Annotated in this window: 64 protein-coding genes; 21 read left to right on the forward strand and 43 right to left on the reverse strand. The window is 34.0% G+C overall.

Annotation, left to right across the window (positions count from 1 at the left end):
- Nucleotides 1-8 precede the first annotated feature (8 nt).
- Nucleotides 9-191, reverse strand: a complete 183-nt coding sequence (locus CSUIS19072_RS05450) for a hypothetical protein (RefSeq protein WP_086293574.1) — start codon at nt 189-191, stop codon at nt 9-11.
- Nucleotides 192-288: 97 nt separating this feature from the next.
- Between CSUIS19072_RS05450 and CSUIS19072_RS05455 the strand changes: the two genes are divergently transcribed.
- The gene (locus CSUIS19072_RS05455; protein WP_236847926.1) at nt 289-2763 is read left to right on the forward strand and encodes an autotransporter outer membrane beta-barrel domain-containing protein; all 2475 of its coding nucleotides are present in this window, start codon (nt 289-291) and stop codon (nt 2761-2763) included.
- 414 nt (nt 2764-3177) lie between these two features.
- Here the strand turns inward: CSUIS19072_RS05455 and CSUIS19072_RS05460 are convergent, their stop codons facing one another.
- The 4 genes from CSUIS19072_RS05460 to prfB form a co-directional block, all read right to left on the reverse strand.
- Nucleotides 3178-3507 (reverse strand): hypothetical protein, encoded by a 330-nt coding sequence (locus tag CSUIS19072_RS05460; RefSeq protein ID WP_086293573.1) that lies wholly within the window; start codon nt 3505-3507, stop codon nt 3178-3180.
- Nucleotides 3508-3573: 66 nt separating this feature from the next.
- On the reverse strand, nt 3574-3999 hold the full coding sequence (locus CSUIS19072_RS05465) for an SEL1-like repeat protein (RefSeq protein ID WP_086293572.1): 426 nt from the start codon (nt 3997-3999) through the stop codon (nt 3574-3576).
- A complete protein-coding gene (locus CSUIS19072_RS05470) occupies nt 3996-4322 on the reverse strand; it encodes a type II secretion system protein (protein ID WP_086237935.1) in 327 nt (108 codons plus the stop codon). Before CSUIS19072_RS05470 ends, CSUIS19072_RS05465 begins: the two co-directional genes overlap by 4 nt.
- A gap of 2 nt (nt 4323-4324) precedes the next feature.
- Nucleotides 4325-5431, reverse strand: coding sequence for a peptide chain release factor 2 (prfB, locus tag CSUIS19072_RS05475; protein WP_086237934.1), 1107 nt, complete (start codon nt 5429-5431; stop codon nt 4325-4327).
- A gap of 126 nt (nt 5432-5557) precedes the next feature.
- Here prfB and panC point away from each other — a divergent pair, with 126 nt between their 5' ends.
- From panC to tilS, 3 genes are read left to right on the forward strand one after another with little or no spacing between them, the layout of a single operon-like run.
- Nucleotides 5558-6379: a pantoate--beta-alanine ligase gene (gene panC, locus CSUIS19072_RS05480; RefSeq protein WP_086242562.1), complete on the forward strand. Its 822-nt coding sequence runs from the start codon at nt 5558-5560 to the stop codon at nt 6377-6379.
- A 1-nt stretch (nt 6380) separates the two neighbouring features.
- Nucleotides 6381-7688: a 30S ribosomal protein S12 methylthiotransferase RimO gene (gene rimO / locus CSUIS19072_RS05485; RefSeq protein ID WP_086293570.1), complete on the forward strand. Its 1308-nt coding sequence runs from the start codon at nt 6381-6383 to the stop codon at nt 7686-7688.
- A complete protein-coding gene (tilS, locus tag CSUIS19072_RS05490; protein WP_086237931.1) occupies nt 7679-8677 on the forward strand; it encodes a tRNA lysidine(34) synthetase TilS in 999 nt (332 codons plus the stop codon). The genes rimO and tilS overlap by 10 nt, the downstream gene beginning before the upstream one ends.
- On the opposite strand, the gene CSUIS19072_RS05495 is transcribed toward tilS, so the two are convergent.
- From CSUIS19072_RS05495 to CSUIS19072_RS05520, 6 genes are read right to left on the reverse strand one after another with little or no spacing between them, the layout of a single operon-like run.
- On the reverse strand, nt 8649-9176 hold the full coding sequence (locus CSUIS19072_RS05495; protein WP_086237930.1) for a hypothetical protein: 528 nt from the start codon (nt 9174-9176) through the stop codon (nt 8649-8651). The genes tilS and CSUIS19072_RS05495 overlap by 29 nt on opposite strands.
- Entirely contained in the window at nt 9163-9699 is a 537-nt protein-coding gene (locus tag CSUIS19072_RS05500; protein WP_086237929.1) for a hypothetical protein, read from the reverse strand. The genes CSUIS19072_RS05495 and CSUIS19072_RS05500 overlap by 14 nt, the downstream gene beginning before the upstream one ends.
- Nucleotides 9689-10711, reverse strand: a complete 1023-nt coding sequence (locus tag CSUIS19072_RS05505) for a hypothetical protein (RefSeq protein ID WP_086293568.1) — start codon at nt 10709-10711, stop codon at nt 9689-9691. Before CSUIS19072_RS05505 ends, CSUIS19072_RS05500 begins: the two co-directional genes overlap by 11 nt.
- Nucleotides 10712-10756: 45 nt before the next feature.
- Nucleotides 10757-11383, reverse strand: a complete 627-nt coding sequence (locus CSUIS19072_RS05510; RefSeq protein ID WP_086237927.1) for a lysophospholipid acyltransferase family protein — start codon at nt 11381-11383, stop codon at nt 10757-10759.
- Nucleotides 11367-12677: a tRNA (N6-isopentenyl adenosine(37)-C2)-methylthiotransferase MiaB gene (gene miaB, locus CSUIS19072_RS05515; RefSeq protein ID WP_086293566.1), complete on the reverse strand. Its 1311-nt coding sequence runs from the start codon at nt 12675-12677 to the stop codon at nt 11367-11369. Before miaB ends, CSUIS19072_RS05510 begins: the two co-directional genes overlap by 17 nt.
- Complete coding sequence (locus CSUIS19072_RS05520) at nt 12674-12916, reverse strand: HP0268 family nuclease (RefSeq protein ID WP_086237925.1); 243 nt, start codon at nt 12914-12916, stop codon at nt 12674-12676. The genes miaB and CSUIS19072_RS05520 overlap by 4 nt, the downstream gene beginning before the upstream one ends.
- A 178-nt stretch (nt 12917-13094) precedes the next feature.
- Between CSUIS19072_RS05520 and nusA the strand changes: the two genes are divergently transcribed.
- Entirely contained in the window at nt 13095-14198 is a 1104-nt protein-coding gene (gene nusA / locus CSUIS19072_RS05525; RefSeq protein WP_086237924.1) for a transcription termination factor NusA, read from the forward strand.
- Between the two features lie 55 nt (nt 14199-14253).
- Here nusA and uvrA read toward each other — a convergent pair whose 3' ends face one another.
- From uvrA to CSUIS19072_RS05545, 4 genes are all read right to left on the reverse strand, one after another.
- Nucleotides 14254-17073, reverse strand: coding sequence for an excinuclease ABC subunit UvrA (gene uvrA / locus CSUIS19072_RS05530; protein WP_086293564.1), 2820 nt, complete (start codon nt 17071-17073; stop codon nt 14254-14256).
- Nucleotides 17074-17136: 63 nt separating this feature from the next.
- Nucleotides 17137-18045 (reverse strand): ABC transporter ATP-binding protein, encoded by a 909-nt coding sequence (locus tag CSUIS19072_RS05535; protein ID WP_086237922.1) that lies wholly within the window; start codon nt 18043-18045, stop codon nt 17137-17139.
- Nucleotides 18032-19648, reverse strand: a complete 1617-nt coding sequence (locus CSUIS19072_RS05540) for an ABC transporter permease (RefSeq protein WP_086293562.1) — start codon at nt 19646-19648, stop codon at nt 18032-18034. The genes CSUIS19072_RS05535 and CSUIS19072_RS05540 overlap by 14 nt, the downstream gene beginning before the upstream one ends.
- Nucleotides 19645-20649, reverse strand: a complete 1005-nt coding sequence (locus CSUIS19072_RS05545; RefSeq protein ID WP_086237920.1) for a Fe(3+) ABC transporter substrate-binding protein — start codon at nt 20647-20649, stop codon at nt 19645-19647. The genes CSUIS19072_RS05540 and CSUIS19072_RS05545 overlap by 4 nt, the downstream gene beginning before the upstream one ends.
- 299 nt (nt 20650-20948) lie before the next feature.
- On the opposite strand from CSUIS19072_RS05545, the gene CSUIS19072_RS05550 reads away from it, so the two are divergent.
- From CSUIS19072_RS05550 to CSUIS19072_RS05610, 13 genes are all read left to right on the forward strand, one after another.
- Nucleotides 20949-22604: an SLC13 family permease gene (locus CSUIS19072_RS05550; RefSeq protein ID WP_086237919.1), complete on the forward strand. Its 1656-nt coding sequence runs from the start codon at nt 20949-20951 to the stop codon at nt 22602-22604.
- Nucleotides 22605-22787: 183 nt separating this feature from the next.
- On the forward strand, nt 22788-23648 hold the full coding sequence (locus CSUIS19072_RS05555) for a hypothetical protein (protein WP_086237918.1): 861 nt from the start codon (nt 22788-22790) through the stop codon (nt 23646-23648).
- 30 nt (nt 23649-23678) lie between these two features.
- Nucleotides 23679-26273 carry a Sec-dependent nitrous-oxide reductase gene (gene nosZ / locus CSUIS19072_RS05560; protein WP_086237917.1) on the forward strand — a complete coding sequence of 865 codons (2595 nt, stop codon included), beginning with the start codon at nt 23679-23681 and terminating at the stop codon, nt 26271-26273.
- Between the two features lie 87 nt (nt 26274-26360).
- Nucleotides 26361-27122 (forward strand): cytochrome C, encoded by a 762-nt coding sequence (locus tag CSUIS19072_RS05565; protein ID WP_086237916.1) that lies wholly within the window; start codon nt 26361-26363, stop codon nt 27120-27122.
- Nucleotides 27119-28333: a nitrous oxide reductase family maturation protein NosD gene (locus CSUIS19072_RS05570; RefSeq protein WP_086293560.1), complete on the forward strand. Its 1215-nt coding sequence runs from the start codon at nt 27119-27121 to the stop codon at nt 28331-28333. Before CSUIS19072_RS05565 ends, CSUIS19072_RS05570 begins: the two co-directional genes overlap by 4 nt.
- A complete protein-coding gene (locus tag CSUIS19072_RS05575; protein WP_086237914.1) occupies nt 28326-29003 on the forward strand; it encodes a 4Fe-4S dicluster domain-containing protein in 678 nt (225 codons plus the stop codon). Before CSUIS19072_RS05570 ends, CSUIS19072_RS05575 begins: the two co-directional genes overlap by 8 nt.
- A complete protein-coding gene (locus tag CSUIS19072_RS05580) occupies nt 28993-29538 on the forward strand; it encodes a c-type cytochrome (RefSeq protein WP_236845305.1) in 546 nt (181 codons plus the stop codon). Before CSUIS19072_RS05575 ends, CSUIS19072_RS05580 begins: the two co-directional genes overlap by 11 nt.
- Nucleotides 29535-29978 (forward strand): c-type cytochrome, encoded by a 444-nt coding sequence (locus CSUIS19072_RS05585; protein ID WP_086237913.1) that lies wholly within the window; start codon nt 29535-29537, stop codon nt 29976-29978. The genes CSUIS19072_RS05580 and CSUIS19072_RS05585 overlap by 4 nt, the downstream gene beginning before the upstream one ends.
- 4 nt (nt 29979-29982) lie before the next feature.
- The gene (locus CSUIS19072_RS05590) at nt 29983-30879 is read left to right on the forward strand and encodes a NapH/MauN family ferredoxin-type protein (protein WP_086237912.1); all 897 of its coding nucleotides are present in this window, start codon (nt 29983-29985) and stop codon (nt 30877-30879) included.
- 10 nt (nt 30880-30889) lie between these two features.
- Nucleotides 30890-31537 carry an ATP-binding cassette domain-containing protein gene (locus CSUIS19072_RS05595; protein ID WP_086237911.1) on the forward strand — a complete coding sequence of 216 codons (648 nt, stop codon included), beginning with the start codon at nt 30890-30892 and terminating at the stop codon, nt 31535-31537.
- Nucleotides 31530-32357 (forward strand): ABC transporter permease subunit, encoded by an 828-nt coding sequence (locus CSUIS19072_RS05600; RefSeq protein WP_086237910.1) that lies wholly within the window; start codon nt 31530-31532, stop codon nt 32355-32357. Before CSUIS19072_RS05595 ends, CSUIS19072_RS05600 begins: the two co-directional genes overlap by 8 nt.
- Nucleotides 32354-32809, forward strand: coding sequence for a nitrous oxide reductase accessory protein NosL (locus CSUIS19072_RS05605; protein ID WP_086237909.1), 456 nt, complete (start codon nt 32354-32356; stop codon nt 32807-32809). Before CSUIS19072_RS05600 ends, CSUIS19072_RS05605 begins: the two co-directional genes overlap by 4 nt.
- Before the next feature lie 9 nt (nt 32810-32818).
- Nucleotides 32819-33259: a hypothetical protein gene (locus CSUIS19072_RS05610; protein ID WP_086237908.1), complete on the forward strand. Its 441-nt coding sequence runs from the start codon at nt 32819-32821 to the stop codon at nt 33257-33259.
- 44 nt (nt 33260-33303) lie between these two features.
- Here CSUIS19072_RS05610 and CSUIS19072_RS05615 read toward each other — a convergent pair whose 3' ends face one another.
- The 28 genes from CSUIS19072_RS05615 to CSUIS19072_RS05750 all read right to left on the reverse strand — a co-directional run bounded on the left by CSUIS19072_RS05615 (nt 33304) and on the right by CSUIS19072_RS05750 (nt 54831).
- A complete protein-coding gene (locus CSUIS19072_RS05615) occupies nt 33304-34047 on the reverse strand; it encodes a tRNA 2-thiocytidine biosynthesis TtcA family protein (protein WP_086237907.1) in 744 nt (247 codons plus the stop codon).
- Nucleotides 34044-34730 carry a 5'-methylthioadenosine/adenosylhomocysteine nucleosidase gene (locus CSUIS19072_RS05620; protein ID WP_086242554.1) on the reverse strand — a complete coding sequence of 229 codons (687 nt, stop codon included), beginning with the start codon at nt 34728-34730 and terminating at the stop codon, nt 34044-34046. The genes CSUIS19072_RS05615 and CSUIS19072_RS05620 overlap by 4 nt, the downstream gene beginning before the upstream one ends.
- On the reverse strand, nt 34727-35638 hold the full coding sequence (gene fabD / locus CSUIS19072_RS05625; RefSeq protein ID WP_086242553.1) for an ACP S-malonyltransferase: 912 nt from the start codon (nt 35636-35638) through the stop codon (nt 34727-34729). The genes CSUIS19072_RS05620 and fabD overlap by 4 nt, the downstream gene beginning before the upstream one ends.
- 9 nt (nt 35639-35647) lie before the next feature.
- Nucleotides 35648-36277: an FKBP-type peptidyl-prolyl cis-trans isomerase gene (locus CSUIS19072_RS05630; RefSeq protein ID WP_086237904.1), complete on the reverse strand. Its 630-nt coding sequence runs from the start codon at nt 36275-36277 to the stop codon at nt 35648-35650.
- Nucleotides 36278-36292: 15 nt separating this feature from the next.
- Entirely contained in the window at nt 36293-37180 is an 888-nt protein-coding gene (locus CSUIS19072_RS05635; protein ID WP_086237903.1) for a tetratricopeptide repeat protein, read from the reverse strand.
- Nucleotides 37181-37194: 14 nt separating this feature from the next.
- Nucleotides 37195-37680 (reverse strand): OmpA family protein, encoded by a 486-nt coding sequence (locus tag CSUIS19072_RS05640; protein ID WP_086242551.1) that lies wholly within the window; start codon nt 37678-37680, stop codon nt 37195-37197.
- Nucleotides 37681-37755: 75 nt separating this feature from the next.
- Complete coding sequence (tolB, locus tag CSUIS19072_RS05645) at nt 37756-39012, reverse strand: Tol-Pal system protein TolB (RefSeq protein WP_086293558.1); 1257 nt, start codon at nt 39010-39012, stop codon at nt 37756-37758.
- Nucleotides 39009-39788, reverse strand: a complete 780-nt coding sequence (locus CSUIS19072_RS05650; protein ID WP_086237900.1) for a TonB C-terminal domain-containing protein — start codon at nt 39786-39788, stop codon at nt 39009-39011. Before CSUIS19072_RS05650 ends, tolB begins: the two co-directional genes overlap by 4 nt.
- Nucleotides 39788-40180 carry a biopolymer transporter ExbD gene (locus tag CSUIS19072_RS05655; RefSeq protein WP_086237899.1) on the reverse strand — a complete coding sequence of 131 codons (393 nt, stop codon included), beginning with the start codon at nt 40178-40180 and terminating at the stop codon, nt 39788-39790. Before CSUIS19072_RS05655 ends, CSUIS19072_RS05650 begins: the two co-directional genes overlap by 1 nt.
- Complete coding sequence (locus tag CSUIS19072_RS05660) at nt 40181-40750, reverse strand: MotA/TolQ/ExbB proton channel family protein (RefSeq protein WP_086237898.1); 570 nt, start codon at nt 40748-40750, stop codon at nt 40181-40183.
- Nucleotides 40751-41140, reverse strand: a complete 390-nt coding sequence (gene atpC, locus CSUIS19072_RS05665) for an ATP synthase F1 subunit epsilon (protein WP_086237897.1) — start codon at nt 41138-41140, stop codon at nt 40751-40753.
- A gap of 16 nt (nt 41141-41156) precedes the next feature.
- Complete coding sequence (gene atpD, locus CSUIS19072_RS05670) at nt 41157-42554, reverse strand: F0F1 ATP synthase subunit beta (protein ID WP_086237896.1); 1398 nt, start codon at nt 42552-42554, stop codon at nt 41157-41159.
- Between the two features lie 17 nt (nt 42555-42571).
- Nucleotides 42572-43459 carry an ATP synthase F1 subunit gamma gene (gene atpG, locus CSUIS19072_RS05675; protein WP_086237895.1) on the reverse strand — a complete coding sequence of 296 codons (888 nt, stop codon included), beginning with the start codon at nt 43457-43459 and terminating at the stop codon, nt 42572-42574.
- 9 nt (nt 43460-43468) lie between these two features.
- On the reverse strand, nt 43469-44986 hold the full coding sequence (gene atpA, locus CSUIS19072_RS05680; protein ID WP_086237894.1) for a F0F1 ATP synthase subunit alpha: 1518 nt from the start codon (nt 44984-44986) through the stop codon (nt 43469-43471).
- Between the two features lie 14 nt (nt 44987-45000).
- Complete coding sequence (locus CSUIS19072_RS05685) at nt 45001-45534, reverse strand: F0F1 ATP synthase subunit delta (protein WP_086237893.1); 534 nt, start codon at nt 45532-45534, stop codon at nt 45001-45003.
- Nucleotides 45534-46046, reverse strand: coding sequence for a F0F1 ATP synthase subunit B (locus tag CSUIS19072_RS05690; protein WP_086237892.1), 513 nt, complete (start codon nt 46044-46046; stop codon nt 45534-45536). Before CSUIS19072_RS05690 ends, CSUIS19072_RS05685 begins: the two co-directional genes overlap by 1 nt.
- Before the next feature lie 9 nt (nt 46047-46055).
- On the reverse strand, nt 46056-46478 hold the full coding sequence (locus CSUIS19072_RS05695; protein ID WP_086237891.1) for a FoF1 ATP synthase subunit B': 423 nt from the start codon (nt 46476-46478) through the stop codon (nt 46056-46058).
- A 63-nt stretch (nt 46479-46541) separates the two neighbouring features.
- Nucleotides 46542-47381 carry a ParB/RepB/Spo0J family partition protein gene (locus CSUIS19072_RS05700; RefSeq protein ID WP_086293556.1) on the reverse strand — a complete coding sequence of 280 codons (840 nt, stop codon included), beginning with the start codon at nt 47379-47381 and terminating at the stop codon, nt 46542-46544.
- A 3-nt stretch (nt 47382-47384) separates the two neighbouring features.
- Entirely contained in the window at nt 47385-48167 is a 783-nt protein-coding gene (locus tag CSUIS19072_RS05705) for a ParA family protein (protein WP_086237889.1), read from the reverse strand.
- On the reverse strand, nt 48164-48817 hold the full coding sequence (locus tag CSUIS19072_RS05710) for a biotin--[acetyl-CoA-carboxylase] ligase (RefSeq protein ID WP_236845304.1): 654 nt from the start codon (nt 48815-48817) through the stop codon (nt 48164-48166). The genes CSUIS19072_RS05705 and CSUIS19072_RS05710 overlap by 4 nt, the downstream gene beginning before the upstream one ends.
- Nucleotides 48777-49691, reverse strand: a complete 915-nt coding sequence (fmt, locus tag CSUIS19072_RS05715; RefSeq protein ID WP_086293554.1) for a methionyl-tRNA formyltransferase — start codon at nt 49689-49691, stop codon at nt 48777-48779. Before fmt ends, CSUIS19072_RS05710 begins: the two co-directional genes overlap by 41 nt.
- A complete protein-coding gene (gene proB / locus CSUIS19072_RS05720) occupies nt 49688-50452 on the reverse strand; it encodes a glutamate 5-kinase (RefSeq protein ID WP_086237886.1) in 765 nt (254 codons plus the stop codon). The genes fmt and proB overlap by 4 nt, the downstream gene beginning before the upstream one ends.
- A gap of 188 nt (nt 50453-50640) precedes the next feature.
- The gene (obgE, locus tag CSUIS19072_RS05725) at nt 50641-51678 is read right to left on the reverse strand and encodes a GTPase ObgE (RefSeq protein WP_086242546.1); all 1038 of its coding nucleotides are present in this window, start codon (nt 51676-51678) and stop codon (nt 50641-50643) included.
- Nucleotides 51679-51749: 71 nt separating this feature from the next.
- Nucleotides 51750-52007 carry a 50S ribosomal protein L27 gene (gene rpmA, locus CSUIS19072_RS05730; protein WP_038455086.1) on the reverse strand — a complete coding sequence of 86 codons (258 nt, stop codon included), beginning with the start codon at nt 52005-52007 and terminating at the stop codon, nt 51750-51752.
- A gap of 10 nt (nt 52008-52017) precedes the next feature.
- Nucleotides 52018-52326: a 50S ribosomal protein L21 gene (rplU, locus tag CSUIS19072_RS05735; protein ID WP_086237883.1), complete on the reverse strand. Its 309-nt coding sequence runs from the start codon at nt 52324-52326 to the stop codon at nt 52018-52020.
- A 162-nt stretch (nt 52327-52488) separates the two neighbouring features.
- The gene (locus tag CSUIS19072_RS05740; RefSeq protein ID WP_086237882.1) at nt 52489-52941 is read right to left on the reverse strand and encodes a hypothetical protein; all 453 of its coding nucleotides are present in this window, start codon (nt 52939-52941) and stop codon (nt 52489-52491) included.
- Nucleotides 52941-53651 (reverse strand): DUF4198 domain-containing protein, encoded by a 711-nt coding sequence (locus CSUIS19072_RS05745; protein WP_086237881.1) that lies wholly within the window; start codon nt 53649-53651, stop codon nt 52941-52943. Before CSUIS19072_RS05745 ends, CSUIS19072_RS05740 begins: the two co-directional genes overlap by 1 nt.
- A 151-nt stretch (nt 53652-53802) precedes the next feature.
- Nucleotides 53803-54831, reverse strand: coding sequence for a cytochrome-c peroxidase (locus tag CSUIS19072_RS05750; protein ID WP_086237880.1), 1029 nt, complete (start codon nt 54829-54831; stop codon nt 53803-53805).
- Between the two features lie 395 nt (nt 54832-55226).
- On the opposite strand from CSUIS19072_RS05750, the gene CSUIS19072_RS05755 reads away from it, so the two are divergent.
- From CSUIS19072_RS05755 to CSUIS19072_RS05765, 3 genes are read left to right on the forward strand one after another with little or no spacing between them, the layout of a single operon-like run.
- Nucleotides 55227-55967, forward strand: a complete 741-nt coding sequence (locus CSUIS19072_RS05755) for a hypothetical protein (protein ID WP_086293552.1) — start codon at nt 55227-55229, stop codon at nt 55965-55967.
- Between the two features lie 27 nt (nt 55968-55994).
- Nucleotides 55995-56666, forward strand: coding sequence for a pseudaminic acid cytidylyltransferase (gene pseF / locus CSUIS19072_RS05760; protein ID WP_086237878.1), 672 nt, complete (start codon nt 55995-55997; stop codon nt 56664-56666).
- Nucleotides 56656-57453, forward strand: coding sequence for a sugar phosphate isomerase/epimerase family protein (locus CSUIS19072_RS05765; protein WP_086237877.1), 798 nt, complete (start codon nt 56656-56658; stop codon nt 57451-57453). Before pseF ends, CSUIS19072_RS05765 begins: the two co-directional genes overlap by 11 nt.
- The last annotated feature ends 218 nt before the right edge of the window (nt 57454-57671 follow it).

The raw sequence follows: 57671 nt of genomic DNA on the forward strand, positions 1-57671 counted from the left end.
AGTTTCCCCTATTCCTTAAAAATCAGGGTCCCTTCCCAGTTTGGCATTTTTATTTTATAAAAAGCTATATTAAAATCCGTGGCGTAAGCCACTCCTTGAAAGGCTTTTACAAAATTTTCGCAACAAAAAACTCGAAGGAGTTCTTGGCGAAAATTTGGAGTAAAAATCAAATTTAAAGCAACAAAAAGCACCAAATAATCCTTATTATCTTTAATAAAATCATATTTAAGCAAAAAATAAGGGGGGGGGGATAGAATAAGTGTTTTATTTAATTTTTAAGGAGTAAGAATGAAATTATCTCTTATTGCATCAAGAGCAATATTAGGTTTAGGAGTGTTGGGGAGTGTGAGTATTTGCGCACAAGAGCTAACAACACAAACACAAGAAATTAATGCGAGACAAGTATTACAAAATAACAACCCAATCGCAATTTCTTATGAAAGCCAATTGAAAGACTACTTTGATATAGAAATAGATTCAAGCCGCGATGCTGCAAATCTCGTTTTTAAAGAGGGATACAAAGATACAAATTTAAAAATTAATAGTGCTTTAGAAGATTTTGTTCCAAATAGCGTAAATAGAGAAAATACATTTGTAACTATTGATTTAGGTAATGGAGTGCTTGATTTAATAAATGTTCAAAATGGCAATGGAATTGAGAAAAATTCCCATTTAATCAATGCAGATATTACTGCCTCACAAATCAATGTGACTGATATGAATTTAGACTATTTTAGGCAAGAAAGCACATTAAGCGGAAATGTAAAACTAACAGGAACACGATTACCAGCTGATTCTGATGATTTTGGCTCTACTGTACGGATTGTTAGCGGTGGGCTTGACAAAGTTGATTATAATGGTGGCTTAACAATTTGGGGGAATTTGGAGGCAACTAAAACTAGATTTGAAGGTGTTGGCAATGGTTCCCTAAACTTTGATATTAAAGGCAATGCAAATATTAAAGAATCGAATTTTTCTGTGATTTCTACAAGCTTTAATAATCTCATTTTAGATAGATTTGTTTTTGCAAGTGCAAATAGCTTTAATAGCGATGTAACCACTAGCAATACCGCAGGTGCAAGCATTCTTAACAGCATTTACGATATCGTGAGTGATGAGAATCTTGCAAACCAATTCATAGAAATAGAGGGAAATGCTTACCTTACCCCTATGGATGCGGGAGATTTTGTAAATTACAAATTAAGCGTGGAAAAAGGTAGCGACAAAGAATACTTAATTGTAAATGGTGGAGTAAATTCTACAAAAATCAACAGCACAAAAGAAATTTTAACATTTGAAAAAGAACATTTAGAGAAAATCATACGAGTAGAAGATTTAGCAAACTCACAAAATCCGGTTAAACAAGCTATCTTAAAAGATTTACAAGCACAAATTGCAAAAAGAGAGGAAATTCTTAATAAGATTAATTCTAGTGACGAAGAATCGCTAAGCACTGAAGATAAAATGGGTGCAATGGGTATTGAAATTACAAATACTACCAAACACATTTTTGAAAAAGTATCCAACCTTAACGGCGCACAAGCAGATAACTATAAATTTCTTCTCACAACAGGCATTATGGGTGGTGCTACAAACACTGCTAAAACAGCAGATTCTATGCAAACTTCTGGCAACCTAAACGAAGCACAAGGTATCTTTGATAGTTTGATTAACTCTAATATTAATGCTAAAGTGGGTATAGATGCAATCACAAATAAAGACTTCTTTAAAGATGTAAGAGAAAGTGCAAAAAATAGCACAGATATTCTAAATAACACTAGTTCTGCAAATGGTGCTATGAATATCTCTAATGATATGGCTCTAGGTGACAGAATAGCTAGAATTAATAATCCATATAGTGAAGTAAGATTTGCTAATGTGCTTAAATCTAGCCTTTTGGCAAATAGCACAAATATAGCAAGTGACGCTATCTATGACTATTATGGCACAAAAACTTATAAAGATAGTGTATGGGGAAATACCTTTGGTGGAGCAAATATAATCGATGGAGAAAGTGGAGGATTGTATGGAATAAGCATAGGTGCAGATAAAGAATTTAATGAAAATTTACTTTTAGGAATCTATGCCACTTATGCAAATTCTAAAATCAAAGATAAGCTAAGCGTTCAAGAATCAGATAATTATCAAATAGGTATTTATAGCTCTTATAGATTTAATTATTCTTGGGAATTAAATTCTAAACTCTATGGACAAATAGGAGATACAAAGCAAGATATTAATTTAGCAGGAAGTTTAAATAATGCTGATTTTAATAGGAAATTTGTAGGATTAAATACAAGTATAGGTAAAGTATTTAATTTAGAAAGTGATCTATTTTTAAAGCCATTTGTAGGAGTGAATTATTATTATAGCCATACACCAAGCTATGATGAAAAAGGTATCTTAGCAAGAAAGGTAGAATCTAATACTAATAACTCTTTGAGTTTAGAATTAGGATTAGAATCTAGAAAATATTTTAATGAAAGCTCTTATTTATTTATAACTCCAAAGATTGAACAATATGTAGTTAATAATGGAGAGGATTATGTAGCTAGCTTTGTAGGTTCTAATACTTCTTTTTCTATTAAAGGAGAAGAGAAGAAAAAGACTTATGGACAATTAATTATAGGAGGAAATATCTCTTTAAATGATAGCCTAAGTTTAGATGTAGGGATTGGAGCTAAACAGATCTTAGCAGGAAAAGTAGATTCTAAAAATGAAACTTACTTAAGTGGAAATGTGGGAATCAAGTATAGATTCTAAAAATTACTAGAAAGAAATTAAAGATAATTTCTTTCTATCTAGTTTGAAGGTTTAAAAAACAAGAGAAAACCAAAATAGTTTTCTCCTGTCCGTTTTTAACTTTGCAGGTCAGCAAAACCAGCGAATGCGACCCCGAAGGGGAGGTTTGTGTAAAACCAGCGAATGCGACCCCGAAGGGGAGGTTTCTGTAAAGCCGACCTTTGCGACCAAAGTTTAGCACTTTGGAAACGCACTAAAGTCCCTACTTTGTAGGGTTACCCTTATTTGCTTCAAATTTGTTTTATTAAATCTGAGCGAAAGCTCAGCAACATTGAAAGGCTTTTTCAAAATTTTTGCAACAAAAAACTCGAAGGAGTTTTTGGCGAAAATTTAGAGTAAAAATAAAAAAGCCAAACTGGGAAGGGGTTGGGATTTTTAAGGGATAGGGGAAACTGTTTTGGCTTTCAAATTATAGTTTCCCCTGTCCCTTAAAGAAAAGAATTTAAAAAAGTTTGCACTACTCATCTGCCAAAAAGCATCCCCCTTCCCGCTTAAAAAGAAAAAATTCTTTGCTATTAAAATTAAAATTTTATAAAAACATAAAAAAATTAGTATTATAAATTTAGAATATAAAAAAGTAAAGAAGGGTAAGGTAGGTGTGTTTTTCTCATCAGCTTGATTAATTATACTATACTCATTTCCTATGAAATTTACTACACTACAAGTTATCAAGGGCTCGCCAAGGGTATTAATCTTTTCAAGCAAAGCATTAAATAGCCTTGCTTAAAAAGCTCTACCGGTAAAATCATTAATCAAATAAATCGCTTAAATTCACTTTTTGCCATTTTGTGCTCTTAGGTTTTTGGCTAAATCACAAGAGTTATTATCTCCATTATTACAAGCGATTTGATAGATTGTAATAGCCGTATCTATATCTTTTGTAACTCCATCACCATATACGAACATATCCGCAAGCTGCTTACACGCAGGGATATACTGAAATCCATAGCATATCATATCATAAGCTATAGCCGCACTCTTAAAATCCCCACTTTTATAAATTCCATCAGCGAGTCTTTTACATTTTGATGGCTCTTTTGAGTTGGTGCAATCATTATAAAAAATATTAATTTTAGCCTCTATCTCATCTTGAGTTACCTCTATTTGATCTGGCTTTGCGGTGATTGGAGCTGGGAATTTTTGCAAACAACCAGCTAGGATAAACCCAGCCAAAATGGCTACAACTACTGATCTCAACTCTCTCTCCTTACTATATAATAGGTTTGTTTATTTGGTAATTTTTCTATTATAATTTTATATTTACTAGCCCATAATGGCACAATTTCATTAAATTCATCTATTATTTGCGGTATTTGGCTTTCGCATTTGATTTTAAATTTATCTTCGCTATTTGATAAAGCCACAAATCCATCAAGATGCTTGATCTTTTCATGTAAATTTATGATATGCTCTATCTCTTTCTCATCAAAATCGCAGGCCGATAAGACCCTTTTAACCTGCTCTAAAAGCGAATTATTCACATTGTATCCAAGCCCTGTTAATACTAATTCTAAGCTCATTATCACTCCTGATTATTTGATTTTTGACTGATTAAAACCGCTTCTATAATCTTTTTAATATCCCCATCTAGCACGGCATCAGCTTGTGAGTATGCGATATTGCTCCTATTGTCCTTTACTTGTTTATATGGGAATAAGACATATGAGCGAATTTGATGCCCCCAGCCCATTTGGCTCTTTTCTACTGAGTCGCTAGCGGCTCTTTGTTTCTCCAGTTCTAGCTCGTATAATCTTGATTTTAGCATTTTCATCGCTGTGGCTTTGTTTTTATGCTGACTTCTGTCATTTTGACACTGCACTACAATGCCTGTTGGTATGTGAGTTATCCTTACTGCACTCTCAGTTTTATTTACATGTTGTCCGCCTGCCCCACTAGCTCTGTAATAATCTAACCTTAAATCCTTATCTTCTATCTCTATCTCAATATCATCATCAACTTCAGGGCTTACCATCACGCTTGAAAAGCTCGTATGACGCCTACCAGCACTATCAAATGGACTAGTTCTAACAAGGCGATGAATGCCATTTTCAGCCTTTAAGTATCCATAAGCATTCTCACCTTTTACAATAAAGCTTACATCTTTTAATCCAGCTTCATCGCCCTCTTGGAAGTCTAAAGTCTCAACTTTAAACCCCTCCCTTTCGCAAAATCTTAGATACATTCTATAAAGCATACTCGCCCAGTCATTACTCTCAGTCCCACCAGCTCCTGGGTGAATGCTAATAATGGCGTTTTTGCTATCATCTTCACCGCTAAGCATCATAGAGACCTCTAAATTTGTAATGACCTCTTCTAAATTCTCTGAATCCTCAAATAGCGAATTTATAGTATCAATATCATTTTCTAAATTTGCTAAATCAAATAGCTCCACAGCGTCATTTAGGGCATTTTGAGCGTTTTTAAATTTGCTTAGCATAGAGTTTAGCTTGGTTTTTTCTTTTCCTATTTGGCTACTCATTTGCACATTAGACCAAAAGCTAGGGTCTTGCTCTAGATCTTCAATCTCTTTAAGCCTAGTTTGTATAAATTCTGGATTTATAACCTTAGCAATATTGTCAATTTTGATTTTTAAACCCTTTAAAAGTTCGCTATATTCATAATTATCCAAAGTTCTACCTCGTAAATTTTTAGCAAAATATTATCTAAAATATGGTTAAAATTTAATTATTTAAAGTAAATATTTTTAGAAATTTATGCTAAAATTACAGATTAAAAATTCCAAAAAGAGAGTATAATGCAGATATTAAAAACCATACAAGAGCTACGAGATTTTCGTGCTAAATGCAGTGGCGATGTAGGCTTTGTAGCGACGATGGGGGCTTTACACGCAGGTCATGCCCAACTAATCAAAACCTCTGTATCACAAAATAATCATACAATAGTAAGCATTTTTGTCAATCCAACGCAATTTTTACCAGGAGAAGACCTAAGCCGATACCCAAGAACGCCTGAGGCTGATATTAAAATTTGCCAGTTGTGTCAAGCTGATGCGGTATTTATGCCTGAAGTTGATGAAATTTATAATCAAAATGAGATTAAAATTCTAGCACCTAAGGAGCTATCTAGCACTCTAGAAGGTGTTACTAGACCGGGGCATTTTGATGGGGTTTGTACTATTTTAACTAAATTTTTTAACATTATAAATCCTACAAATGCCTATTTTGGTAAAAAGGACGCTCAGCAGCTTATAATCATTGAAAATATGGTAAAATCGCTATTTATGAATGTCAATATAGTGCCAATTGATATAGTAAGATCTAGCGATGGACTAGCTCTATCAAGCCGAAATTCATATCTAAATGATGATGAGCTAGCTCAAGCTCTTAAAATTTCAAGGTCGCTAATGAAAGCTAGTAATCTTATAAAAGCTGGCGAGCTAAGCTCAATAGAGATCAAAAAAGCGATGAGTAGTATCTTAGAGCCTTTAAGGGTTGATTATATAGCCATTGTAGATAAGAATTTAAATCCGGTTGATAAAATCGAGCTTGGCAATAGCATTATTTTAGTCGCTGTGTATGTCAAAAATACGCGTTTAATTGATAATTTGTGGGTGTAATGTGGCAAATTTATATTTAGTTTCACTTGGATGTAATAAAAATCTAGTCGATAGCGAGATTATGCTTGGTAGGCTTGGTGCGTATGATATAGTAGATGATCCATCAATTGCTGATGTGATGATAGTAAATACCTGTGGATTTATAGAAGATGCAAAGAGCGAGAGCATAAGTGCGATTTTAGAATTAGCTAGTTTTAAAAAGCCAAATTCAGTCCTAGTAGTAACAGGGTGCTTAATGCAAAGATACCGTGATGAGCTTATGCGAGAGCTTCCTGAGGTTGATATATTTACTGGTGTTGGGGATTATGATAAGATCGATGAGATAATCCTTAAAAAGCAAAATTTATTTAGCCCAGATACATATTTACAACCTAAAAATACCAAAAGAGTGATTACTGGCTCAAGCTACCACGCCTATATCAAAATCTCTGAAGGGTGTAATCAAAAATGTAGCTTTTGCGCTATTCCAAGCTTTAAAGGTAAATTAAAAAGCAGAGATATAGATAGCATAGTAGATGAGATTAAAGAGTTAGTAAGCGTAGGCTATAGGGATTTTAGCTTTATCGCTCAAGATAGTAGCTCATTTTTGCGTGATTGTGGCAAGAGCGATGGCTTAATCTCTTTAATTGACGCAGTTGAAAAGATAGATGGCGTAGATGTCGCTAGAATTTTATACCTATATCCTACTAGCACCAATGCAAAACTGATACAAAAAATTATAGATTCAAAGGTATTTGCTAATTACTTTGATATGCCTATTCAGCATATAAATGATGAGATGCTAAAGATAATGCGAAGGGGAGCTAATAAAGATAAGATTATCCAACTTTTAAAGATGATGAGAGATGCGCCAAATAGCTTTTTACGAACGGGGATTATAATAGGTCATCCAGGCGAAAAATATAGCTATTTTGATGAGCTTTGTGAATTTTTGCGTGAGTTTAAATTTGATAGAATTAGTGCTTTTGCATACTCTAAAGAAGAGGATACTATAGCTTACGATATGGAGCAAATAGAGCCAAAAATCATCACTCAAAGACTAAATAAGATTGAAAAAATCATAAAATCTACAATTGATGAGAGCTTTAAAAGCTTAGTTGGAAAGTCTATTAAAGCTCAAATTAATGGCGTTAGTAGCGAAGGGGAGATGTTTTATGGCGCTAAGGCTGTGATTTGGGATAGGGATATTGATGGGGAAATTCTAATAAATGATAGCCAAATCCAAAATCCTAAAGTTGGGCAAATTTATGATTGTCAAATCACCAAATACGCCAAAGATAAATTGATTGGGCAGATTGTTTGCAACTAAAGCTTGACTATCTAAAAAACAAAAAATCCCTACTAGCATTCTCACACGGAGTAGATAGCACGGCACTTTTTTATCTTTTAAATAGTGCTGGGGTGAGCTTTGATTGTGCTATGGTAAATTACCAAACTCGCCCAAGCTCCTTAGCAGAGGAGTTAAGCGCAAGGGAGCTTTGTAAAAAATTTAACAAAAAAATATTTATCCATAAAGCCAATTTAAATCTATCTAACTCAAATTTTGAAAAAATTGCTCGAGATATTAGATATGAGTTTTTTGATAAGATTATGTGTGAGTATGATTATGACGCACTTATTTTAGCTCATCAGCTAAATGACGCACTAGAGTGGCTACTAATGCAACTAAGCAAAGGTAGTGGCGCTGTGGGACTAGCTGGAATGATGCCTAGAAGCAAAAAAAGGATTAAATTTCAAAATATAACTAAAAATATAGAGATATTTCGCCCACTTCTAGGGGTGAGTAAAGATGAAATTTTAAAGTATTTACAAAGTCAAAATATAGAGTATTTCGTTGATTTATCCAATCAAGATATTAAATTTAAACGCAATAGAATTAGGGCGGAATTTAGCGATAAATTTATATCACAATTTGCAAGTGGAGTAAAGAGAAGTTTTGAGCTTTTAAGGGGTGATGCGATCATCTTACTAGGAGAGTTTGAGTATGAAGATGGGGAGCTTTTTATCGTTAAAAAACTGCCAAATTCAATAAATCTAATAGACCAAGCCTGTAAAAAGCTAGGAGTTTTGATGAGCCAAAAAACAAGAGAGCTATGCACTCAAAATGATTGCGTAGTCTCGCATAAAGTTACCATCACATCAAATCAAAGCTACTACTTCATCGCTCCATACATTAAAACCAAAATGGATAAGAATATCAAGGATAAATTTAGAATTCTTAAAATACCAGCCCTACTTCGCCCGTATCTATCGCTAAATTCGCATAAACTCAACGCTCTTGATAAATTTTTATCATAAAGCTAGTCTCTATATAATCATCTTTTGAGCTCATCTCTATAGGAAAATCAATCTTAATAAGATTATCATAATTCTTACTATCCATTATAAAATCATATAGATTTTGTGGGCTTTTCATTGTAGCAGTAAGGTTTATTTGGCTAATGATATATCTAGGATCACTATCAATGATATTAGCCCTTGAGAGATATAAATTGCTAAAATATTTCCCAGCTAAACTGATAAATTTCATCTCATTAAAACTATTTTTTAATGAATCCAAAGCCTTTTTATTTTGTAAATTTAAATTCTCATATGTAGCTAAATTCTCATTATAAATCTGCTCTATCTTGGCTAAATTTACATCTTTTTCGTTATTTATCTCTACAGCTTGCTTGTATCTATCAATGACTGGGAGCGCTACAAAAAACACCATAACAAGCATAAAAAAGACAAAAATCATACTAAAAATTGTTAATTTTGTTAAATCAATACTATCTAAACTTCTATCTGTTCTCATCGCTCAAGCTCTCCATCTGTGCAATATCTATCTTATTAATACTAACAAAATTATACCACCCATTTGGAAGTTGGTAAAATGTAGTGTTAGATATAGCAAATATAGATTTTAGCGGTGCTTCAAAGAGCAATTTAAAGTGATCTTTAGTAGGCGTTATACCCTTGATTTTCAAAGAGCCATCTTCTAAATATATGCTAGTTAAAGTAACACCATCTGGCACAAGATTAAATAAATTCATCAAACTCTGATTTAAAATCAAATTTTTATTATAAATATCTAAAGTCATATCTCTTTTTATCAAAGTGGTTTTAGTTTTATCCTCTATGTTTTTAATAGCTTGAAATGTCTCATTATACTTCTCTTGTAACTCTATAGAGTTAGAGTTTATAAGATAAATTTTCACACTAAGTAGCATAGCCCCAATAATAAATAAAAGCGTAAGAATAAGCATAGCCCAAAGCCAAATTTTGGTAAAAATAGATAGTAACGGCTTGATTTTTGGCTGTATAAAACTATAACTCATCGCAAATCTCTTTTATCATTATATTATTTAATATCTTATCAATATCGTGTTTTACGACCTTACACTCTATCATCAAGTCATTTTCAGCCATCACTAAAAACTCATTATCCAAGCTAAGCCCATCAAATATCACTACCTCTTTGATAAAATCCCCACCATAAATTTCATTATGATAATACTCATTAATTGCAAGTTTGATATTACTAATAAGCGTAATCTCCTCGCCAATATCCCTTACACTATCTTCTAATTTCTTATCAATTCCACCTATATTCTCTTGGCGAATATCCTCAAAATCACTCTTATCTAAATCTCCATCATCAAAAGAATCAAATGAGCCAATATCGCCTAAATTATCAAGTTGGCTTAATCTATCTTCCTCCTCTTCGATTACATTATCTAAATCCGCACTCTCCTCTTTGGTTACAGCTTTATCATAATAGTCAAAAGTATCAATCTCTTTTCTATTATCAAAATAGGCACCAAATTTCATCTTATCCCCATCAAATATCATAATAGTATTGCTATCTTCCATATTTAATAGATATAGAATTTTACCATCACTTGGGGATTCTTTTATCAAAGAGTGTAAAATGGCAAATGGAGAATAAATTAAATCTGGCTTTATAGCTAATGAGTTTTCAAAAAGCTCCAACTCATTATCAGGTACCACGATACTCCAACCATCTAGCCTGACTTTATCAACTAAGTTATATTCTAGATTAAATTTTTCAAATTCACTAGCACTAACTGCTGGTAAAGCCCACTGCTTAGGGCTATTTAGCATAGCGGCTAAATAGATGGTGTGATACTGCCTAGCTCTTTTTTTAAGATAATCTGTAAATTTAGAATCAACCACTCCATTATTTATATCAAATACAGCCTCGCCGCTATTTATAATCTTATCACCTTTAATAGCACGAGAAAAAAGATGGCATTTATTATCTTTTATGATAACACTAATGTATAAAGTAGTTAAAAATCCACGAATCCAAGAGATTAAACCAGACATATCAAACCTTAAATTTTAAAAATTTTAGCCAAATTAGCTTTAAATTTAGATTATACCATCCACCTCATCAAATTTTCTTGCTATCAAAGCTTTAGCCTCTTGCATATCTAATCCTTCAAGGTTAAATTCCCTACTTACATAATAGGTTATTTTGCTAAAAGGCTTTGGCAAAATCATCTTATCCCAGCTATTAAACTGCCAAAATCTAGTAGCTGTATAGCTTAAAATAACTATATTTGCCCCAGTTTTTTGTGATATTGTAACTGAACCATCGCTAATACTATGCCTTGGACCCCTTGGACCATCTGGAGTTATGGCTACATCTACTCCATTATCTATTGATTTTATAGCAGATAAAAATGCCTTTAAAGCACCCTTTGATGAACTTCCTCTAATAGAGCCAATGCCAAAATGAGAGATAATATCAGATATTATTTGACCATCTTTGTGATCTGATATTATCACATTTGCTTTTCTACCTTGCCAACACTTGCTAAATATAAATGGCATAAATGCAAGTTTTTCGTGCCAAAAAAGAATAATAACTGGCTTATTTGACAAGGTATTGTTAATAAATTCTTTCTTGCAAGTTAGATATATAAGCCTCATTAAAAAAACTAATAAATTCTCTATGATTTTAATAATAAATTTAGACTTAAACAATCTGCCCATTTAATACCATTCGTCTTGGCTGAGTGATCTGAACTTTAGCAAATTTGCCTAGTAGCTCCTCGCTACCTTTAATTTGAACTAAAAAGTTATTATCCGTGCGACCCGCTATCATTCCATCAGCTCTAAGCTCTTCAAAATATACCTCATAAATATCGCCCATCTTAGTAGCTACAATCTCATCTAAAATTTCATTATGTCTATTTTGTAATCTAGTAAGCCTAGCACCAGCTATAGCATCATCAATCTGATTTGGCATAGAAGCAGCCGCAGTTAGTGGGCGAGCTGAATATTTAAATGAAAAAACTTGCTCAAATCTCACTTTCTCTAGCACATCCATCGTATCTTCAAAGTCAGCATCACTCTCTCCAGGAAATCCTACTATAATATCAGTAGATATACTAAGATTAGGACATAGGGATCTAAGCTTGTTTGCCCTATCTAAAAACCACTCTTTAGTATATCCACGCTTCATAGCTTTTAAAATCGCACTACTTCCGCTTTGTAAAGGCATATGTATGGATTTACAAATTTTAGAATTTGAGCTAAATTCATTTAAAAATTTATCATCCATATGGAGTGGATGTGGGCTAGTAAAGCGAATTCTCTCCACCCCATCAATCTGGCTTATCATATTTAAAAGATCGCTAAAATCTATCTTTTCGCCATTAGAATTGCTAAATCTTTTGCCATAGTTATTGACATTTTGCCCAAGCAAAAATATCTCTTTAGCTCCATTATTAGCAGCTTTTTTAATCTCATTTAAAATTATATCTTTTGGGATACTAATCTCATCGCCCCTAGTGTGTGGGACAATGCAGTAGGTGCATTTCTTGTCGCACCCTATCATGATATTTACAAAGCTCTTATATGGACTGGTGCGAAACTCGCCAAATGCATACTGGCTCTCATCATGATTTATATCCACACTTACAAATTTAGGCGTTTTAACCGCGGTTTTAATCTTTGATACATTTCTAGCACCAAGGACAAAATCCACATATGGAGCACGCTTAAATACATCTGATCCTAAATGACTAGCCGTACATCCACATACCCCAATTTTAGCCCCTGGCTTTTTGACCTTCTCAAATCCACCAACCTCGCTAAAAAGCTTATGGACTGGCTTTTCACGCACTGAGCAAGTATTTATAAGTATCAAATCCGCTTCATCAATTTTACTAGTAGCCTCATACTCATCACTAAGTTCAGCTATGATATGCTCGCTATCACGGACATTCATAGCGCATCCTAAAGTCTCTATAAAGAGCTTTTTTTTGTTAAATTCAGCACTCAAAGTATATGCACCTCATACATATAATCATTCTCATCTAAGCCATATTTAACGGTGCGATGATATACGCTCAAACCCTTATTTTCGAAATATTCAACTAAAGCAATAAGTTGCTTATGTGAGTTATCACGATCAAAGTAAAATATCTTTCCACCATCTTTTAATGCAGCGCTTTCGATCTTTTCTAAGCTAATTGTTTTTGGTTTTGCGTCCAATTCAGCCCTAGCTAGTTTTAACTCCATAATCTATCCTTTTTGAGTGATTTTAACCGATGAGTATATCAAATTTGCTATAAAATTTCGTTTAAATTACTAAATATAAATAAATTTAAAGATTATAAAAGCTAATATAAGATAAAATACCAACCTTGCAATTCAAATCCTAATATTATTTAATAAATAATCACAAGAAGGCAATTTTATGGAGAAAATATCAGATATAATCGAGTCAATCGCTCACGAGAAAAATTTAAGCATCGAAGATGTGAAAGCTAGAATTTTAAAGGCTTTTGAATCAGCTGCTAAGAAGCTATATGGCACCCAGTGTGAGTATGAAGCAACGATAAATCCAACTACTAAAAATATAGTTTTATACCAAAAAATTTTAGTTGTAGAAGATGATGATAAGCGTTTAGATGATGAGCATTTTATAAGTCTTACTAAGGCTTATGAGCTTGATAAGAGCCTTGAGATAGGAGATAGCTTAAATTATGAGATAAATATTGAGGATTTAGGTCGCAGTGCGGCTGGGGTATTGGGGCGTGAGATAGAGTATCACATTCAACGCCTTATAGAGGAGAAAATTTTTGAAAAATACAATGCCAAGGTCGGCTCACTTGTCTTTGGGTCTGTTACAAGGGTTGATAATGATGAAAATACCTTTATAGAGATTGATGAGATTAGGGCTGTGATGAGTATGAAAAATCGCATTAAAGATGAGAAATTTAAAGTAGGCGATGTGGTAAAATGCGTTATAAAAAGCGTAAAATTGGACAAAAAAGATGGCATTAAAGTCGAGCTATCTCGCACCTCACCTAAATTTCTTGAAGCACTATTAAAAGCTGAAGTCCCTGAGATAAAAGATGGCGGAGTAATCATTCAAAATAGTGCTAGAATTCCAGGCAAAAAAGCTAAAATCGCCCTATACTCAACCACTCCAAATATCGATGCAGTCGGTGCCACAGTAGGGGTAAAGGGCGTAAGGATTAATGCTGTTAGCAATGAGTTAAATGGCGAAAATATCGATGCAATTGAGTATAGCAATGAGCCAGCCATCTTCGTAGCTCGTGCATTAGCTCCAGCCATAGTAAGCTCTGTGAAAATAGATGGAGAAAAGGCCATTGTCTCTTTAGTGCCAGATCAAAAATCAAAAGCAATTGGTGCTAGCGGTATAAATATTAGACTAGCAAGCATGCTAACAAAATATGAGATTGAATTACAAGAGCTAAGTACTACAAGCCAATCAAATCAGATAAATAACGAAGAGGGATTAAAAAATCTAAAAGCCCTATTTGGAGATCTTTGATGAAGTTACAAGCCTTGAAATAAGGCTTGTAAAAATCTTAAAATTTAACTAAATTTCACTCCATACCAAACTCTAAAGCTAGAAATTTTCCTGTATGCGATCTGCTTTTTTTATAGCCTTTAGCTAGTTCTACTGGGCTACCTTTGGCGACTACTTTTCCACCACCTGCTCCACCTTCTGGCCCCATATCTATGATATAATCGCAATTTTTAATCACATCTAAATTATGCTCTATTACCACGACTGAATTTCCTAGCTCCACCAGATGGTGCAATACGCCAGTTAGCCTATCTACATCGCTAAAATGCAATCCAGTTGTAGGCTCATCTAAGATATAAAGCGTAGAGCCCGTATCTGTGCGACTAAGCTCTTTGGCTAGTTTAATGCGTTGAGCTTCTCCACCACTTAGCGTAGTAGCTGGCTGCCCTAGCGTAAGATAGCCAAGACCAACTGAGCAAATAGTTTTAAGCTTAGAGTGAATTTTAGGCACCTTAGCAAAAAATTCCAAAGCATCATCAGCGCTCATCGATAATACTTCAGATATATTCTTGCCTTTATATCTTACCTCTAGAGTTTGAGAATTATAGCGAGTTCCCTTACACGCATCACAAACCACGCTAATATCAGGCAAAAAGTGCATTTCAACCTTTATCTCCCCTTCTCCGCTACACTTTTCGCATCTACCGCCTTTGACATTAAAGCTAAAGCGTCCGATTTTATACCCTCTTATTTGAGCCTCTTTAGTTGCGGCAAATAGAGCTCTTATCTCATCCATTACCCCTGTATAAGTAGCTGGATTTGAGCGTGGGGTTCTACCTATTGGGCTTTGATCTAGGTATATAACCTTATCTAACTGCTCTAATCCTTCTATCTTTGCCCCTTTTAGGGTTTGGAATTTTCTAGCTCTATTTAGCTCTATTTCAGCTGCTGGAAGTAGCGCTTTAAGCACTAATGAGCTTTTACCACTTCCACTTACACCAGTAACGCCTACAAGATTGCTAAGTGGGAATTTAACGCTTAAATTTGAGATATTATTTATTGTTATACCGCTTAAATTTAGCCATTTTTTTTGCTTTCTGCCTTGATAGTAGTTAATCTCTTTTTTACCATTTAGATATTGAGCTGTTTGGGTTTTGGAATTTAATAGCTCCTTATATGTGCCTTTAAATACCACTTCACCGCCATAAACCCCAGCCCCAGGACCAATATCTACTATATAATCAGCTGCTTCAATGGTCTTTTTATCATGCTCTACGACAATTACGGTATTGCCCTTTTCTTGTAAATTTCTTAAAGTTTTAATAAGCTTTAGAGTATCTCTTTCATGTAATCCAATGCTTGGCTCATCTAGCACATACATTACCCCGCTTAATCCGCTCCCTATCTGACTAGCAATCCTTATGCGTTGAGCTTCCCCGCCGCTAATAGTCCTAGCGTCCCTACCAAGGCTAATATATCCAAGCCCTACATCATATAAGAAAAATAATCTCTCATTAATCTCTTTTAAAATCGGCGTTGCGATTAAGGTTTGTTGGCTATTTAAATATGCAAATTTATCTTTATCGCTAAAGAATTTAGTAGCATCTTCTATACTCATATTAATAATATCACCAATTGATTTAGAGGCTACTCTAACTGCTAAGCTATCACTACACAATCTATCGCCCCCGCAACTCTCACAAACCTTCTCAATCATATACTCGCCAAAATCTTTATCATCTTTTAAAATTTCATATGCGACTTTTAAAACCCCTTCAAAATGCTTATTAATCCTATGTCGCTTCCATAAAAACTCAATCCCCTTAGCATTGCCATATAGTATAAGCCTTTTAGAATCATCATCAAGCTGTGAGTATGGAGTTTTGATATTAATACCATTTTGTTCGCAAAATGCGATTAAAAATTTATAATAATAACTCTTATTAAAGCCATACATAACCTTTATAGCTCCATCTTCAATGCTTAAGCTATCATCAATTATCTTATTTAAATCCAAGCTAAAGCGAATTCCAAGTCCATCGCAGCTAGGACAAGCACCCTTAGGGGAGTTAAAACTAAAGCTAAGTGGTTCAAGAGCATTAAAGCTAATTTTACAATTAAAACAAGCATTATGTTCGCTAAAGTGTATATGTGAATTATCTAAGCCTAGCTCATCAGCGTTAGATATCTCAATTTCAAGTTCGCCAAAACTCTCATAAAGTCCCTTTTGGACATCATCTGCGATTCTAGAAGTATTATCACTATTTACTATAACTCTATCGATTACGGCTTTTATAGTGTGTTTTTTGGTTTTTGATAGCTCTATTTCTTCATCTAAACGCACCATCACGCCATCTATCATCGCTCTTATAAAGCCCTTATTTGCTAGGCTCTCTAATGTATCAGCAAAGCTACCTTTTTTCTCTCTTACAATTGGGGATAAAATCGTGATTTTAGCACCTTGTGGGAGTTTTAAAATTTGCTCTATTATATCATTTGCACTCATTTTAGATACCACTTGATTACATTTTGGGCAATGCTGGATACCAATCCTAGCATATAATAGTCGCAAATAATCATAAATTTCAGTTATTGTCCCAACTGTAGAGCGTGGATTTTTGCTAGTGCTTTTTTGGTCAATTGCGATAGCTGGAGTAAGCCCATCGATATGATCTACATCAGGCTTTGCAACTCTATCAAGAAATTGCCTAGCATAGCTTGAGAGTGATTCTATATATCTTCTTTGCCCTTCGGCATATAAAGTATCAAAAGCCAAAGTACTCTTGCCACTACCGCTAAGACCTGTAAATACAACTAATTTATTTTTTGGAATATCTAAATTAATATTTTTTAGATTATGCTCTTTAGCACCTCGAATTTTAATAATCTCACTCATATCTAATCCATACTTTTAATAAAATCTTGGATTATATCTAAAATTTAATAATGATACACAAGGTTAATTATAAAATCCAAATTTAACTCTATTTTCAACTCTAAGGCATGATGGCCAAAGAGTATAAAATCTAACCCCCTTATACTCCAATTCAATCTTATAAAATAACCCCATAAAGCTCTTATCGATCACATCTGCTTCAAACTCTCCACCCATATAAATTTCAGAATAGGCAAATATATTATTGCGAGATTTAATCCAATCAAAGAATTTATCCCCACTTGGTAAATTTGAATTAATATGATTTAGATTGCCTAGCATTTGAATGCTTTTTGGATTTTTTACGCTATAAAATAGCTCCTTAGGAGCCCCAATATCTAATATCTCGCCCCCATCAAACAGAGCAATTTTATCACTTAAATAATAGGCATCATCAATATCATGAGTTACCAAAATAGCTGATAAACCCTCCTTTAAAATCATATCTTTTAACTCCGCTCTTAAGCTTTCTTTTAATCCTTGATCTAAATTTGAAAATGGCTCATCTAAAAGCAAGAGTTTCGCACCAGCTGCAATAGCCCTAGCAAAAGCCACCCTTTGAGCCTGTCCGCCTGAGATTTGATCTGGCTTTTTATCCTTTAGCTCCTCTATGCCAAATTTAACCAAAAGCTCTTTTATCCTTAAATTCATCTCATTTTTATTTAATTTATTTAGAGCAAAAGCTATATTATCATATACACTAAGATGAGGAAAAAGAGCATAATTTTGAAACATAAATCCAATATTTAAATCGCAACTAAGCTCATCATATTGACTACTTTCTAAACCAGCGATACAACGCAAAAGTGTGCTTTTACCACTACCACTACTACCTAAAATAGATAGAATTTCATTATCTTTAAGCGTTAAATCAATCCCTTTTAAAATCTCATTTTGACCAAATTTTTTACGCAAATTTTTAATCTTTAGCATTTTTTGCCTTTATAAATATATGGGTAAAAATCAATACAAATAGCGATAATATCACAATCATCAAAGATGGCAACGCACTATCATAAATTCTCTCATCAGTAGCATACCAAAACGCCTTTACGCTTAAGGTCTCAAAGCTAAATGGCGATAGCATTCTAGTAAGCGGCAACTCCTTTATAGTATCTATAAAAACTACTAAAAATGAAAGCAAGAAAAACTGCTTTAAAAGTGGCATATATAGCTTAATCATCAATATAAAATAGCTTGGTCTTAGCATATATCCAACCTCATCAATTGATGAGTGAATTTTAGCAAATCCCCCATCAATTGAGTATATAGCAGTAGCTAAAAATCTAACTACATAAGCAAATATCAATACGCTAAATGATACCCCCAAAATAGCCACACCAAATATATTACCGATAAACGCCGCTGCTATCATCAAGCTCACCCCAATAGCAGCCCCAGGAATAGCATATCCAATAGAGCTAGCCTTAAGTATCCAAAAGCTAAATTTACTATCCTTACTAACCCTAGCTACAAAGCATAAAACAAATGCCAAAATAGTTGTGATAACCCCAGTAACCCCAGCTAAAATAAGCGAATTTAAACTAAGCATATAAAACTCAATCTCAAAAAGCTTATAATCCCTTAAGCCCCAATATCCAAGCCATAAAAGTGGCAATATAAAGCCAACAAATAAGATTATAAGGCAATAAAGCGTAGCCATTGTAGATTTAAATTTACTCAAATCCCTTTTTTTGATAAAATCGCTAATATCTTGATTGAAGCTAAATTTACTCTTTTGACGCTCCCTATACTCTACATACATAAGTCCAAAAACACAAAACATCAAAATCGCAGATAACGCACTTGATGAGTATGGATCTCCAAGGTCATACCAAGTCTTAAAAATTCCAGCACTAAAAGTATCAACACCAAGATACGCACTAGCTCCATAGTCGCTTAAAACCTCCATTAAAACTAGCATAAGCCCAGCAATAATACTTGGCATAGCTATCTTAATGCTAACTTTAAAAAATATACTAAATTCGCTATAGCCGTGAATTTTACCAACCTCATAAATCGCCATAGATTCGCTCTTAAAGGCTGATTTGGCTAATAAATATACATATGGGTATAAAGATATGCTAAGCACAAAAATAACGCCATAAATATTAAAAATATCAATCCTAAAGCCAAAAATGCTTTGAAATTCCCCGTCATAATCCATAATTCCTACATAAACAAAAGCTAAAATATAAGCTGGAATAGCAAGTGGCAATATAAGTAAATTTTCTAAAATTTTAGATAGATAAAAGTTATAATTACTAACCAAATAAGCCGTAGAAACACCCAAAATATAGCAAATCACAAGCACAAAAAATGCTACTATAAATGTATCTTTGACAAATCTTAAAAATAGAAAATCAAAAAAGTGATTTAAATTTTTAGAGACCTCTTCAAGCCTTGCTAGATCACTACCAGCAAAGGCTTGATATAGATATGTGCCAAATTCAATAAAAATACTAATAACAGGGATAATCACCAAAAAAGCTAGTAAAATCCCTAGGAATTTTATAGCTTTTGTGCGTTTTCTCATCTAAATCCTACTTCATCATATATAAGCACAGCGTCTTTGACATTATCAGCAATCTTCGATACGGCTATACTATCTTCTTTAAATTTGCCAAAATCCTTTACAATATCCGAAGGCTCTACATCTAGGCGAACTGGAAATTCATAATTGATATTTGTAAGCATTGTTTGCACCTCTTTGCTAAGCATAAACTCCATAAATTTCTTAGCTGCGTCTTGGTTTTTGCTAGATGCAGTCATAGCTATACCGCTTACATTTATATGAGCTCCACGACCATCTTGATTTGGGAATATCACTCCAATTGAGTTGCCTACCTCTACATCTTTTGGATTTTTAGAAGTTCTAAGAAGTCCTATATAATATGTATTCATAACAGCATACGGAGCCACTCCAGCTATCATCTGTCTTGCTTGATCTCTATCGCCACCTTTTGGAGCCATAGCTAGATTATCTAGCACCCCTTTTGCCCATTTTTTAGCCTCATCTTTGCCATCATTTGCAATTATTGAGGCTAGAAGTGTTTTAGAGTATGGTGCAGTCGCACTTCTCATTAATACCTTACCCTTTAGCTCTGGCTTAGCTAAATCTTCATAATTTTTAACTAAATTTAAATCAACATTAGCATTTTTATTATAAGCTATAATCCTAGCCCTTTTAGTAATGGCAAACCACATATCATCTTTATCTCTTAAATTTGCTGGAATTATATCTTTTAAAACCTTAGAATTCACAGGGGCTAATACATTTGCATTTTTAGCTTCAGTTAAATTTGATACATCAGCAGTGATAAATATATCAGCTGGAGAGTTTTTGCCCTCTAGTTGAAGTCTTTTTATAAGCTCTGGAGCTTTTGCTGTTGTGTGGTTTATTTTGATACCAGTTTGAGCTTCGAATTTTTTATATATCTCAAAATCTGCATCATAGTGTCTAGCTGAATATATATTAAGCTCAGCACCTATCAAAGCCGATGCACTAAGCAGTGCAGTGATGATAACCTTTCTCATATTTTCTCCTAAATTTTATAATTTTGATTGCGAAATAATAGCGACATAAAGTAAATGATAAATAAATGATAATGGTTATTAATTTCTATTAATCTACTAAATTTACCATTTTTAAATAGATAAATTTAAATAAATTTAAAAAGAGAATTTTAAATTTAAATTATAATAATATGTTACATATTTACACATATTTACACATATTTATAAAAAATTTTACCAAATTTAAAATAAATTTTGTCAAATTCAAAAAATTACTGATATAATGTAATCTTAAATAATTCTACAATAAAGGTTAATAAATGGCAAATCCAAATATTCCTGTTGATAAACAGACAAATGCTGTTCAAATCATCGGTCTTTTTGGCGGTATTTTGGCAGCTATGCTTGTTTATTACATTATGCCAAGCAATGCTGGTGAGATAGCCACCGCAGCTGCAAATGGTAAAACTCTAAATGTTAATGCTCTTCCCATAGTAGCTGCTGTTGCGGTTCTTATGGGTATATGGTGGATGACTGAAGCAATAGCCCTACCAGCTACGGCTTTACTTCCTATGGTTTTATTCCCTATTCTTGGCGTGGATACATTTAAAAATGCCGCTACTCCATACGCTAGTGATACTATATATCTATTTATGGGTGGCTTCGTTCTAGCCCTTGCTATGCAAAAATGGAATCTCCACACTCGCATAGCCCTTGGGATTGTCCTTCTTGTAGGCACTAGTCCTAGAAGGCTTGTAGCTGGATTTATGATAGCTACTGGCTTTATGTCTATGTGGGTTAGCAATACCGCAACTGCGGTTATGATGCTACCAGTTGGCCTATCTGTGCTTCATCTAGTTAGCAAATTAACTGGCAAAGATAATGAGCTAAAGCAAGTCGATACAAATCATATGGATGAAATCAGCCGTCAAGGCACTCAAGGCGGATTTGCAAGTGCCGTTATCCATAAAGGCAAAGATGTAGTAAGCGAAATCAAAGATAAAACCAAAGCCTACACCTCAAATTTCGGCATCGCTCTAATGCTTGGTATCGCATATGCTGCTTCTGTAGGCTCTCTTGGGACTATCATTGGGACCCCGCCAAATGCACTTTTAGTAGCTCATATGAAAAATGAATTTGGTATTGAGATTGGATTTGGTGAGTGGATGTTAATGGGCGTTCCGCTATCGATTGTTATGCTAATTGCTTGTTGGGCACTTTTAGTTTATGTGCTATTTAAGCCTGAAATTAGTGAAATTCCAGGTGGCAAAGAGGTTATTCATAATGAGTATAAAAAGCTAGGTTCAATGAGTAGAGCTGAGTGGCTAGTGGGTGGCGTGTTTGTTTTAGCGGCACTTTGTTGGATATTCCTTGGATTTATCTTTAAACACTATGGAATCAAGGTCGCTAGCTTAGATTCAGTTATTGCGATGAGCGTTGCTGTGTTGTTATTTATAATTCCAGCAAATTCAAATGGCGAAAGACTAATTGATTGGGATACGGCTAAAAAACTCCCATGGGATATTCTAATCTTATTTGGTGGCGGTCTTGCACTTTCAGCTCAATTTAGCAAAACTGGCTTATCACTATGGATAGGACACCAAGTATCAGCACTTGGATTTATGCCAATTATACTTATTATATTGATTGTAACTGCTCTAGTAATATTCCTAACAGAGATCACATCAAATACAGCTACCGCAGCCGCATTCTTACCAGTTATAGCTGGGGTGGCAATTGGCTTAGGATATGAGGGTCAAAATATAATGATATTTACAATTCCTGTAGCTCTTGCGGCAACTTGTGCGTTTATGCTACCAGTTGCCACTCCGCCAAATGCTATTGCTTATGGCTCTGGATATGTAAAAATCAATAATATGATTAAAGCTGGTTTATGGCTAAATATCATTGGTATATTCTTAATCACGCTAACAGTCATATTCCTTACAACTGCAGTATTTAAAATAAGCTTATAAAACCTTAGCTAGGCAATTTCGCCTAGCTAATCCATTCGCAACTTACTATTTTAAAAATTAATAAATTTAGAAATTTAATAAAATTATTTTAATTTTAATATTAAATAAAAAGATAATATGGTATAATTAAACATTATATAAATAATATCAATTATAAGAAATAATATATAAAGAGATTTAGATATGAAGTTTTTGCTTTGTATTTTTTCATTTGTTTTGATGGTTTTTGCTAAGTGCCAACCAATGCTAAATTCAAATATAAATATAAATATTGCAGATTTTAGCCAAGATAAAATCTCATATAGCGATGGTAAAAACCTATATCTAATGGATAAAAATTATAAAATCACATCCACTATAGAGGCAAAATCAGATAAAATCAATATAATTAAATTTCATAATTCAAATCTCATAGCTGGATTAGATAGCGGATATGCTATACAAATCAACCCAAAAGGCGATAAGCAAATTTTATTAGATCCAGTAAAGACAAAAATCATAGATGGCATAACTTCTATAAATATCATAAAAGATAAGATAATATTTACTCTTAGCACCAAATATATAGTAATATACGATACGATAAATAGCATATATAAAAAATCAAATTTAAATCTAAATTCCAAAATCACAAATACACATATAATCAATAATATACTCTACATAACCACCTTTAATAGAAATCTTTATGAATTAAATCTAGATAACTTTAAATTAAATAAAATTTCACAAATGCCAAATATCCCAACTGCCATTAGCAGCATAGATGATGAGATAATAATTGGATTAATCGATGGCAAAATAATATACAAAAATCAAATTTATCAAATTTCAAACAACCAAATAAGCAAAATAAAAATATACAAAAATACTATTTATATTAGCGATTGGAGTTCAAATCTATATATTTATGATTTAAATCTAAATTTAAAAAATAGCATAAAAGTTGGCAATGATGCAATTTTGGATATGTTTATTGATAAAAATAGCCAAATAATTTTATGGAATTCTGCTATTTTTTCTTGTAATTTTGGTATTGAGTAATTGATACAAATTTTATAAAAGGAGAGTTTTATGTATAGTTTTATCAAAAAGCCACTACTCTTTAGTGCTGGCTTATGCTTAAGCCTATCTAGCCTTTTTGGTGCTAGCGAGCTTGAAACTATCATGAAAGAGCGTAACTTAAGCGAAAAAGATGTCTTAGCTGCGGCTAAAACCTATCAACCAAGCGGTCGTAAAGATGAGTATATCGTCTTTAGTTCTGGCGGTCAAAGCGGTCAAGTAATCGTCTATGGCGTTCCATCGATGAGAATTTACAAATACATAGGTGTATTTACTCCCGAGCCGTGGCAAGGCTATGGCTATGATAGTGAGAGTAAGGCGATATTAAAAAGCGGTGCTATAAGGGGTAAGGAGATAAGCTGGGGCGATACTCACCACCCAAATTTCACCGAAAAAAATGGCGAATATGTGGGGGATTATCTATTTATCAATGATAAAGCCAATCCAAGAACGGCTGTAATCAACCTTAGCGACTTTGAAACTACTCAAATTGTGGTAAATCCAATTATGAAAAGCGAACACGGCGGTAGCTTTGTAACCCCAAATACCGAGTATATCATCGAAGCTAGTCAATACGCAGCTCCGCTAGATAATAACTACCACCCAATTGAAGAGTATGAATCTGTCTATAGAGGGGCAATTACATTTTGGAAATTTGATTATCCAAAAGGCAAAATAGATGAGAAAGCCTCATTCTCACTAGAACTCCCTCCATATATGCAAGATCTAAGTGATGCTGGTAAAGGCGAGTCTATGGGTTGGGCATTTACAAATAGCTTTAACTCAGAGATGTATACTGGTGGGATAGAAAAGGGTCTTCCACCATTTGAAGCTGGTATGAGTAGAAATGATACTGATTATTTGCATATGTATAACTGGCAAATTTTAGAAAAATTAGCAAAAGATCCTAAAAACTACAAGATAATCAATAACCACAAAGTTATCCCTATTAGCGTAGCTGTGGCTAATAACGCTCTATTTTTGATCCCTGAGCCAAAATCCCCACACGGCGTAGACGTTAGCCCAGATGGTAGATATATCCTAGTAGGTGGTAAGCTAGATACCCACGCTAGTGTCTATGACTTTAAAAAGATAAAAGCATTAATAGATAAAAAGGAATTTGCAAGTAAAGATCCATTTGGAATTCCAATCCTAGATATGCAAAAATCCCTTCACGGACAAGTAGAGTTAGGTCTTGGGCCACTTCACAACGCTTTTGATGCTAAAGATGGAGTGGTTTATACCTCGCTATATGTAGATAGTCAAATCGTAAAATGGGATTACAAAAATTTAAAAACCCTAGATAGAGTAAATGTCCATTATAATATAGGCCACCTTGATACTATGGAGGGTAAATCAGCTAAACCTATTGGCAAATATGCCCTAGCACTTGATAAACTCTCAATTGATAGATTTAATCCTGTTGGCCCACTTCATCCACAAAATCATCAGCTTATAGATATAACTGGGGCAAAAATGGAGCTTATCTATGATATGCCTATACCTTTAGGTGAGCCTCACGATGTTGTCTCAATCAGTGCTAGTAAGTTAAAACCAGCCATGACATACAAAATGGGAACCAACTCAAGAACAGGCCAGCAATCAGTGGGTATGACTCTAGCTGGTCAAGAGAGGGTTGAGAGAAATGGCAAAAATGTAACCGTATATGCAACTTTAGTAAGAAGCCACATAAATCCAGAGCATATAGAGGTAAATAAAGATGATAATGTAACTATCTATCTAACCAACCTTGAAAGAGCCCAAGATGAGACTCACGGCTTTGCTATAGATCTATACAATGTCCATGCCTCAATTGAGCCTGGCAAGACTGCTAGTGTAAATTTCATAGCTGATATGGAGGGTGTATTCCCTTATTATTGTACTGAGTTTTGCTCTGCTTTACACCTTGAGATGATGGGGTATCTATATGTCAAAGATCCAAAGAAAAAGTATGAAGCCATCAAACAAGCTAAATTAAAAGAGCTTAGCCCAGCCCAGCTACAAGCTGAGTATAATAAGGTTATTGCTACAAACAAGGCTACAGATGATGTTATCCAAAGTGTTGTTAAATTTCTAAAAGAGAAACACTTTGAGAAGTATCCAAAAGTCAAACAACTTGTCGAAGATGCCCTAGATCAATATGGCAAAATCCCTGAAGTTAAAGCAAAAGCCGATGAAGCCTACAAAAAAGGCGATATAAATGGTGCTATCCTTTGGGAGTATCAAGTATGGCAATATATGGTTAAAACTGCCGATGTTGGCTTAAGAGCTAAAAATAATCTGACAAAAGCACTAGCTACGCCTATGACTGCCGTGCAAGCTCGCGGGGAAGAGGCGTATCTAAAAGGCGGATGTAATGGCTGCCATGTAATCGGTCAAGTAAGCTCAGGTCCAGATCTAACTGGAGTTTTACTAAGACATGAAAATGCCGAAAAATGGGTATTTGAATTCATTAAAGATCCAGCTAGTAAATATGAAGAGGATTATGTAAAAGCTATGATTAACTTCTTTAATCTAAGAATGCCAAATCAACATATGAGCGATCAAGAGATCAAAGATATTATAGAGTATCTAAAATGGATTGATGAGAACGCTGGGTTGTATTAAAATAAATGGGGCGGAGATTTCCGCCTCGCTGATTAAATTTAATATCCGCCCAAATGGACTGATATTAAATTTAATTAAAGGATAAAGATGAAAAAATACCAACTCTACACTTTACTGGCTTTGATTTTAATGACTATAGGATTTACTATTCCTGTTATTGCATATCATGGGGTAGCTAATAAGATTAAAAATAACGCACAAATCCCAAGCTATGTATATCCAATATACAATCTTTATACAAAAATTCAATACAAAAATCATCTAATGGCACCAGAAGTTAGAGATAATCTAGCTAAAATGATTGAGACAAGGGCTGAAATCGGAGTGCCAAGTCTGCCTGTTTGGTATGTCTCACTTGAGGCTCCAAACTACCCTAAAGAGGCCTTTCCAGATGGAATTCCAGTATATTTTCATGTAGATGGCTATAGTGGTGATGTCCATGAGATGAATACCATAAATCACTATATCGGAATGTATCCTATGGAGTATGGCGGCAATGTAGAAAGAGCCATCGCACCATACTATTTGCTTATTGCTACAATCTTTATGCTTTTATATCTTTATTATAACGGCAAGGGAAATTCACTTTTATTAATCCCTACGATTATAGCGCCTATTTTATTTATGAGTGCATTTGTAGGGTGGCTATACTGGTATGGACACAATATGCAAGAGTGGGGTGCATTTAAAATAAAGCCATTTATGCCAACAGCTCTAGGCGATGGTAAAGTGGCTCAATTTACCACCCATTCATATCCAGCCATAGGCTTTTGGGTGATGATTGCTATGAGTATTTTATCTATTTTGGCGATATTTTCTAAAAATAAACACCTTAAGGAAAATGCGTGAGAAAACTCTGCTTAATTGCCCTAATATCTAGCTATATTTTTGCCAATGAGCTTCAAAATGCTATAGATAGCGCAAATAGCGGTGATATAATAGAGCTTGGTAGTGGAATTTACAGTGGCAATATCACTATAAATAAGCCAATAACCATTGATGGCAAAGATAGAAGTGCCATTATAAAAGGCAATGGCACAGGCGATGTGATAAAGATAAATAGCTCTGGCGTAAGGCTTTTAAATTTAACCATCGAAAATAGCGGAAACTCTCATAATACCATTGATTCAGCCATAAACTGCGATGGAGCAAGTAGAGTTGAAATCATCAATAACACTATTCAAAACTCACTTTTTGGGGTAAATTTCAAGCAATGTAATGACTCTAAGATAGTTAATAATTTTATCACTTCAAAGCCTGTTGATTTAGGTCTTAGGGGAGATGGAATTCGCCTATGGTATAGCCATGATAATATAGTAGAAAACAACCATCTACACAAGAGCCGAGATATGGTAGTATGGTACTCTAGTAATAACCAAATTCGCAAAAACTATGGAGAATATGGTAGATACTCACTTCACTTTATGTATGCTGGTAAAAATTTGGTCGAAGATAATATTTTTAAATACAACTCCGTTGGTATATTTTTTATGTTCTCTTCTGGGACAACTGCTAGGAGAAATCAAATTCTAAGCTCTACTGGAGCTTTTGGGGTAGGTATTGGTATGAAAGATACAAGTGATTTTATCATTGAAAATAACACTCTAGCCTACAACGCTAGGGGATTATACCTTGACCAATCCCCATTTCAGCCAGGCACCACAAATATATATGAAAATAATAAGATATTATATAACACAATTGGAGTTCAATTTCACGCTACCTTACACAAAAGCATATTTAATCACAATAATTTCATAGGAAATATGGAAGTAGCCATTAATGATACCCCTGGGTCAAAAATAGATATAAATGATTGGAGCCAAAATTATTTTGATGACTATGCTGGATTTGATAGAGATAAAGATGGAATTGGCGATATAGAGTATAAGAATTTTACCTATCTTGACTCACTATGGCAATACTATCCAAATTTAAGACTATTTTATGGAAGTGCAATTATGAGTATATTAAATTTCATCTCTAAACTCGCCCCATTTTCTGAGCCACAACTCTTAATAACAGACCCAAACCCAAAAATGGAGCCATATCATGAATAGGAGAGAATTTAGCATTTTTAGCCTTATTACGCTTGGGGGTGCCATTGGTGGTGGGATAGTGATAAATAAATTTTATGAGCCAAAGCTCCATCTTAGACCGCCAGGAAGTGCTAAAAATTTCGAGTCTTTATGTATCAAATGCGGTCAATGCGTCCAAGTTTGCCCATATCATAGTATAAATTTACTTGGCTTTGATGATGGGATAAATCTAGCCACAGCCTACATAGACCCAAGCAAAAGAGGGTGCTATCTATGCGATCTCTTCCCTTGCGTTCTAGCCTGTCCTAGCGGGGCATTAGATCACAATATAAATTCAATCAAAGATGTCAAAATGGGAGTTGCCATCATCAAAGATATGCAAAAATGCTACGCAACCCTAGATAAAAGCGTAAGCAAAAGCGATGTTAGCACCTTGCTAGAGCGTAAAACCTACAATCAAAGAGAGAATGAAGCTAAAAAAATTATAGAAGATAATATCTCTAAAACCTGCCATCTATGCATCAGCTCATGCCCAGTTCAAGGTGCTATAAGCCTTGTAAAAATCAGCGATAAACCAGCTATAAAAATAGAGCCAAATTGCGTTGGATGTGGCGTTTGCCAAGAAGTCTGCTTTGCTAATGTAATAGAAATTTTACCAAATAAAAGCTATAAGGATATATATGGAGATTAAAATGCAAAAATCAATTATACTACTACTTAGTGCTATGATATTTTTAGGGTGTCAAAACGAGCAAAATCCTAAAAATCAACCACAAGAGCAAAGTACAACCTCAATCACAATCAAAAAAGGAGATAAAACTGCTCAAAACAGAGCTGATAATTGGGTAGTCTATGATATAGATGGGGCTAAAAATATCAAATTTGGAGTTGGTGAATCAAACCAAACTACCAAATCAATTGGTGCCATTGCTCTTACTAGAGCCCCGCTGCAAAGCATTAATAAAGCTCTATTAAAAGGGCAATTGAGTAAGAATTTTATCACCAAATGCTCAGCTTGTCATGATGATTATGCTAATGGAATTATCGGGCCATCTTTGCTAGATAAATCAAACGAGCAAATATATAATATGATAATTGCTTATCGCACCAAAACCAAGACAAATATCCTAATGAGCGACCTTGTAAAAGCCATGAGCGATAAAGAGATAAAGGATATTGCTAATGAGATTAGTGAATTTAATAAACAATTTAGGAGTCAAAAATGAATTTAGGCAAAATTTTAGCCCTATTATTAAGCTGTTTAATTGTAATTTTAATGCTTTTTATGGCTTTTAGCTCTGATAATTTACAAACACAAGAGATGGTAGCAACCACCTCAAAGCAAACGCAAAATATTTTTAGCTCAAAAAGTGAATTTCAAACAAACGATGAGTTAAATAAGATTAAAGAGCTCAAACAAAGCGTATCAATCAGCAGTGATGGCGTAAGCAAAATATACTTACAAAGCTGTGCTCCATGCCACGCTAAAGATGGCTCTGGAATTATCGCCCCATCAATAATCGGAAAGAGCAAGGCTGAAATTTTAGCTAGATTAAATGAGTATAAATCTGGAAATATACCAAATAGCTTGATGAAAGGACTTTTAGATAATGTCAGCGATGAAAATTTAACAATTTTAGCTGAAGAAATATCTAAATTTAAATAGCATTATGGATAAATATAAAAGCCGTCAAACCATCGCTAATGCTGGTTTTTTCTCTACCTTTATAACCATTACAAAAAGTGGTAAAAAGCGTCCTAGTATAAGATTTTATAGATATTGCTCTATGGTGCTAATCCATCTTTTATTTGTGCTATCATTTATAGCAGATATTCAGATAATTGAAGGCGATATTACTGGGTCTAGAATGGTAGGATTTCATCTAGCTGATCCATTTATCACCGCTCAAATCACGCTTAGTAGGGGCGAACTGCCGATAAATTTACTCATTGGTGCTTTTACAATTTTGGCATTTTATATATTTTTTGCTGGGCGTGCCTTTTGCTCTTGGGTCTGCCCGTATAACTTTTTTAGCGAATTTGCTGAGAGATTAAATGCTAAATTAATTAGCAAAAAGATAATTAAAAAAAGAGAATTTGATACAAAAATCAGATATATATTTTTGCTATTTTTTGCTATTTTAAGCCTTGTTAGTGGGTATTTGATATTTGAAATTTTCAATGTTGTAGGTATAGTATCAAGATTTATAATCTATGGCTATAGTGCTGCTATATGGTGGGTGATTTTAGTATTTTTGGCCGAAGTATTCTTTAGTAGGAGATTTTGGTGTAGATATATCTGCCCTATTGGAACTCTATACTCATTGCTATCTAGATTTAGAGCTATAAAAGTCAGCTGGGATAAAAATAGATGCGATCACTGTGCTGTATGCATGGATGTCTGTATCACTCCAAAAGTTCTAGAGATCACAAAAGCTAAAAATATAGATAAGCCAAATGATAAATTTAGCATAGTAAGTGGAGATTGCACCATGTGCGGTAGGTGCATTGATGTATGCCATCAAGATGCTTTAAGCTATGATAATATGCTAAAAAAACTTTTATAAGGATTTAATATTGATAAAAATAGAAAATATTACTAAAAAATTTGGCTCTCAAATCATATTAAATAATATAAATTTAAATATCCAAGATAGCCAAAAACTCCTAATAATGGGGCAAAATGGAGCTGGTAAATCTACCTTGATGAAGGTAATTTTAGGCGAAATAATCTGTGATAATGGCTCTATATCCATAGATGGCATTGACCCAATCAAAGATAGAAAAAACGCCCTAAAATATCTAAGCTTCGTCCCACAAACCCCGCCACCACTTAGACTTAGCGTAAGCGATTTGTGCCACTACTGCGTTAGCTCAACAAAAGCTAACTTAAATGATATAATATCATATTTAAAAGAGCTAGATTTAGAGTATAAAAAAGAGTATAAAAAGCCATTTTATAAGCTATCAGGCGGTATGAAACAAAAGGTATTAATAGCTCTAGCACTAGCAAGAGAGTCAAAAACTATAATGTTTGATGAGCCAACTGCTAATCTCGACCCTAAGGCTAGAGAAAAATTTATGGATATTTTAAATTCCAAATTTCAATCCCACACGCTAATTTTCATCTCTCACAGAGTAAGCGAGGTTAAGGGTATAGTAAATCGCATTGTAGAGATGGATTTAGGCAATATAATTAAAGATAATAAGGCAAATAATGAGTAATTTAATCTTAATAGCAAAAATTGATATAAAAGAGACCTTCGCTTCAAAATGGTTTTTATTTTATTTAATTACGTTTGCTGGGCTTATTGCGATATTTTTTGTTACAGGTGTTGTAGATAGTAGAGTTGCTGGATTTAGCGGTCTTACTAGAATGCTATTGCTATTTATACAAATTTGTATAATAATTTTACCAATATTCATTCTCATCACAACCGTGCGAAGTATAAATTCCAATAGAGAAGTTGGAGCATTAGAGTATCTGCTTAGCTTTCCAATTTCGCTTAAAGAATACTATTTTGGCAAGGCTTTGGGTAGGGCTTTTACTATATTTTTACCCATACTCTTAGCTCTTATATTATCACTTTTTATAGCGATATTTAAGGATACTGCCATACCTTGGGGGCTATTTTTTTACTATACTTTACTGCTTTTAGTATTATCTTTTGTATTTTTATCATTTGGATTTTTAATCTCAAGTATTATTAAAAATAGTGAGCTTGGGCTTGGATTTTCATTCTTATTTTGGCTATTTTTATTGGCATTTTTAGACCTAGCATTAATAGGCATAATGATGCAAAGCTTAGTAAATGAAAACATCATCTACGCCATATCACTAGCTAACCCCATACAGATATTTAGGATAGCGGCCATTAGCTTATTTGATCCAAATTTAGCCGTGATTGGGCCTGCTGCTTATTTTATTTTAGATGGTTTTGGTAGGGTTAATTTTTTGATATATTCAGCGGTGTATCCAACTTTACTTGGTATAATATGCCTAGTAGCTGGGTATATATCATTTTCTAGGAGAGATTTAGTATGAGAAGGCTAATATTTTTAGCTCTTTGTGTGTGCGTTGGCTTTAGCCAAAATCTAAAAAATAGCCAATTTTTTAAAGATGTAAATTCAACCTGCCCTATTAAATTTATAGATGTCTTTAAATATCCTGATTGGATAGCAGCAGTTGAATACAAAAATGGCAAAAAAGTGCTTTTTAGCTCGGCTAAACAGATGTTTTACTATATTTATACTAGTAAGCCAAAGGAGGTAGTCCCCCTTAAAAAGCTATATGTTACTGATTACAAAACCAAGGAGCTAATAGAGGCAACTGATGCGTTTTATGTATTTGGTAGTCGTATAGTAAGCTTTAGCGGTGATGACCTTATACCATTTAGAAGTTATGATGATGCTAAGGAATTTGCTGATAAAACTTCAGCTAGTAGGATTTTTGAATTTAGCAAAATTAATAAAAAATTGATTGATTACTTAAATTAAGGTCTAAAAATGAAAAAAATTTTATATATTTTAATTGCAATTATCGCTGGTGGCTTACTTGCTTTTTTAATGAATCTTCCAAGTGATAATACACAAAAAATATCAGACCAATCAAATATAACTTGTGATTTAAACACTCAAAACTGCTCCATAGAGCATAATGGAGATCAAATTAGCTTCTCATTTTATCCAAGACCACTTGAGGCTATGGTGCCACTTACGCTAAAAGTAGATGGATTAAAGCATAATTATAAAAATTTAAATGCTCGAATTTATGGGCTAAATATGGATATGGGAACGATAAAGGCAAATTTAGAAAATAGAGGTAGTCTCTACATAGGCTCAGTGGTGCTAAGCTCATGCGTAGTTGAAGTTATGAATTATAGATTGGAGTTATATGATGGGGATAAGCAACTTGGAATTTATATAGATTTTAATCTTAAAATCTGATTTTAACCTAATAGACCAAATAGCCATTTGGCTATTTGACTAAATTAATCAACCTTAAAAAATGTATCCAAATGTATATTTTCAAAAGCCGCTTGCAAACTCACAAATAGCTTTGGATTTTGCTTTTCAAGGGATGCTAAAAGCTCTTTAGTCTCAGCTCTAGCGTGTGGCATTTTGACATCAAATCTCATAGCCGGACAAGCCTCATCGCCAATTACTTTAAGCTCATTTCTAATAGCATTATCACGCAATTGACGCTCACGCACATTAATAAGCGGTCTTATAACCACTAAGCCATTTTTAGCCGTGTATTTTGGCGCTAAGGTTCTTAATGCTCCATTATATGTAAAATTCATAAAAAAGCTCTCAACCGCATCATCTAAATGATGACCAATAGCAAGCTTATTAAACCCATTAGCCAAAGCATAAGTATATAGATACCCACGCCTCATACGACTAAAAAAGCTACAAAAGCTTGAGTTTTTACGAATTTTATCCTTGCTAATTTCAAATATAGAGCTATCAATCACACTATGCTTAATCCCATGATCCTCGCAATGCCTAGTAAGATAGTCGTAATTCTCACCCATTCCATAGCTAAGGGTTACTGCTTGGAATTCAAATTTATCTGGTGTAACATTTTGAAAATGCTTAAGAATGTGAGCTAAGCTTAAACTATCTTTACCGCCGCTTAAACCTAGCAAAATTCTATCGCCCTTTTCAAACATTTTATACTTAGCATTAGTTTGACCGACTTGTCTAATTAGCTTTTTGCTTAATTCTATCATATATTTTTTACCATTTCTAAGACAAATTTAGCAGATTTATCAGCAGCTTCTATTAGAAATTTATCAAAGTCAATCTCCGCTTTGCCACCAGCTTCATCGCTAATAGCTCTAAGCATGCAAAATCCAACTCCAAGAGCAGCACAAACCTGAGCTACGCTAGCTCCTTCCATCTCTACTGCGTCAGCTTGAAAGGTTGATTTTATCCACTCTTTTTTATCATCATTACAGATAAATTGGTCCCCAGTAGCCACCACCCCACTAAGCAAATTCACACCCAAAGAGTCAGCTACCTTTTTAGCGACATCATTTAGCATATCATCGCTATTTTCAAAGATATTAATCCCAGGCACATACCCATGCGGATGACCAAAAGCCGTTATATCCAAATCATGCTGAGCGGTGCTAGTGGTATAGAGCATATCCCCTATTTTTAAATTCTCATTTAAAGCCCCAGCCACACCGGTAAATATCAGCTTCTCACAGCCAAATTTCTCTATCAAAATAGCAGCAGTTAAGGCCGCATTTACTTTGCCAATTTTAGAGTAGGCTATCACGAGATCATGACCAAAATAATTAACTTTATAAAATAGATTTTTAGCATAATCAATCTTATCATATTCGCCAACTGCTCCTAGCAAAAGCTCGATCTCCTCGCTCATCGCCCCAAGTATAGCAATCTTCATCTTAAAGCCTCTAAAGTTTCCTTAAGTGAGCTTAAATTTGTAATACTATATGTTGGTTTATCACAGATTTTTTTATTCATTCCCTTTAGCACACTCGCACCAAATTCAATAAAACAATCAACGCTATTAGCATAATTTTCAACGCTATTTTGATATAGCACTGGACTAACTAATTGTAGCTTTAATAGCTCTAAAGCCTCTTTTTTAGTAGAGTAGATCTTAGCAGTTACATTTGAAACCACCGGCGAAAACTCATCACTCAATAGACCCTCTAGCTCATTAGCAAGCTTAATGCTAGCATTTTGAAGAAGTGGGCAATGGCTTGCTACGCTCATATCAAGTAGCATAGCTCTCTTAGCCCCAGCAGATTTAAACTCACCCGCACTCAACTCAAGATCACTTCTAATACCAGCTACCACGATTTGACCATCGCAATTATAGTTTGCTGGCCAAATTTGTCTATTGCTATTTTTACAAATCTCTTCTACTTTTTCATTGCTAAGACCTAGCACGACCATCATTCCAGCACCAATGCCTAAACAATCTTGCGTCATAAATTTACCACGCAAATTTACCAATTTAATAACTTCAAGTGGCTTAATAGCACCACTTACGCTAAGAGCGCTAAACTCACCCAAAGAGTGACCAAAGCTAATTTGTGCTTGTAAATCCAAGCTATGTTTAAGTGCTTCAAAGCACATTAGCGAATTTAGCACGATAGCTGGTTGAGTAAATTCAGACTGACCTAGCTTATCATTTGCTTCAAATAACAAGGATTTAAAATCAATATCACAATACTCGCTAGCACTATCTAATAGCTCTTTAGCAGCCTTAAACTCGCCATATATCTCTTGCCCCATACCAACGCTTTGTGAGCCTTGACCTGGAAAAATAAACCCAACTCTCATATCAAACTCTTAGTGGTGTTTGCCGCAGCAGCCGCCACCATTTTCATCGTGGTGAGCACCATTACAACACTCATCGCTATCATCGTGATGATGGCTACCACAGCCACCACCATGACTACCGCAACCACCATGGCTATGGTGATGTCCATGTCCATGATCATGACCACCGCAACCACACACATGAGGCATAGCTACAACGCCTGTTAGCTCCTCATCAGCATCAGCGTCCCTATTTTCTGTAATTTGAACATTAAATTCCAAATCCCTACCAGCATATGGGTGGTTAAAATCCACAGTAACATCATTTTCGCCAATGGCTTTGACGCTTACTCTAACAGTGCTGCCATCTTCACCCTCGCCAAAAAGCTCCATACCGACTTTTAAATCAATACCAGCAAACTGCTCTTTAGGCAAGGTTTGAAGAGCGTTTTCATCATACTCGCCCACACCCTCACTAGCTAGGATTTTGATAGTAGCCTTCTGGCCTACGCTTAAATTTATAACTCCGCTTTCTAAAGCTTCTAAAACTTGGTTTTTACCACTTACAAAAGCGATCTCTTGACCGCCGATATTTGACTCTAAAATCTCGCCACTACTAGCATCTTTAAGCTCGTAAAACATCTTTATAACTTTTGACATAACTCTCTCCTAAATTTATTTTCTATCAGGTGCCGTCTTAGCTTCTTGGCTATCTGGGTATGCTTGTTTTAGTGCTTTATAAAATTTATTAGCACTTTTGGTATCCCCTATCTTATCAAAACTAATAGCCGTATGATATAAAAGCTTTGGCATATAATTGCCCTTTTGGCTTATCGCAACACTCTTTTCATAATATGGTATGGCAGATTTGTAATCTTTATTAAAATATGAAATCTCCCCAAGCATAAAATTTGAATAAGCTGGTTTATAGTTCTTTTTAATCAAATGCTCAAAGCACTCACTAGCCTTTAAATACTCTTTAGATTTATAGGCTTTATCTGCCATAGCAAGCACTTCAGCCCCAGGCATATCATCTAGTTTAAGACTATCTGATCTCTTTTCTTTAGTATCACTCTTTTTATCATTAGACTCTGAATTTGTAGATTTAGCATCTGTGGTTTCAACGCTCTTACTACTAATAAGAGAAGTTAGCTCACTAAGTGCTGTTGTGATCTTTTTAATATCTTTATCTTGTTGGGCTTGATTTGCCTTAATCTGTGATTTTAAATTTGCAATATCTTTAGTGCTTGTAGTCTTTTGTAAATTTAGATTATTTTCTAACTCATTTACCCTAGTCTCTATAGCCAAAATTCTCTTATTTATACCATCTAAAAGACTCTTAACGCCCTCAATATTCTCTTGGACTAATGATACATCAGATTGCATAGAGCCGATATTTTGGTCTAGTCTATCTACTTTTTTTTTATTATTTAGCAAGACCTTTTCATTCTCAGTAAGACCATATGGATTCTCTTTATTTATATTACCTGCATCAAATACTGAAACTTCAGCAAACATAGAAGTTGCAGCCACAATGGCTGCAAAATAAAATATTTTTTTCATATATTGATTTTAAATTATGGAAGCAATCTAAATTCATCACGACGATTTTGAGCATCGCAATCTTTTGTTTTGTCAGTACATACAGGTTTGCTCTCGCCATTACTTGTGATTTCGATTCTATCAGCTGCTATACCTTGAGCTATTAGAGCATCTTTTCCAGCTTTTGCTCTTTTTACACCTAGAGCATAGTTATACTCATCGCTACCCCATTCATCGCAGTTGCCTTCTATCATGATTTTAAAATTACCAGCTTGATTAAATATAGAAGCGTTTTGATTAATTCTACTTTGCATATCTGGGCGGATATTAAATTTATCGAAATCAAAATATACATTTTGAACTTGAGCTTGTAGCGAGTTTAATCTCTCAGCATCGCTCATAGCGCCTTGTTGGCCAGCCTTATTTGCATCTGCACTCATATCTACCTCTGGAGATTTTGAGCTACAACCAGCCATAAATAGAGCCGCAGCAACAGTCGAAACTAAAATTAACTTTTTCATTTTATTCCTTTTATTGAAAATTTGGGCTATATTATATCATAATTATTTGGAATTTAAGATATAAAATAATGGTTTTTACCAATCAATTGATTGAAGCTTTCCAATTCTTAATGGAAACTGAAAACTACGATTTTCATTAACTCTTATAATCCCAACTGCACTACTAACCCCTAGGCTTTTGATAAAAATAATACTCCCCCCATCGCTAGAAAATCTAGGATATGTATTTACTCCGCCAGCAGTAAGCTGTCTTACATAGTCACTTTTAGTAGAGATTAAATAGAGATTAAATGTTTTTTGAGCATACTCATTAATACTTTCTCGACTAGAATAGACTACATAGTTTTCAAAAGTGCTAATTGAGTTGTTATTCTTGCCATGAAATACCATCTGTTCAACCGCCCCACCATCTATACTAGTAGCAAATATGTTAGGATACCCCAATCTATCACTTACAAATACCACTTTTGTATCATTATCTACAAAATTACCATTGACATCAATTCCGCTAAATGTGGTAATTCTTTTTAAATTTTTGCTTATAATATCATATAGATATATGTCACTTTGGTCATTTGGAGCCATGGTTAGAAGGAGTTTAGTGCCATCTTGGCTAACATCGCTTGCTACTATCATTCCGCCACTTTGAAGAATTTTGCTCTTGTTGTTGCTTTTTAGATCAAATTTATATAAGGTTGGGACTGATTTGATATATGAAGTGTAGTAGAATGCACTTTGGTCTTTATTAGCCCATTTAGGAAATATATTTAATCCGCCGCTTACTACGACTTTTTGATATGTAAGCGTGTAATCAGCAACCACAATATTACTCTTTCCAGGGGCTGTGTATTGAGAGAATATTATGGATTTATCCATCCAATCTATAGGTGGTAAATTTAAATTTCTAGCCATATCAACCATACTCTTATGTGCTAAAAATACAAATTTATCAGCACTTTGGGTATATTCACTGCTAAAATGTTCCTTATTTGTCTTTGCATTAAGGACTTTAAGCTTTAAATTTACCCTATCTCCTAGCTGCGTCAAAGCATATCTATATATAAGATCAGCTCTCTCATCAGCACTTATTATCGCACTATCATCAAATTTGCTAGTATAATACCTATCAGATACCTCAAATGCCGATCCAACCTTTAAATCACCAACAACAAGCTTAAAAAATTTATCTTGCATTGCTCTATTAGCAAAATCAGTTGTAGCATCTTGGACTATAATCTTAGGTAGCACAAGCCCCTTATTTACTACATCTATGGTAGCATCTGCAGCGGATAATCCCAAGCAGATAATTAACAACAAAAATAGCTTTTTCACTCTAACTCCGTTTCTATTTGATCAATTAAATTTACATTTATCACTATGCTGTTTTTACTAGGCGGGATTGGAAATTCCAAATCCTTTAGGCGTTCTAAATACTCTCGCACCTTACTATTAAAAGCACTATTTAGTGAATACTCATCGATACTATAGCTTAATTTTCCAAATTCATCTATAATGACTTTTACTTTTGCTTGATTATTTGTATCGGCTTTATATGCAATCCATCTGCTTTGGATAATCTCAACTATATCTCCCATATATTTATTATACACCCCTGTCATAGATGATTTTGGAGCTTTAGTATTTATATCTTTTTGTAAAGAAGCGATAATATCAGCTGCGGTTTTTAAATTTGTTTCTAAATCGCTTTTAGCATTACTTTGGATAGCTTGGGTTGTATTTGGTGTAATTTCTATAGGTGCAGCTTGGCTAAAAAGATCGCTGAAATTTAAATTTGGCTTATCTGGCTCTGGGGGTGGGAGATCTTTATTTGTTGTTTTTTGTGCTGTTTGTGTAGGAGATTGCATCTCATCTTCTACTTTTTTCTCATCTATTTTTTTATCTTTTTGCTCTGGCGATACTATATTTTGAGCTAAATTTGTATCAACTACATAAACATCCATAAAAGCATCTAAATCATTTGTATATTTTATACTCTCTTCATATCTACTAAGCTTGAAAAATATAAAAAATATAATAAAAAGATATAAAACTACTGAAAGCCAAAAAGCAGTTGTAGTATTATATGAGATACCAAATTTACTACTCATCAGCCATTTGTCTCTAAAGCAACCTTAGAAAAACCTGCATTTTTCATACTCTTTAAAACAAACATCACATCATCATAAATTAGTCTCTTATCAGCCTTGATATATACTGGAGAATTTTTATCATATTTTTTAGATATTAAGATTAGATTATCGCCTAACTCATTTAAAGACATTTTAGACTGATCTATATATACCTGTCTTTGGTGATCTATTCTAACTGTTAAGCTCTTAATCTCTTGAGATAGTGCTTTAGACTTTGAGCCATCTGGTAAAGTAATTTGCTCTTCATAGATAATAGCTGGAGTTGTAACCATCAAAATAGCTAACAAAACCAGCATAATATCAACCAAAGGTGTTATATTTAGCTCTGGATTTTCATCAAAATTTATCATCTATTTACTACTAAGCAATAAATTTGATTCTCTTTGAATAAGGCTTATTAGCTCATAAGCTTTACGCTTTATTAAGAGATTAAAACTATAAGCAGGAATCGCTACAAAAATTCCACAACCAGTAGCGACAAGAGCTTCAGAAATTGCTGGTGCAATCACAGATAAAGAGGCCGAGCCTCCACCTTGACCAAGTGCTGCAAATGTCTCTAGTATGCTAATAACCGTTCCAAACAAACCAATAAATGGCGAGGTAGATGCTATTATAGATAGAGTTGTTAAGCCGCTAGTAGAATTGGTTTGAGCTAATGAGATAAAAACCTCTAAACGCTCTTTACTTAAATTGTCTTGCGAACACTTGTTTAAAGATGAGTCAGTAGTCTCAAGCCTTTTGCCAAGCAAGATAGCTTCTAAAGCTTGTTTTTCTCTCTTAATCCAGTTATTAAGGCCACTATATCGTGAGAATAAAATTGTAAAACTAATAATAAAATATAGCGACAACCATGAAAGGACAATGATTGTCACTAAACTACTTTTAGATAGATAACTTATAAAAAGCTCTATAGATTCCACTTATCTAACCCTTGCAGAGTTCTCTATCTTAGCCAATGCAGTAGCTAAAATTCCATTACTATCATGCATTTTTCTAACAAGATTTTTAGCATTTTCTATAGATTTGGCAATATCGCTCTCACTATTACCGCTTACATACACAGCACCATCAACCAAAATAGTAATTTTATTCTTATCAATCTTAGCATAACCCCAATCAATAGCAACGGCATCATGACTTCCATCTAAATTCTCAATATCCACTACTCCAATTTGAAGTAGTGAAACTAAAGAAGCATGACCTGGCAAAACACCAAATTCACCATCGCTACCAGGAAGGACTACCATTTTAGCATCATTAGAAAATATTAGCCCTTCTGGGGTGACTATTTCTAAATGTATTGTATTCATATAGCTTCCTTTTGGCTTACGCTTTCATTTTTTCAGCTTTAGCGATCGCCTCATCAATATTTCCTACCATATAGAACGCATTTTCTGGTAGGTGGTCATATTTACCCTCTAAAATACCTTTAAACCCTGCAATTGTCTCTTCAAGGCTTACATATTTACCAGGGCTACCTGTGAAAACTTCAGCTACGAAGAATGGTTGAGATAGGTATTTTTCTATCTTTCTAGCTCTATCAACTGTAAGTTTATCTTCTTCGCTAAGCTCATCCATACCAAGAATCGCAATAATATCTTGTAAATCTTTGTATTTTTGAAGCACAGCTTGAACACCACGAGCTATTCTATAATGCTCTTCACCTAGAATTTGCGGATCTAGCATTCTTGAAGTTGAATCTAGTGGATCAACCGCTGGATAGATACCTTTTTCAGCAATGGCACGATTAAGAACTGTTGTGGCATCAAGGTGAGCAAAAACAGTAGCCGGTGCTGGGTCAGTAAGGTCATCAGCTGGCACATATACAGCTTGAACAGATGTGATTGAGCCTTTTTTAGTCGATGTAATTCTCTCTTGAAGTTTTCCCATCTCACTAGCTAGCGTAGGCTGATAACCAACAGCACTAGGAATACGGCCAAGAAGTGCTGACATCTCTGAGCCTGATTGAGAAAATCTAAAGATATTATCAATAAACATAAGAACATCTAGCCCCATCTCATCACGGAAATACTCAGCCATTGTAAGACCAGTAAGTGCTATACGATTTCTTGCCCCTGGTGGCTCATTCATCTGTCCATAGCATAAGGCAACTTTATCTAAAACACCAGATTCTTTCATCTCATTATAAAGGTCATTACCCTCTCTTGTTCTTTCGCCAACACCGGCAAATACAGAGTAACCGCTATGTTTAAACGCTACATTATGGATAAGCTCCATTATAATAACCGTTTTGCCAACACCAGCACCACCAAATAGCCCTACTTTACCACCTTTTGCATATGGGGCTAAAAGATCAACTACTTTAATACCAGTTTCAAAAATTTCACTCTTTGTGCTTTGCTCTTCAAATGGTGGTGGATCTCTATGAATAGACCATTTTTTATCAAAATTTTCTTCAGCACCCTCATCTATTAAGTCGCCTACAACATTAAAAATTCTACCCAAAACCTTTTCGCCAACTGGAACACTAATAGGCGTACCAAGAGCTGTAGCTTCTAAACCGCGAGTAAGACCTTCGCTCATATCCATAGCAATTGTTCTTACTCTATTATCGCCAAGATGTGCAGCAGTCTCTAATACTAATCTATGTCTATTGCCTTCAACAGTAAAATTTACTTCAATAGCTTCGTTAATTTTAGGCAAGTAGTCTGTGAAATCAACATCAACTACAGGACCCATAACTTGGCTAATTACACCTTTCATCATCACTCCTTATAAATTTACTTCATACTCTCAACGCCACTTATAATCTCTATAAGCTCTGTTGTAATGCTTTCTTGTCTTGCCTTATTATAAGCAAGATTTAACTCTCTTACTCTCTCTTTTGCGTTATTTGTGGCATTATCCATAGCTTGCATTCTAGCACTATGTTCAGCAGCCAAAGAGTCTATAAGAGCATAATACATACTATACTCAAAATATTTTCTCATAAGCTCATCAAGTATTCTATCATCATGCTCTGGCTCAAAATCCATCAATGAGTCATTTTGATTATCATCTTGAATTTTTGGAGGTTCAACTGGCACTATGGTATTAACCCTAATCTCTTGAGAGATCATATTTTTATAACCATTATGAACTAATACAACCTTATCAGTTACACCAGATGTAAAATCATTAATAGCTGCTCTTATCACCTCTTGAGCTTTTTCATATGTAGGTGCTGAGCTAACACCGCGATAACTTTCTAAAATTTCAATACCTTGAAAATTGAAAAATTCAATACCTTTTTTACCCACAGCCCTTAAGCGAACTTTGATTTTTTTAGCCTTATACTCATCTATCATATTTCTTATTGTTTTGATAGTTGCGATATTAAAACCACCACAAAGACCCTTATCAGCAGTAACAAAAATTATATCAACTTTCTCTAGCTTGGCCTCTGTGTCAAAAAATTTATTTCCTTCACCAACGATCTTAAATTTATTAATTTCGTAAGCAATCTCGCTTAAGACCTCATTGATCTTTAGAGCATAAACACGCGAATGGCGAGCTGCCTCTTCTGCTTTTTTGAGTTTAGCAGTAGAGACTAGCTTCATCGCCTTTGTAGTCTTTTGCGTATTTTGAACGCTCTTAATCTTTCTTTTAATATCCTTTAAATTTGACATATTTTAGCCTTATTCAGCGCTAAATATTGCTTTAAATTCATTTAATGCTTTATCTAGTGCTTCTTCAATATCTTTATCAAGTGCTTTTTTGTTACGAATTTGCTCAAAAATATCTGGGTATTTAGCCTCAATATACGGATAGAGCTCAGCTTCAAATTTAGTAACTGCCGATACTGGAATATCATCTAAATATCCATTACTACCTGCAAATATAATAACAACTTGATTTTCAACTGGAAGTGGGCTATATGGTGGTTGTTTTAACACTTCAACCATTCTTTGACCTCTTTCAAGTTGCTTTCTACTGCTCTCATCAAGATCACTTGCAAATTGAGCAAATGCTTGAAGTTCCCTATATTGAGCTAGATCAAGTCTTAGCGTTCCAGAGACTTTTTTGATAGCTTTTATCTGTGCTGCACCGCCAACACGGGATACAGATAGACCAACATTGATAGCTGGGCGGATACCTGAGTTAAATAGATCGCTCTCAAGGAAAATTTGACCATCTGTAATGGAGATAACATTTGTTGGAATATAAGCCGAAACATCGCCTGCTTGAGTTTCGATAATAGGTAAAGCTGTTAAGCTTCCTGCTCCTAGCTTATCACTTAGCTTACTTGCTCTTTCAAGTAGTCTTGAGTGTAGATAAAATACATCTCCTGGATAAGCCTCACGACCTGGTGGGCGGCGAAGGATAAGCGACATCTCACGATAAGCCACAGCGTGTTTGCTTAAATCATCATAGATGATAAGAGCGTGGCGAGAGTTATCACGGAAATACTCTCCCATTGTTACACCTGCATATGGAGCTAGATATTGTAAGGCTGCTGCATCGCTTGCACTTGCATTTACAACAATTGTATAATCCATAGCACCATACTCTTCAAGCTTTTTGACAACTTGTGCTACGGTTGATTGCTTTTGACCGATAGCTACATAAATACATATAACATCTTGACCTTTTTGATTAATGATTGTATCAGTAGCGACTGTAGTTTTACCAGTTTGGCGGTCTCCAATAATAAGCTCCCTTTGACCTCTACCAATTGGCACAAGACCATCAATAGCTTTAATACCTGTTTGTAGCGGCTCATGGACAGATTTTCTAGCCATAATTCCTTTGGCTTTTTCTTCGATAAATCTACTTTCTGTAGCATCGATAGCACCTTTGCCATCTATTGGTTCGCCAAGAGCATTTACAACACGACCAATTAACGCATCACCAACTGGCACTCTAAGAAGTCTAGCAAGTCTCTTTACGCTACTTCCTTCTTTAATATCATTACAACTACCTAAGACAACAACCCCTACACTGCTCTCTTCTAGGTTTAATGCCATACCTTTTTGACCATTTTCAAATTCAACCATCTCGCCAGCCATGACATTCTTAAGACCATAAACATTTGCCACGCCATCTGCGACTGATATAACTTTGCCAGTCTCTTCAATATTAACGCTAAGATCAAAGTTTTCTATGCGTTCTTTGATGATACTGCTAATCTCATCAGCTTTTAACTTAACACTCACGCTTTTACTCCTTATTAAATTGCTTTTAATATATATTCGCTCATTTGAGCCCTTAATCTATCAATTGAAAAACTAACTTCAACACCTAAATCATCAAGCTCAATTTTAATACCATTAAAATCATTTTTAATAGTCTCAAATTCAACCTTCACATCAAACTTATTAGAAAATTTACTCTCTAACTCACTTTTTTGTGCTGGAGTTATATCTATATTTCCAGATATTAAGCCTTTAAATTTAGAATCTCTTATAGCCTTTTGATACTCAAATTCTTTTGAAATTTCTGGTATTAAATGCAATCTATGTTTTTGACTTAAAAGCATTAGAAATCTACCCAATTTGCTATTTGAATTATCATCTATTAAAGATAGTAGAAAATCAGATTTAGACTTTGCATCAATCATAGGAGAGTCTATTATAAAGTTAAATTTAGATATAGAAAATGCAGATGCTAATTTTCTAAATTCCTCACTTGCTTTATCAAATTCATTAGCATCTAAAGTAAGAATCAATGCTTTTACATATTTTTTAGCTACTACTTCTCTCATTAACTCACCTTCTTAATAATAAGATTAACAAGCTCGTTTTGATCAATTTTTATAGCTTCACTTGCAAATAGCTCATCTAAAACTTCGCTCACTACTGCTCTAACAAGCTTTCTCTCTTCAAATTCTTTTTGCTCTTCATAACTCTTTTCTAAAATATGGATCTCATTTTGAGTATCTTTTTCTATCTTAGCAAGCATAATCTCTATCTCTTTTTTGATAGCTTCAGAAAGCTCGCTTGCCATAACTTTAGCATTTTCTACCCTTTTAGCGGCTTCTTCTCTTTTAGCATTTGATGCTTTTAGCTTCTCTTGAATAGCATTTAATCTATTTGCAATAGAGTTAATCCTAGCATTATACGCAGCTTTTATAGGTTTAGCTATCAAGTAATATAGAATAGAAAAGAATATAACAAAGTTAATTACTCTAGGGACAATATCATATTCTCCACTTCCGCTACTAGCACCAAAGGCAAATATCGGAGCTATTAATAATAGAATAAATTTAATATTCATATAAAACTCCTATATTTTTGATAAAGAACCAGCAAGGGCACTTTTTAACTCTGGTATTTTGGTAGTTAAATTTGATTTTAACTCAGCCTTTCTATCAATCAATCCTGCTATAAAGCTATTATAATCAGCTTCTAAGCTCTCTTTTTTGATGGCGATTTTTGTAGCAGCTTTCTCTTTAGCTTCGCTTAAAGCAGCATGCTTTTTGGCTTGTGCTTCTGCCCTAGCGTCATTTAGTATCTTATCTATCTGAGCTTCATAATTTCCAACATCGCTAGCATTTTTACTAACGCTCTCTTCATCATTTTTGATAGATCTATTTCTATCATCAATGAAACCAAGCAATGGCTTGTAGAGAATAGAATTTAGCACAAAGATAAGCCCTAAAAAGATTACTAAAGTAATCAGCAACAACGGCGGATCTATCTGTAGCATCACTTCTCCTTATGTAATTTCATTAAAACTAGTCCGATATTTTACAATATTAAAAAATAAATTCTACTGAATTTTTTGAATTATTTTTATCATATTATCTATTTTTTTACTATCATTTAAATTTAATATCAATTTTTGACCATTTATCTTACATTTTATACCAAAATTTTCTATTAAATCTTTGAGTAAATTTAAATTTTCTACATCTTTTAAATCGCTTTTTATCTTTTTGTTTTGGGTGGTTGTTTTTAGTCGTTTTACTAAATTTTCAGTATCTCTTACGCTTAATTTTTGTCCCATGATAGTATCAGCAACTAGCTTTTGATTATCGCTATTAAGGCCTACCATTATCTTAGCGTGACCTTGAGTGATTTTGCCATCATCTATCAATTTTTTTGTATATTCATCAAGCCCTAAAAGTCTAAGAGTATTTGTAATTTGCGTTCGGCTCTTTTTAACTATAGTTGAAAGTGCCTCTTGAGTAATTTTATAATCATTAATTAGCTCTTGATATGAGTTGGCTAACTCTATTGGGCTTAGATTTTCTCTTTGGATATTCTCAATTAGTGCTAATTCTCTTAAATTTTTATCTGCAATACTAGCTACAATTGCCTTAATCTTGCTAAGTCCAAGTAACTTGCTAGCCCTTAGGCGTCTCTCCCCAGCAATTAGCGTAAAATCATCACCCTTTCTAATAACAATTATAGGCTGTATTAATCCATGTCTTTCAATGCTTTGGCTAAGCTCTTTTAAGGCTTCATCGCTAAAGTTTTTTCTAGGCTGAAATGGATTTGGCTTGATTTTATCAATATCAATCTCAGCTACTAACTCTTTATTTAACTCCTTATTATACGCCTGTTCCACATCACCTAAAATAGAATCTAGTCCCCTACCAAGTGCCATAATCTACCCCATTATAGAGTGAGCTAAATTTTGATAAGCTTGTGAGCCACTTGATTTAATATCATACAAAATCACTGGCTTACCAAAGCTTGGGCTCTCGGCTAATTTGACATTTCTAGGGATAATGACAAACCCATCTTCGCAATTTTCAGCCTTAAATAATTTATTTCTAAAGTGCTTTTTAAGATCAGCCACAGTCTCCTTAGAGAGATTATTTTGCGCGCTATACATTGTAGGCAAAAATCCTTTTATCGTTAGCTTTGGATTTATCGTCTCTTTTATTACTTTTACGGTGTTAAAAATTTGAGCTAAGCCCTCCATAGCGTAGAATTCACACTGAATTGGGATAATAACGCTATCACTTGCAGTAAGTGCATTAATAGTCAAAATCCCAAGAGTTGGCGGGCTATCAATTATTATATAATCATAGCTATCACGGATTGCGGCAAGCTTATTTTTTAATATGGTTTTATAATCTCTATTTTGTTCGCTAAATTCTTGCTCAATCCCTACTAAACCAATATTTGATGGGGCTATGTCAAGCATTTTTAGCTCTGTTTTTAATATTATATCATTGATATTTTTTCTACCTGTTAATACATGGTAGATATTAAACTCATAATCACTTCTTTTAAATCCCAAGCCAGTTGTCGCATTGGCTTGTGGGTCAATATCAAGTAGCAAAACTCTCTTTTCGGCTACAGCCAAAGAAGCCGCCAAATTCACAGCAGTAGTAGTTTTACCTACTCCGCCTTTTTGATTAGCAATGGTTATAATCTCACTCATCTTGCTGAATATACCTTTTTATCATTTATTATTATTGAGCCATCACTTTGTAGCTTGGCCTCACTTAAGCTTACTTGCTTATCATCTAAATGTATGTAAAAACTCTTTGATAACTCAAATTCTACCAAATATTTGCTAAAAATTTGCTTCCATTTTGGCTTGGCACTTAAAAATTTAAAGTATAAATCTATTATATCATCTCTATCAAGTGCTATATCTAGGCAATCTGCGTAGTGTGGAGAGTATTTTAAATTTAAACCTATACCGCATATATAGATACTATTAATCTTAGTAGTGATGATACCTGCTATTTTGCGACTACCAAGGTAAATATCATTTGGCCATTTTAGCCAAAGCTTTGAGCCTCTATCCCTTAGGGCTAAAACTAAAATAAAAGCAAAATATATACTAGCTGATGCAGGCTCTAGATCATCTACAAGCTCACTCTCATCTATAGCAAAACTTAGATATAAATTGCCCTTTGGACTCTCCCAGCTATTTGCCCTACTGCCTATACCTTGGCTTTGTCTATCTGCTACAATAGCATATGGTGGAGATATTTTAAGCGATTTTATCCCATCAATTAAATAAGTTTGAGTAGATTCACACTCACAAAGATACTCTATCTCCAAGACCAATCCTTTTACCATTTAAATAGCTTCTTGCATCCACTGGCTTCTTACTAGCAGCTTGTAAAGTCTTGATAAATATGCTACCGCCATTTACCCCAAGCACAAATCCATCATCATTTAAGCTTAAAATTTCGCCAACTTCACCACTTAAGCTAGAAATTTCCATATCTAAAATCTTAACTCCATCTTTAGTAAAAATTCCTGGCCAACCATAATATGCTAAAAATTTTGCCCAAATCTCACTAGCAGTTTCAACCTCTAAATTTACTAATCCATCATCTTTTTTGATCTTTTTACACTTCGAGCTAAGGGCATTAAACTGGCTAATTGGCTTGATATTATCATACTCATTTAATACTTTAATAGTTAAATTTGCTGCCATATCGCTTAATTTTTCAAACAATTCATATGAGTTCATCTGCCCTATATCAAGAATACTATAGGCCAAAATATCCCCACTATCAAGCCCTATATCCATCTTCATAGCCGTTACGCCACTTAGGCTTTGCCTGTTTAAAATTGCTGATTGTATAGGCGAGGCACCACGATAAGCTGGGAGTAAAGAAGCGTGAAGGTTTATACAAGGAGAAATATCTAAAATTTCTTTTGGCAAAATCTGCCCATAAGCTGCTACAACTATAAAATCTGGCTTTAGCGACTCAATATGCTCTTTTACCCCATCATCTCTAAGCGAATTTGGCTGATAAACTACGCTATCAAGCCCTAAATTTATAGCCAATTTTTTCACATCTGGCGGAGTTAAGCTCCCACTTCTACCAACTGGCTTATCTGGTTGAGTATAAATAGCAAGGATATTAAATCTAGCTTTATAAATTTCATTTAAAATTCTACTAGCATAACTTGGGGTTCCCATAAAAACGATATTTTTCATATTTTTGCCTTAAAAATTGTCCCACCAATTTGATTTGAATTTAAAAGAAATTCCCTAGCTACGCTAAGATCAAATCCACTAGCTAAAAACATATCTTTTCCATTTTTCATCAAAAAATCAGCCGCTAAAAGCTTTGTGGTTATCCCGCCGGTGCCGTGCTTTGAGCCTGTTTGAGAAATTTTGATTAGCTCTGATTCATCTATATTATTTACAACTTGGCGAATTGTCGCACTCTTATCCATGCTTGGATCGGCTGTATAATATCCATCTATATCGCTTAATATCACCAATAAATCAGCGTCAAAATAATACGCCACCGCACTTGAGAGCCTATCATTATCGCCATAAACTATCTCACTAATCCCTGTGGAGTCATTCTCATTTATAATTGGTAAAATTTTATTTTCAAGCAAGCCATTGATGACATTTTTGGCATGATTTGTAATCTTTCTAGAGTCAAAATCCCCAGCAGTAAGCAAAATTTGAGCCGCCATTTTACCATATTTTGATAGCGATTTAGAGTAAATTTCCATTAGGTATGGCTGCCCTAAACTAGACAAAATTTGCTTATTTACAACACTTGTTCTTGGTAGATTAAATTTAGCTTGACCAGCACTAATTGCACCGCTACTAACTAGTATTACCTCAAATTTATCACTCAAATCACTTAGAAATTGGCAAAGATTATCTATCCTATTTTGATTGATTGAGCCCTCATCGCTTAAGACATGGGAGCCTACTTTTATAACCACTCTTTTCATCAATTATTGCCTTAAATTCAAAAATAAATTTCGTGATTATACTATTTTTGGCTTAAAAATTTGGTTAGAGAATAAAAGCAGTAAATACCGCTTTTATACCAAAATATCATATTTTATAATTCTTTACAAAATAAACAATACAAAAATTTACTAAAACAAATTTATCACTACTATTTTTTAGAATAAAATTAACTAAATTTCAAATTAAGCATCTCTAAAAGCCTAAATTTAAGCTCTTTTATATTCTCATTACTCACACTTGAAATTGGCATTACAAAATATGGAAGAGAAATATCGATTTTATAGCCATCTTGCTTAGCCATAAAGCCAAACTCACTCATAAAATCTTGAATTTTCTCATCAATATCGTAGGCCACATCAGCCCTTGTCAAGGCTATGGCGTAGCTTTTTTTAGCTAGAAGTGGTGAGAATTTCTCTATTTCAGCTCTTAGGGTTTCAAACTGCTCTTTGAGTGAGCGATAATTTGCTAAATCTATCATATAAAGCAAAATTTTTGTTCTTTCAATATGCTTTAAAAATTGTATCCCAAGCCCTCTACCATCGCTAGCACCCTCTATAATCCCTGGTATATCAGCCATCACAAATCCATTAAATTCATCAACTTCTACAAGACCTAGCTTTGGAGTAAGGGTGGTAAATTCATAATTTGCTACTTGCGGTTTTGCATTTGATATGGTTGAGATTAGCGTAGATTTGCCTACATTTGGAAATCCTACTAAACCAACATCGGCTATTAGCTTTAGCTCTAAGCGGATATTTCTCATCTGACCTGCAAGTCCTGGCTGAGCCTTTGTCGGAGCTTGATTTACGCTTGTTTTAAAATGAACATTTCCAAGTCCGCCCTTTCCACCTACCAAAAATAGCTCTTTTTGACCTTGCGTTGTTAAATCTAGCAACATCTCGCCACTATCATTATCATAGACAATAGTCCCAGGTGGAACGATTAATTCAAGGCTTTGCCCCTTTTTACCACTCATATTTCTAGGAAGTCCAGGCTGACCGTTTTGAGCTTTTAAAGCCCTTTTGCCCTTATAATTAGCTAGTGTGTGGGTATTATTATCAACTATGAAATATACATCTCCACCATTTCCGCCATCGCCACCATCTGGCCCACCTAATAAAACATGCTTTTCACGGCGAAAACTAGCACATCCAGCACCACCTTTGCCACTACTTACGCTAAAATTTACGCTATCTATAAACATTTGAATATCCCTTTATTTCAAGGTTAATAAGAAGAAAATTAAAAAGAAAAGCCCCAAATTTGGGGCTTAAATTATGCGGCTGGATAGACAGAAACTTTTTTTCTATCTTTATCTTTTCTTTCAAATTTTACAAAGCCATCAACTAATGCAAATATAGTGTGATCTTTACCCATACCTACATTATTGCCTGGATGAGTAGCAGTGCCTCTTTGGCGAATGATGATATTTCCAGCTCTTACGAACTCGCCACCAAATTTTTTAACACCTAAACGACGACCGATACTATCACGGTTATTTTGGGTTGAGCCTTGACCTTTTTTGTGTGCCATACTTTACTCCTTAGGCTTTGATACTTGTAACTTTTACGCGAGTATATTCTCTTCTAAAACCGCGTTTTAATTTTGAGTCTTTTCTTCTGCGTTTTTTATAGATAACAACTTTTTTATCTTTACCTTCGCATACTACTTCTAAAACAACTTTTGCACCACTTACAAACGGCGCACCTACCTTTAAATTGCCATCATTAACTGCTAAAACCTCAGTGATTTCAACAATTGACTTTGCTTCAGCTTCAAAATGATCTAAATTTAGGAAGTCGCCTTCACTAACTTTATACTGTTTTGAGCCGTGTTTGATAATTGCATACATCAAACTATCCTTTATATTTTGGTAAGACCAATAAGCATTCTTAGGCTAAATTTGCTAAAGAAATTTATGGGGCTTATTTGGTTGTAAGGCGTGATTATACTTTAAACTATATAAATTCAAGCTGAAAAATAATTTTAAAATCAAAACCTACTCATTGGTTAATCAAGAAATATTAACTTTATCTAATTTTTTAAATTTTCTATGTTTTACCAATACTAAAATTCCAAATATGCCAAACAAAACCCCTATAACGCTTAATACTCCTTGATATTTTACATAAGCTAATTCATCGTATTTTTCCACACTAAAATCATCATTCACAGTCACACTAAACTCACTCTTATGTTCGCCATGATCACTAAAAGCAGTAAGTTCTATACGATAAATCCCAGATTTTGGTGGTAAAAATGCAAATTTGCCATAAGAATCAGTTTGACCATGAAGTAAGGCTATAGCCGAATCACCTTCATAAATATCTATTTTACCATACGCAACTGGAGTATTTTGAGTAAAATTTGCTGATATTATGATGGCTTTACCATCATTAACAGTATAACTAACACCGTGGGCAAAGCCAAAAATAACACATAGAAATATTAATAATATAAATTTCATTATTTTAACTCAAAGGATATAGAACTTTGTAAAAGCAAGGTATTTGCATTTGGATCATTTAACTCTTGTTCGCTATCTATAGCTGCAATTACATTTAGTCCTTTTTCTTTTATCTCGATTTGAGCTATGCCAAATTTATTCGTAACACTCTTGCTCTTCTCTTTGCCAACTTCAAAACCAATACCCTCTATAGGCTCTCCATTTTTTAATACAAGCACAGGAAGATAATCTCCAATTTTTAATTTAAATGGATTGCTTAAAGCTATAACTTCTAATTTTAACCCAATTGGGGATACTAAATTTTGATTCCATGAAAAATATGTTTTACCTAATTTAACACTCCTAGAAGTTGAAAATACTACGCCTTTTACTGAGTTTTTTCCACCATCTATAAAGTCTCCGCCTTTATCACTTTCCACCCAGTATCCAGCATCAAATGCACTTGCTATTATAGCTGGCTTTGCAGCGGTAAGTACTTCTGGAGTTTTATTTTCTCCAAAATGATAATTAATACCAGTTTTAATCTCTTTTAAGCTCTCATCATATGCTTTAGCATCTATTAGCTGATTTGATTTATATGGAGAGAAATCTCCGTGAGCCCAAAATTTTACTTCAAATTTATTTGTGCCTACATTTTGAGTAACAACCTGATGAGCACAAAGTGTTGTAGCAACGCTCATAACTGTAGCCAAAAATAGTTTTTTATACATGGTAAATTCTCCTAAAATATTAAAGTGATTTTGATTATATCTATAATAAACTTAATTGTTTATATATTAAAAAATTAATTAAATTACAAAATTTTAATAATAAGAGGTAAATTTATATGATTCGCTCCAAAATATGGAGCGAATGAATTATTTATAGCTCTGGTTTTGGAGTAGCTTCTGTGCTTGCTGGGAATTGTGGATAGATAACTTTTGGTTTTTCGCCTGTTAGAGCATTTAAGAAAGTAATAATGCTTTTTGCTTCAGCATCGCTAATTTCTATACCCAATTGGACGCTTCCCATCTCTTTTACAGCCTCTTCAAGCTTCCAAATAGCACCATTGTGGAAGTATGGAGCAGTCTCTGTTACATTTCTTAAAGTAGGAGTTTTAACCATACCATTTGCATCACCTTTAAAGTCGCCAACATTAGCAAATTTATATTTACCAGCTACTTCAAATGCTTGCATAGAGCCACCTAGATTTACGCCAGTATGACAAGTAACACAGCCTTTATCAATGAAAGTTTGTAAGCCTTGTTTTTCAGCTTTATTTAGAGCTTTTAAGTTGCCATTCATAAATTTATCAAATTTAGATGGAGTAAGAAGGGTTCTTTCAAAACTTGCAATCGCATCAGCTATATTATCAAATGTTATACCATCTTTGTATATTTTTTTAAATTCAGCTTGATATTCAGGAAGTGAGCTAATTCTCTCTACGGCTAATTTAGCTGGAGTTGCCATCTCTGGTTCAGCCTCGATAGGACCTTTGGCTTGATCTACTAAAGTCATAGCACGACCATCCCAAAATTGAGTTGTATTTAGCACAGAGTTATAAACTGTTGGGCTATTTAGATGATGCGGATTTATCGTCCATTTGTGGCCTACAGCAGCAGCAATACCATCAGTTCCACCTAGACCTAGGTTGTGGCATGTATTACAGCTGATTATACCGCTTTTTGATAGGCGTGGTTCAAAATATAGCTTTTTACCAAGTTCAGCTTTTGCTTCGCTAAATTTATTTGGCTTTACACCTATCTCTTTTAGCAACTCATCAACTTGTGCTTGTGTAGTTGGAAGCGCTCTTAAACCAGCATCCTTAGCAGCTTTTAAAAGATCAGCATCGCTAGCTGCAAATACAGATGTAGCAACTAATACAGAACCTAAAAGTAATGTACCTTTCATAAAAAACTCCTTACAAAATTTAGTTTGCGATGAGTAATATAGTAATTGAAAGTAAATAAAAAATAAATTTTTTAACTTGATAAAATCACTCATTTACAATTATTTTTATTAAATATAAAATTTACTTATTTTATTTAAGATAATTTTAATCTTTTTTAAATGATAGAATGGGGTTTAAAAGCTATTTAAACGAAAATATGATTAATATAAATAGTTAAATTTATAATAAAATTTTATATAAAAATTCCAAAAAAATTTTAAATAAGTGTTACAAAAAGTAATAAAATTTCACATTATGAAGAGTTAATTCTTAAAAAATTATGCTAAAAATTGTTGATTTTTATTTAAAATTTAACCATATAATTATTATCAATTTTATATAAGGATATATCACAATGAAAAAGATAGCCATAACATCGGTTTTAAGCTCTAGTTTGCTATTTGGTGCTTTAAGCGAGTCTGAAATTTTAGAGATTGTCAAAGGCGGCAATAGCAATTTAAAATACTCTATTGAATCACGCAAAAATCTACCAAATACAAATTACGAAGAGATCAAAATTAAAATGAGCGATGAAAAAAATAGCGTTTATACGGCACTTTATAGCGATGGAGAATATATTTTTCCTGATATTATAGATGTCAAAAATAGGTTTAGTTATCTGGCAAATTTTGAAAACGAACAAAATAAAATCGCTCTAAAAGAGGCTAGTAAATCTCTTGGAAAAGTGATAAAATCACTGCCAAAAGATAGCATTATCACTCTTGGAAATGATAAAGATAAAGAAGTTAAATATCTATTTACCGATCCTGATTGTCCATATTGTCGTCAAGATTTAGAATTAATAGAAAATAAACTTAAAAACTCAAATTTAAAAGTTATTCTAGCACCGGTAGCATCGCATGGGATACCAGCTATTAAAAAATCAATCGCTATCTTAGATGAAGTTAAAGATGCTAAAGATGACGCAAGCAAGATCGCAATATTAAGAAAATACTTCTTGCCTGATGCAAAAGAGCCACAAAATATCAGCGATAAAAGGGTGAGCCAATTTAAATCTCAAGTAGATAAAATTTATGCTACTGGTGCTGTGCGTGGCGTGCCTACGCTAATAGATGAAAAAGATTTAGGGCTATAAATCAAAAATTTATATAAAAGAAAGAAAATGAAAAATCTAGCCATAATTACCGCACGAGGCGGCTCAAAGCGAATTCCACGCAAGAATATTAAGGAATTTATGGGTAAGCCAATGATAGCTTATGCCATAGATGCTTGTATAAAAGCAAATATCTTCGATGAGATTATGGTCTCAACAGATGATGATGAGATAGCAAGTATAGCCAAAAATCTTGGTGCTAAAGTGCCATTTATGAGATCGATTAAAAACTCAGATGATTACGCCACTACAAATGATGTCTTAATAGAGGTGGTTGATAAGTATAGAAGTCTTGGCAAAAATCCAAGCGTGATATGCTGCGTCTATCCTTGTGTGCCATTTTTAAATGGGGATATTTTGCGTGATGCGTATGATAAGTTTATATCTAGCGGTGCTGATGGGCTTACTCCAGTGGTTAAATTTAGCTTTCCTATCCAAAGGGCATTTAAAATTGTAGATGGCTTTTTACGCTATAATGAGCCACAAAATGCTTTAAAAAGAAGTCAGGATTTAGAGCCTATGTATCACGATGCGGGTATGTTTTATTTCCATAAAACTTCAAATATTAATAGCGATAATATCATGCCATACATAATAGATGAATCCCTAGCTCAAGATATTGATACAATGGAGGATTGGAATATGGCACAAATCAAATTTAAGGTTAAAAATGAGTTATAAAATCGGCTTAAAACTTTGGAGTTTAAATGAGAATTATATATCACCAGCCAAAGAGCTATTTGAGCGTGGAGTATATGATTATATCGAGCTTTACGCTGTGCCAAATAGCCTTGATATGATAGCAAAGTGGAAGAGCCTAGCTAGGAATTGTGGGGTTAAATTTGCCATTCACGCTCCGCATTTTAGTAGTGGGCTTGATTTTTCTAATCCTAATAAGCTTAATTATAATTTAAATTTATGCGAAGAGGTCAAGATATATAGTAATGAGCTTGAAGCCCTATATACGATATTTCATCCAGGTATTGGTGGAGAGCTTTTAGAGAGTATAAGGCAGATGAAAATGATAAAAGATCTCAAATTTGCTATAGAAAATAAACCATATATCGTGCCAATGGAGGGTGGAACTGCCTTTTGCGTTGGGGCGGATTTTGATAGTATTAAGCGTATTTTAGATGAAGTTGGGTGTGATTTTTGTCTTGATGCGGGACATGCGCTTTGTAGTGCGAATTTTCAAGGGTTAAATCCATATGATTATATCGCTAAATTAAACGAGCTAAAGCCTAGAATTTATCATATTAGCGATAATAATGTGGAGTCTAAATTTGATGCTCATTTACATTTTGGGGATGGTAATATCGAGCTTGATAGGGTTTTATCTCTTTTGGTTGGTGGGGAGTTTTTAGCCATTGAGACAATCAAAGATAGTAAAGAGAATTTAGATGATTTCATCAAAGATTCAAACTATTTAAAAAATATTATTGCGAATTTTAATGACAAGGCGTTATAGCAATGATACAAAGTAGTATAATTACGATAAATACAATTCTTAAATACATAATATCTCCTTTTATGGAGAAATTATACAAAAGTTTGAATTTGATTTAAAATATCTATTCAAACCATAATGTCGCTCCATCTTTTAAAGTCCATACTCATATGTGTTGCTCTGCTTGTAAAAGGCTCATAAGATTTTAAATACTCCTTGGTTAATTTCATATTATCAAA

The sequence above is a fragment of the Campylobacter sp. RM19072 genome (genome assembly GCF_024723485.1).
Taxonomy (GTDB): Bacteria; Campylobacterota; Campylobacteria; order Campylobacterales; family Campylobacteraceae; genus Campylobacter; species Campylobacter porcelli.

Bases quoted from the DNA above. Each gene is read 5' to 3' on its own strand.
- CSUIS19072_RS05455 (WP_236847926.1), top strand. From the start codon at position 289: ATGAAATTATCTCTTATTGCATCAAGAGCAATATTAGGTTTAGGAGTG.
- CSUIS19072_RS05470 (WP_086237935.1), bottom strand. From the start codon at position 4,322: ATGAGCTTAGAATTAGTATTAACAGGGCTTGGATACAATGTGAATAAT.
- panC (WP_086242562.1), top strand. From the start codon at position 5,558: ATGCAGATATTAAAAACCATACAAGAGCTACGAGATTTTCGTGCTAAA.
- CSUIS19072_RS05495 (WP_086237930.1), bottom strand. From the start codon at position 9,176: ATGAGAACAGATAGAAGTTTAGATAGTATTGATTTAACAAAATTAACA.
- CSUIS19072_RS05500 (WP_086237929.1), bottom strand. From the start codon at position 9,699: ATGAGTTATAGTTTTATACAGCCAAAAATCAAGCCGTTACTATCTATT.
- CSUIS19072_RS05505 (WP_086293568.1), bottom strand. From the start codon at position 10,711: ATGTCTGGTTTAATCTCTTGGATTCGTGGATTTTTAACTACTTTATAC.
- CSUIS19072_RS05510 (WP_086237927.1), bottom strand. From the start codon at position 11,383: ATGGGCAGATTGTTTAAGTCTAAATTTATTATTAAAATCATAGAGAAT.
- CSUIS19072_RS05520 (WP_086237925.1), bottom strand. From the start codon at position 12,916: ATGGAGTTAAAACTAGCTAGGGCTGAATTGGACGCAAAACCAAAAACA.
- nusA (WP_086237924.1), top strand. From the start codon at position 13,095: ATGGAGAAAATATCAGATATAATCGAGTCAATCGCTCACGAGAAAAAT.
- uvrA (WP_086293564.1), bottom strand. From the start codon at position 17,073: ATGAGTGAGATTATTAAAATTCGAGGTGCTAAAGAGCATAATCTAAAA.
- CSUIS19072_RS05535 (WP_086237922.1), bottom strand. From the start codon at position 18,045: ATGCTAAAGATTAAAAATTTGCGTAAAAAATTTGGTCAAAATGAGATT.
- CSUIS19072_RS05540 (WP_086293562.1), bottom strand. From the start codon at position 19,648: ATGAGAAAACGCACAAAAGCTATAAAATTCCTAGGGATTTTACTAGCT.
- CSUIS19072_RS05545 (WP_086237920.1), bottom strand. From the start codon at position 20,649: ATGAGAAAGGTTATCATCACTGCACTGCTTAGTGCATCGGCTTTGATA.
- CSUIS19072_RS05550 (WP_086237919.1), top strand. From the start codon at position 20,949: ATGGCAAATCCAAATATTCCTGTTGATAAACAGACAAATGCTGTTCAA.
- CSUIS19072_RS05555 (WP_086237918.1), top strand. From the start codon at position 22,788: ATGAAGTTTTTGCTTTGTATTTTTTCATTTGTTTTGATGGTTTTTGCT.
- nosZ (WP_086237917.1), top strand. From the start codon at position 23,679: ATGTATAGTTTTATCAAAAAGCCACTACTCTTTAGTGCTGGCTTATGC.
- CSUIS19072_RS05565 (WP_086237916.1), top strand. From the start codon at position 26,361: ATGAAAAAATACCAACTCTACACTTTACTGGCTTTGATTTTAATGACT.
- CSUIS19072_RS05575 (WP_086237914.1), top strand. From the start codon at position 28,326: ATGAATAGGAGAGAATTTAGCATTTTTAGCCTTATTACGCTTGGGGGT.
- CSUIS19072_RS05580 (WP_236845305.1), top strand. From the start codon at position 28,993: ATGGAGATTAAAATGCAAAAATCAATTATACTACTACTTAGTGCTATG.
- CSUIS19072_RS05585 (WP_086237913.1), top strand. From the start codon at position 29,535: ATGAATTTAGGCAAAATTTTAGCCCTATTATTAAGCTGTTTAATTGTA.
- CSUIS19072_RS05590 (WP_086237912.1), top strand. From the start codon at position 29,983: ATGGATAAATATAAAAGCCGTCAAACCATCGCTAATGCTGGTTTTTTC.
- CSUIS19072_RS05600 (WP_086237910.1), top strand. From the start codon at position 31,530: ATGAGTAATTTAATCTTAATAGCAAAAATTGATATAAAAGAGACCTTC.
- CSUIS19072_RS05605 (WP_086237909.1), top strand. From the start codon at position 32,354: ATGAGAAGGCTAATATTTTTAGCTCTTTGTGTGTGCGTTGGCTTTAGC.
- CSUIS19072_RS05610 (WP_086237908.1), top strand. From the start codon at position 32,819: ATGAAAAAAATTTTATATATTTTAATTGCAATTATCGCTGGTGGCTTA.
- CSUIS19072_RS05615 (WP_086237907.1), bottom strand. From the start codon at position 34,047: ATGATAGAATTAAGCAAAAAGCTAATTAGACAAGTCGGTCAAACTAAT.
- CSUIS19072_RS05620 (WP_086242554.1), bottom strand. From the start codon at position 34,730: ATGAAGATTGCTATACTTGGGGCGATGAGCGAGGAGATCGAGCTTTTG.
- fabD (WP_086242553.1), bottom strand. From the start codon at position 35,638: ATGAGAGTTGGGTTTATTTTTCCAGGTCAAGGCTCACAAAGCGTTGGT.
- CSUIS19072_RS05630 (WP_086237904.1), bottom strand. From the start codon at position 36,277: ATGTCAAAAGTTATAAAGATGTTTTACGAGCTTAAAGATGCTAGTAGT.
- CSUIS19072_RS05635 (WP_086237903.1), bottom strand. From the start codon at position 37,180: ATGAAAAAAATATTTTATTTTGCAGCCATTGTGGCTGCAACTTCTATG.
- CSUIS19072_RS05640 (WP_086242551.1), bottom strand. From the start codon at position 37,680: ATGAAAAAGTTAATTTTAGTTTCGACTGTTGCTGCGGCTCTATTTATG.
- CSUIS19072_RS05650 (WP_086237900.1), bottom strand. From the start codon at position 39,788: ATGAGTAGTAAATTTGGTATCTCATATAATACTACAACTGCTTTTTGG.
- CSUIS19072_RS05655 (WP_086237899.1), bottom strand. From the start codon at position 40,180: ATGATAAATTTTGATGAAAATCCAGAGCTAAATATAACACCTTTGGTT.
- atpC (WP_086237897.1), bottom strand. From the start codon at position 41,140: ATGAATACAATACATTTAGAAATAGTCACCCCAGAAGGGCTAATATTT.
- atpD (WP_086237896.1), bottom strand. From the start codon at position 42,554: ATGAAAGGTGTAATTAGCCAAGTTATGGGTCCTGTAGTTGATGTTGAT.
- atpG (WP_086237895.1), bottom strand. From the start codon at position 43,459: ATGTCAAATTTAAAGGATATTAAAAGAAAGATTAAGAGCGTTCAAAAT.
- CSUIS19072_RS05685 (WP_086237893.1), bottom strand. From the start codon at position 45,534: ATGAGAGAAGTAGTAGCTAAAAAATATGTAAAAGCATTGATTCTTACT.
- CSUIS19072_RS05690 (WP_086237892.1), bottom strand. From the start codon at position 46,046: ATGAATATTAAATTTATTCTATTATTAATAGCTCCGATATTTGCCTTT.
- CSUIS19072_RS05695 (WP_086237891.1), bottom strand. From the start codon at position 46,478: ATGCTACAGATAGATCCGCCGTTGTTGCTGATTACTTTAGTAATCTTT.
- CSUIS19072_RS05700 (WP_086293556.1), bottom strand. From the start codon at position 47,381: ATGGCACTTGGTAGGGGACTAGATTCTATTTTAGGTGATGTGGAACAG.
- CSUIS19072_RS05705 (WP_086237889.1), bottom strand. From the start codon at position 48,167: ATGAGTGAGATTATAACCATTGCTAATCAAAAAGGCGGAGTAGGTAAA.
- CSUIS19072_RS05710 (WP_236845304.1), bottom strand. From the start codon at position 48,817: ATGGTAAAAGGATTGGTCTTGGAGATAGAGTATCTTTGTGAGTGTGAA.
- fmt (WP_086293554.1), bottom strand. From the start codon at position 49,691: ATGAAAAATATCGTTTTTATGGGAACCCCAAGTTATGCTAGTAGAATT.
- proB (WP_086237886.1), bottom strand. From the start codon at position 50,452: ATGAAAAGAGTGGTTATAAAAGTAGGCTCCCATGTCTTAAGCGATGAG.
- obgE (WP_086242546.1), bottom strand. From the start codon at position 51,678: ATGTTTATAGATAGCGTAAATTTTAGCGTAAGTAGTGGCAAAGGTGGT.
- rpmA (WP_038455086.1), bottom strand. From the start codon at position 52,007: ATGGCACACAAAAAAGGTCAAGGCTCAACCCAAAATAACCGTGATAGT.
- rplU (WP_086237883.1), bottom strand. From the start codon at position 52,326: ATGTATGCAATTATCAAACACGGCTCAAAACAGTATAAAGTTAGTGAA.
- CSUIS19072_RS05740 (WP_086237882.1), bottom strand. From the start codon at position 52,941: ATGAAATTTATATTATTAATATTTCTATGTGTTATTTTTGGCTTTGCC.
- CSUIS19072_RS05745 (WP_086237881.1), bottom strand. From the start codon at position 53,651: ATGTATAAAAAACTATTTTTGGCTACAGTTATGAGCGTTGCTACAACA.
- CSUIS19072_RS05750 (WP_086237880.1), bottom strand. From the start codon at position 54,831: ATGAAAGGTACATTACTTTTAGGTTCTGTATTAGTTGCTACATCTGTA.
- CSUIS19072_RS05755 (WP_086293552.1), top strand. From the start codon at position 55,227: ATGAAAAAGATAGCCATAACATCGGTTTTAAGCTCTAGTTTGCTATTT.
- pseF (WP_086237878.1), top strand. From the start codon at position 55,995: ATGAAAAATCTAGCCATAATTACCGCACGAGGCGGCTCAAAGCGAATT.
- CSUIS19072_RS05765 (WP_086237877.1), top strand. From the start codon at position 56,656: ATGAGTTATAAAATCGGCTTAAAACTTTGGAGTTTAAATGAGAATTAT.